General features: G+C 61.2%; 45 protein-coding genes and 8 pseudogenes (2 of these 53 cut by a window edge). 42 read left to right on the forward strand and 11 right to left on the reverse strand.

Annotation, left to right across the window (positions count from 1 at the left end; all coding sequences use genetic code 11):
- The 7 genes and pseudogenes from mdeB to LFL96_RS34870 form a co-directional block, all read left to right on the forward strand.
- On the forward strand, positions 1–2,618 hold the 3' portion of the coding sequence (mdeB, locus tag LFL96_RS34840; RefSeq protein WP_281004209.1) for an alpha-ketoglutarate dehydrogenase. It extends 58 nt beyond the left edge of the window; the window shows 2,618 of its 2,676 coding nt (coding positions 59–2,676); the start codon falls outside the window, past its left edge; its stop codon occupies positions 2,616–2,618.
- A gap of 38 nt (positions 2,619–2,656) precedes the next feature.
- Complete coding sequence (locus tag LFL96_RS34845) at positions 2,657–4,000, forward strand: 2-oxo acid dehydrogenase subunit E2 (RefSeq protein WP_281004210.1); 1,344 nt, start codon at positions 2,657–2,659, stop codon at positions 3,998–4,000.
- Positions 4,001–4,043: 43 nt separating this feature from the next.
- Positions 4,044–4,643 (forward strand): VOC family protein, encoded by a 600-nt coding sequence (locus LFL96_RS34850; protein WP_281004211.1) that lies wholly within the window; start codon positions 4,044–4,046, stop codon positions 4,641–4,643.
- A gap of 17 nt (positions 4,644–4,660) precedes the next feature.
- A complete protein-coding gene (locus LFL96_RS34855; RefSeq protein WP_281004212.1) occupies positions 4,661–5,539 on the forward strand; it encodes a fumarylacetoacetate hydrolase family protein in 879 nt (292 codons plus the stop codon).
- Positions 5,540–5,549: 10 nt separating this feature from the next.
- Positions 5,550–5,927, forward strand: coding sequence for a nuclear transport factor 2 family protein (locus LFL96_RS34860; RefSeq protein WP_281004213.1), 378 nt, complete (start codon positions 5,550–5,552; stop codon positions 5,925–5,927).
- 358 nt (positions 5,928–6,285) lie between these two features.
- A pseudogene (locus LFL96_RS34865) lies at positions 6,286–7,365 on the forward strand (porin).
- Between the two features lie 67 nt (positions 7,366–7,432).
- Complete coding sequence (locus LFL96_RS34870; protein ID WP_281004214.1) at positions 7,433–9,055, forward strand: FAD-dependent monooxygenase; 1,623 nt, start codon at positions 7,433–7,435, stop codon at positions 9,053–9,055.
- A gap of 75 nt (positions 9,056–9,130) precedes the next feature.
- On the opposite strand, the gene LFL96_RS34875 is transcribed toward LFL96_RS34870, so the two are convergent.
- On the reverse strand, positions 9,131–10,060 hold the full coding sequence (locus LFL96_RS34875; RefSeq protein WP_281004215.1) for a LysR substrate-binding domain-containing protein: 930 nt from the start codon (positions 10,058–10,060) through the stop codon (positions 9,131–9,133).
- 241 nt (positions 10,061–10,301) lie between these two features.
- Here LFL96_RS34875 and LFL96_RS34880 point away from each other — a divergent pair, with 241 nt between their 5' ends.
- From LFL96_RS34880 to LFL96_RS34895, 4 genes are all read left to right on the forward strand, one after another.
- Positions 10,302–11,465 carry an iron-containing alcohol dehydrogenase gene (locus LFL96_RS34880; RefSeq protein WP_281004216.1) on the forward strand — a complete coding sequence of 388 codons (1,164 nt, stop codon included), beginning with the start codon at positions 10,302–10,304 and terminating at the stop codon, positions 11,463–11,465.
- 92 nt (positions 11,466–11,557) lie between these two features.
- Positions 11,558–12,514, forward strand: a complete 957-nt coding sequence (locus tag LFL96_RS34885; RefSeq protein WP_281004217.1) for an MFS transporter — start codon at positions 11,558–11,560, stop codon at positions 12,512–12,514.
- Positions 12,478–12,900 (forward strand): hypothetical protein, encoded by a 423-nt coding sequence (locus LFL96_RS34890; RefSeq protein ID WP_281004218.1) that lies wholly within the window; start codon positions 12,478–12,480, stop codon positions 12,898–12,900. Before LFL96_RS34885 ends, LFL96_RS34890 begins: the two co-directional genes overlap by 37 nt.
- Before the next feature lie 206 nt (positions 12,901–13,106).
- Positions 13,107–13,832 (forward strand): TetR/AcrR family transcriptional regulator, encoded by a 726-nt coding sequence (locus tag LFL96_RS34895; RefSeq protein ID WP_281004219.1) that lies wholly within the window; start codon positions 13,107–13,109, stop codon positions 13,830–13,832.
- 33 nt (positions 13,833–13,865) lie between these two features.
- On the opposite strand, the gene LFL96_RS34900 is transcribed toward LFL96_RS34895, so the two are convergent.
- The gene (locus LFL96_RS34900) at positions 13,866–14,888 is read right to left on the reverse strand and encodes an amidohydrolase family protein (RefSeq protein ID WP_281004220.1); all 1,023 of its coding nucleotides are present in this window, start codon (positions 14,886–14,888) and stop codon (positions 13,866–13,868) included.
- A gap of 112 nt (positions 14,889–15,000) precedes the next feature.
- Between LFL96_RS34900 and LFL96_RS34905 the strand changes: the two genes are divergently transcribed.
- The 7 genes from LFL96_RS34905 to LFL96_RS34935 all read left to right on the forward strand — a co-directional run bounded on the left by LFL96_RS34905 (position 15,001) and on the right by LFL96_RS34935 (position 22,613).
- Positions 15,001–16,248 (forward strand): acyl-CoA dehydrogenase family protein, encoded by a 1,248-nt coding sequence (locus LFL96_RS34905; RefSeq protein ID WP_281004221.1) that lies wholly within the window; start codon positions 15,001–15,003, stop codon positions 16,246–16,248.
- A 12-nt stretch (positions 16,249–16,260) separates the two neighbouring features.
- Positions 16,261–17,175 (forward strand): VOC family protein, encoded by a 915-nt coding sequence (locus LFL96_RS34910; RefSeq protein ID WP_281004222.1) that lies wholly within the window; start codon positions 16,261–16,263, stop codon positions 17,173–17,175.
- A complete protein-coding gene (locus tag LFL96_RS34915; RefSeq protein ID WP_281004223.1) occupies positions 17,172–17,669 on the forward strand; it encodes a flavin reductase family protein in 498 nt (165 codons plus the stop codon). Before LFL96_RS34910 ends, LFL96_RS34915 begins: the two co-directional genes overlap by 4 nt.
- A 73-nt stretch (positions 17,670–17,742) precedes the next feature.
- Positions 17,743–19,008, forward strand: coding sequence for an MFS transporter (locus LFL96_RS34920; protein ID WP_281004224.1), 1,266 nt, complete (start codon positions 17,743–17,745; stop codon positions 19,006–19,008).
- A gap of 30 nt (positions 19,009–19,038) precedes the next feature.
- Positions 19,039–19,902 carry a fumarylacetoacetate hydrolase family protein gene (locus LFL96_RS34925; protein WP_281004225.1) on the forward strand — a complete coding sequence of 288 codons (864 nt, stop codon included), beginning with the start codon at positions 19,039–19,041 and terminating at the stop codon, positions 19,900–19,902.
- A gap of 58 nt (positions 19,903–19,960) precedes the next feature.
- The gene (locus LFL96_RS34930; protein WP_281004226.1) at positions 19,961–21,103 is read left to right on the forward strand and encodes an amidohydrolase family protein; all 1,143 of its coding nucleotides are present in this window, start codon (positions 19,961–19,963) and stop codon (positions 21,101–21,103) included.
- Positions 21,104–21,152: 49 nt separating this feature from the next.
- The gene (locus LFL96_RS34935) at positions 21,153–22,613 is read left to right on the forward strand and encodes an aldehyde dehydrogenase family protein (RefSeq protein WP_281004227.1); all 1,461 of its coding nucleotides are present in this window, start codon (positions 21,153–21,155) and stop codon (positions 22,611–22,613) included.
- A 45-nt stretch (positions 22,614–22,658) separates the two neighbouring features.
- Here LFL96_RS34935 and LFL96_RS34940 read toward each other — a convergent pair whose 3' ends face one another.
- Complete coding sequence (locus LFL96_RS34940) at positions 22,659–23,273, reverse strand: MarR family transcriptional regulator (protein ID WP_281004228.1); 615 nt, start codon at positions 23,271–23,273, stop codon at positions 22,659–22,661.
- Positions 23,274–23,444: 171 nt separating this feature from the next.
- On the opposite strand from LFL96_RS34940, the gene LFL96_RS34945 reads away from it, so the two are divergent.
- The 3 genes from LFL96_RS34945 (at position 23,445) to gorA (ending at position 26,877) form a co-directional block, all read left to right on the forward strand.
- Positions 23,445–24,572, forward strand: coding sequence for a porin (locus tag LFL96_RS34945; protein WP_281004229.1), 1,128 nt, complete (start codon positions 23,445–23,447; stop codon positions 24,570–24,572).
- A 21-nt stretch (positions 24,573–24,593) separates the two neighbouring features.
- A complete protein-coding gene (locus tag LFL96_RS34950; RefSeq protein WP_281004230.1) occupies positions 24,594–25,415 on the forward strand; it encodes a glutathione S-transferase family protein in 822 nt (273 codons plus the stop codon).
- Positions 25,416–25,491: 76 nt separating this feature from the next.
- Positions 25,492–26,877 carry a glutathione-disulfide reductase gene (gorA, locus tag LFL96_RS34955; protein ID WP_281004231.1) on the forward strand — a complete coding sequence of 462 codons (1,386 nt, stop codon included), beginning with the start codon at positions 25,492–25,494 and terminating at the stop codon, positions 26,875–26,877.
- 127 nt (positions 26,878–27,004) lie between these two features.
- On the opposite strand, the gene LFL96_RS34960 is transcribed toward gorA, so the two are convergent.
- Positions 27,005–27,907, reverse strand: coding sequence for a LysR substrate-binding domain-containing protein (locus tag LFL96_RS34960; protein WP_348638458.1), 903 nt, complete (start codon positions 27,905–27,907; stop codon positions 27,005–27,007).
- Positions 27,908–28,008: 101 nt separating this feature from the next.
- On the opposite strand from LFL96_RS34960, the gene LFL96_RS34965 reads away from it, so the two are divergent.
- The 13 genes and pseudogenes from LFL96_RS34965 to LFL96_RS35025 all read left to right on the forward strand — a co-directional run.
- Positions 28,009–28,584 (forward strand): nuclear transport factor 2 family protein, encoded by a 576-nt coding sequence (locus LFL96_RS34965; protein WP_281004232.1) that lies wholly within the window; start codon positions 28,009–28,011, stop codon positions 28,582–28,584.
- A 200-nt stretch (positions 28,585–28,784) separates the two neighbouring features.
- Positions 28,785–29,780 (forward strand): alpha/beta hydrolase, encoded by a 996-nt coding sequence (locus LFL96_RS34970; RefSeq protein WP_281004233.1) that lies wholly within the window; start codon positions 28,785–28,787, stop codon positions 29,778–29,780.
- Positions 29,781–29,967: 187 nt separating this feature from the next.
- Positions 29,968–31,011: an amidohydrolase family protein gene (locus tag LFL96_RS34975; protein WP_281004353.1), complete on the forward strand. Its 1,044-nt coding sequence runs from the start codon at positions 29,968–29,970 to the stop codon at positions 31,009–31,011.
- A 60-nt stretch (positions 31,012–31,071) separates the two neighbouring features.
- The gene (locus LFL96_RS34980) at positions 31,072–32,061 is read left to right on the forward strand and encodes an amidohydrolase family protein (protein WP_281004234.1); all 990 of its coding nucleotides are present in this window, start codon (positions 31,072–31,074) and stop codon (positions 32,059–32,061) included.
- Positions 32,062–32,420: 359 nt separating this feature from the next.
- Complete coding sequence (locus LFL96_RS34985) at positions 32,421–33,446, forward strand: DNA-binding protein (protein WP_281004235.1); 1,026 nt, start codon at positions 32,421–32,423, stop codon at positions 33,444–33,446.
- A gap of 32 nt (positions 33,447–33,478) precedes the next feature.
- Complete coding sequence (locus LFL96_RS34990) at positions 33,479–33,832, forward strand: hypothetical protein (RefSeq protein WP_281004236.1); 354 nt, start codon at positions 33,479–33,481, stop codon at positions 33,830–33,832.
- A 73-nt stretch (positions 33,833–33,905) separates the two neighbouring features.
- A complete protein-coding gene (locus LFL96_RS34995; protein WP_281004237.1) occupies positions 33,906–34,352 on the forward strand; it encodes an SET domain-containing protein-lysine N-methyltransferase in 447 nt (148 codons plus the stop codon).
- A gap of 682 nt (positions 34,353–35,034) precedes the next feature.
- Positions 35,035–36,063, forward strand: a pseudogene (locus tag LFL96_RS35000) (PDDEXK nuclease domain-containing protein).
- A gap of 629 nt (positions 36,064–36,692) precedes the next feature.
- Positions 36,693–37,280 (forward strand): hypothetical protein, encoded by a 588-nt coding sequence (locus LFL96_RS35005; RefSeq protein WP_281004238.1) that lies wholly within the window; start codon positions 36,693–36,695, stop codon positions 37,278–37,280.
- Between the two features lie 434 nt (positions 37,281–37,714).
- Entirely contained in the window at positions 37,715–38,587 is an 873-nt protein-coding gene (locus LFL96_RS35010; protein WP_281004239.1) for a DUF3800 domain-containing protein, read from the forward strand.
- A 151-nt stretch (positions 38,588–38,738) separates the two neighbouring features.
- Positions 38,739–38,933: pseudogene (locus LFL96_RS35015) on the forward strand (phosphatidylserine decarboxylase); the annotation flags it as partial.
- Between the two features lie 306 nt (positions 38,934–39,239).
- A complete protein-coding gene (locus tag LFL96_RS35020; RefSeq protein ID WP_348638459.1) occupies positions 39,240–39,740 on the forward strand; it encodes a hypothetical protein in 501 nt (166 codons plus the stop codon).
- Positions 39,737–40,459: pseudogene (locus LFL96_RS35025) on the forward strand (integrase); the annotation flags it as partial. The gene LFL96_RS35020 and the pseudogene LFL96_RS35025, both read left to right, overlap by 4 nt.
- A gap of 171 nt (positions 40,460–40,630) precedes the next feature.
- Here LFL96_RS35025 and LFL96_RS35030 read toward each other — a convergent pair.
- Positions 40,631–41,833, reverse strand: a complete 1,203-nt coding sequence (locus LFL96_RS35030; RefSeq protein WP_281004240.1) for a zinc-dependent alcohol dehydrogenase — start codon at positions 41,831–41,833, stop codon at positions 40,631–40,633.
- 326 nt (positions 41,834–42,159) lie between these two features.
- Between LFL96_RS35030 and LFL96_RS35035 the strand changes: the two genes are divergently transcribed.
- Entirely contained in the window at positions 42,160–43,335 is a 1,176-nt protein-coding gene (locus LFL96_RS35035) for an EAL domain-containing protein (protein ID WP_281004241.1), read from the forward strand.
- Here the strand turns inward: LFL96_RS35035 and LFL96_RS35040 are convergent.
- Positions 43,258–45,372, reverse strand: coding sequence for an ATP-binding protein (locus LFL96_RS35040; RefSeq protein ID WP_281004242.1), 2,115 nt, complete (start codon positions 45,370–45,372; stop codon positions 43,258–43,260). The genes LFL96_RS35035 and LFL96_RS35040 overlap by 78 nt on opposite strands.
- Positions 45,373–45,616: 244 nt before the next feature.
- Here LFL96_RS35040 and LFL96_RS35045 point away from each other — a divergent pair, with 244 nt between their 5' ends.
- Entirely contained in the window at positions 45,617–47,839 is a 2,223-nt protein-coding gene (locus LFL96_RS35045) for an ATP-binding protein (RefSeq protein ID WP_281004243.1), read from the forward strand.
- Between the two features lie 944 nt (positions 47,840–48,783).
- On the opposite strand, the gene tyrS is transcribed toward LFL96_RS35045, so the two are convergent.
- A complete protein-coding gene (tyrS, locus tag LFL96_RS35050) occupies positions 48,784–49,305 on the reverse strand; it encodes a tyrosine--tRNA ligase (RefSeq protein ID WP_281004244.1) in 522 nt (173 codons plus the stop codon).
- Between the two features lie 403 nt (positions 49,306–49,708).
- Here tyrS and LFL96_RS35055 point away from each other — a divergent pair, with 403 nt between their 5' ends.
- The 3 genes from LFL96_RS35055 (at position 49,709) to LFL96_RS35065 (ending at position 51,938) form a co-directional block, all read left to right on the forward strand.
- Positions 49,709–50,317, forward strand: coding sequence for a hypothetical protein (locus LFL96_RS35055; RefSeq protein WP_281004245.1), 609 nt, complete (start codon positions 49,709–49,711; stop codon positions 50,315–50,317).
- A gap of 433 nt (positions 50,318–50,750) precedes the next feature.
- Positions 50,751–51,308: a hypothetical protein gene (locus LFL96_RS35060; protein ID WP_281004246.1), complete on the forward strand. Its 558-nt coding sequence runs from the start codon at positions 50,751–50,753 to the stop codon at positions 51,306–51,308.
- Positions 51,309–51,341: 33 nt separating this feature from the next.
- Entirely contained in the window at positions 51,342–51,938 is a 597-nt protein-coding gene (locus tag LFL96_RS35065) for a hypothetical protein (protein WP_281004247.1), read from the forward strand.
- A 333-nt stretch (positions 51,939–52,271) separates the two neighbouring features.
- Here the strand turns inward: LFL96_RS35065 and LFL96_RS35070 are convergent.
- Positions 52,272–53,208, reverse strand: a pseudogene (locus LFL96_RS35070) (LysR family transcriptional regulator).
- A gap of 160 nt (positions 53,209–53,368) precedes the next feature.
- On the opposite strand from LFL96_RS35070, the pseudogene LFL96_RS35075 reads away from it, so the two are divergent.
- Positions 53,369–53,896: pseudogene (locus LFL96_RS35075) on the forward strand (IS6 family transposase); the annotation flags it as partial.
- Positions 53,897–53,990: 94 nt separating this feature from the next.
- Here LFL96_RS35075 and LFL96_RS35080 read toward each other — a convergent pair.
- The gene (locus LFL96_RS35080; RefSeq protein WP_281004248.1) at positions 53,991–54,470 is read right to left on the reverse strand and encodes a hypothetical protein; all 480 of its coding nucleotides are present in this window, start codon (positions 54,468–54,470) and stop codon (positions 53,991–53,993) included.
- 10 nt (positions 54,471–54,480) lie between these two features.
- Positions 54,481–54,781: pseudogene (locus LFL96_RS35085) on the reverse strand (hypothetical protein).
- 419 nt (positions 54,782–55,200) lie between these two features.
- Here LFL96_RS35085 and LFL96_RS35090 point away from each other — a divergent pair.
- Positions 55,201–55,919, forward strand: a pseudogene (locus tag LFL96_RS35090) (IS6 family transposase).
- A gap of 202 nt (positions 55,920–56,121) precedes the next feature.
- On the opposite strand, the gene LFL96_RS35095 reads toward LFL96_RS35090, so the two are convergent.
- The gene (locus LFL96_RS35095; protein WP_281004249.1) at positions 56,122–56,697 is read right to left on the reverse strand and encodes a nuclear transport factor 2 family protein; all 576 of its coding nucleotides are present in this window, start codon (positions 56,695–56,697) and stop codon (positions 56,122–56,124) included.
- Positions 56,698–56,822: 125 nt separating this feature from the next.
- On the opposite strand from LFL96_RS35095, the gene LFL96_RS35100 reads away from it, so the two are divergent.
- Positions 56,823–57,671 carry the 5' portion of a LysR substrate-binding domain-containing protein gene (locus LFL96_RS35100; protein ID WP_281004250.1) on the forward strand. 48 nt of this gene lie beyond the right edge of the window, so only the first 849 of its 897 coding nucleotides appear in the window; its start codon is at positions 56,823–56,825; the stop codon falls past the right edge of the window.

Here is a 57,671-nt window from a genome sequence, read left to right on the forward strand (position 1 = left end):
CCGATCGCGAGGAAACGACCGAATGGCTCGACGCGCTGGAAAGCGTAGCGCGCGCTGCAGGCGTGGACCGCGTGTCTTTCCTGTTGCAGCGGCTGGCAGAGCACGCGAGTCATCTCGGCGTGTCGCCCGCGGCACATCCGTATTCGCTGTATCAGAATACCATTGCGCTGGAAGATCAGCCCGCCTATCCCGGCGATCTGGCAATGGAGGAACGCATCACGTCCGTCATTCGCTGGAATGCACTCGCAATGGTCGCGAAGGCCAACAAGGCGTATGGTGAACTGGGCGGCCACATCGCCAGCTATGCGTCCGCAGCCGAAATCTTCGAAGTGGGCTTCAACCACTTCTTTAAAGCGGACAGTGAGACCGCGAAGGGCGATCTCGTCTATTTTCAGCCTCACTCGGCGCCGGGCGTCTACGCGCGCGCCTTTCTCGAAGGACGGCTCGACGAAGCGCATCTCGACCGTTATCGCCAGGAAGTAGACGGCGGCGGATTGTGCTCGTATCCGCATCCGTGGCTGATGCCCGAGTTCTGGCAGTTTCCCACGGGGTCGATGGGAATCGGCCCGATCAGTTCCATTTATCAGGCCCGTTTCCTGCGCTACCTCGAACATCGCGGCATTGCCCCGACCGAGGGGCGTCGCGTGTGGGGCGTATTCGGCGACGGCGAAATGGACGAGCCTGAGGCGATCGCTGCGCTTTCGCTCGCGGCGCGCGAACGGCTCGACAACCTGACCTTCGTGATCAACTGCAATTTGCAGCGGCTGGACGGCCCGGTTCGCGGCAATGGGCAAATCATTCAGGAGCTCGAATCGACTTTCAGCGGTGCCGGCTGGAACGTGATCAAGGTGGTGTGGGGATCCGACTGGGACGCGCTCTTCGCGCGAGATCATCAGCATGTGCTTTTGCGCCGTTTCGCTGCGACAGTAGATGGCCAATACCAGACGCTGGGCGCGAATGACGGCGCGTATAACCGCGCGCATTTCTTCGATCTCGATCCCGAATTGCAGGCGCTCGTGTCGCATATGTCGCCGGCCGAGATCGACGGGTTGCGGCGCGGCGGGCACGATTTCCGCAAACTGTATGCGGCGTTCGACGCCGCTTCGAAGCACCGCGGCAGGCCGACTGTCATTCTCGCGAAAACGAAGAAGGGCTTCGGCATGGGGCAGGCGGGCGAGTCGCGCAACACGTCGCATCAGCAGAAAAAGCTGGACGTGGACGCGCTCAAGGCGTTTCGCGACCGCTTTGCGTTGCCGCTCGACGACGCTGCGCTCGGCGACATGAGCTTCTATAAGCCGGCCGACGGAAGCCCCGAGCAGCGTTATCTTCACGAGCGCCGCGCGGCGTTGAATGGCTACATGCCGAAGCGGACCACGCATGCTCCGCCGGTCGCGGTGCCGCCGCTGGAGAGCTACGCGAAGTTTGCGCTGGAACCCGACGCGCGTGAAATCTCGACTACCACGGCGGTGGTGCGCCTGTTCACCAATCTGCTGAAGGACAAGGAGCTGGGTCCGCGTATCGTGCCGATCGTCGCGGACGAGGCACGCACGTTCGGCATGGCCAATCTGTTCCGTCAGGTCGGCATCTACTCGCCGCTGGGGCAGTTGTATGAACCGGAAGACGCCGGCTCGATGCTGTACTACAAGGAGTCGAAGGACGGCCAGCTGCTGGAGGAGGGAATCACCGAGGCGGGTGCCATTTCGTCATGGGTCGCCGCGGCGACCTCGTACAGTGTGAGCGGCGTGGCGATGCTGCCGTTCTACATCTACTACTCCATGTTCGGTTTTCAGCGCGTGGGCGACCTGATCTGGGCCGCCGCCGACCAGCGCGCGCGAGGTTTTCTGATCGGCGCGACCGCGGGACGCACGACACTGTCCGGCGAAGGTCTGCAGCACCAGGACGGCACGAGCCATCTGATCGCCTCGACGGTGCCCAATTGCCGGGCCTACGATCCCGCGTTTTCCAGCGAAGTCGCGGTGATCGTCGATCACGGCAGCCGTCGCATGCTCGAGGCGCAGCACGACGAGTTCTATTACCTGACGGTCACTAACGAGAACTACGCGCACGCGCCGCTCGACGCCGACGCGCATGCGGACGTTATCAAAGGAATGCGCCGATTCGGCGCGCGCGGGCCGCAAGACGTGCCAGCCGCGGTGCGTCTGCTCGGCTCGGGCGCGATCTTGCGCGAAGTCATCGCGGCGGCCGAGCTGCTCGCCGCCGACTGGGACGTTGCATCTGAAATCTGGAGCGTCACGAGCTTTTCGGAACTGGCACGCGACGCCCGCGGCGTCGAACGCGCTGCGCTGTTCGGAGCGGGGAGTGCGCCGCAGAGCCACGTGGCGCGCTGTCTCGCGGGCGATGCGCCAGTGGTCGCGGCGAGCGACTACGTGCGGGCGTATCCGCAGCTGATTGCATCGTATATCGACGCGCCTTACATCGCGCTCGGCACTGACGGCTTCGGGCGCAGTGATACGCGTCCCGCGCTGCGGCGCTTCTTCGAGGTCGATCGCTATCACATCGCGCTGGCGGCGCTCGCTTCGATAGATCGCGAGAAACATGCGCAGGCGCTGCGACGCTATGACATCGAAGCGGGCTCCGATGCGCCGTGGAATTGCTAGTTCATTCAATCGCAGCACGCTGACAGAAAGGATCGGACATGCAGCAGTTAAGGGTTCCTGATATTGGAGACTACAGGAATATTTCCGTGATCGACGTGCTGATCAGAGCCGGCGACACGATCGATGTCGAACAGTCGCTCATCACGCTCGAATCCGACAAGGCGACGATGGACGTCCCGAGCACCTTCGCGGGCACGATACGCGAAGTGCTGCTCAAACCCGGCGATGTCGTGTCGATGGGCAGCGTCATTGCGCACATCGAGTTCGCGGACGCGGCTTCGGGCGCGAGCGGTGACGCGAACGAGAGCACGAACGCAGCGCCGGCCGCGCCGCAGAGCGAGCCGGGAAAGGCGAGTGCCCTGCGGGATCGAGCGGCCAGCGAACCCCAGGCCGCCGCTGCTCCGGCCGCGCCAATCACGCCTGTTGAAGTGCCGACCATCGCGGCCGGCTCCGCATCCGCAAGCCGAGTGACTATCGCGGCGGGCCCGTCGGTGCGCAAACTGGCCCGCGAACTGGGTGTCGTGCTAACCGACGTGAAGCCCGGCGACCGCAATGCCCGCGTGCTTCGCGAAGACGTGCTGGCCCACGTCAAAGCCACGCTGGCGAGCTCGGCATCTGCGGTCGCTGCGGCTGTTGCATCATCGGACGGTCTCGATTTGCTGCCGTGGCCCGAAGTGGATTTCGCCAGGTTCGGCCCGGTCGAGCGAAACCCGCTCTCGCGCATCAAGCGCATCTCCGGCGGCAACCTGCATCGCAATTGGGTGCGCATTCCGCACGTCACCAATTTCGATCAGGCCGACATCACGGATCTGGAGGCGCTGCGCGTCACGCTCAATCGCGAGGCACGCGAGGGCAGCGCGAAGGTGACAGTGCTCGCGTTTCTGATCAAGGCGTGCGTGAGCGCGTTGCAGCGCTTTGCGCAATTCAACGTGAGCCTCGACGGTCAGGACCTCGTGCAAAAGCACTACTTCCATATTGGCTTTGCCGCGGATACGCCGAATGGTCTTGTCGTTCCGGTCATTCGCGACGCGGATCGCAAGGGCGTTGCGGCAATTGCGGAAGAAATGGCGGAACTCGCGAAAACCGCCCGCGCGGGCAAGCTCGCGGCCGCCCAGATGCAGGGTGGCTGCATGTCGATCTCGTCACTCGGCGGCATTGGCGGCACGCATTTCACGCCCATCATCAATGCGCCGGAAGTCGCGATTCTCGGTGTAGGCAAGGCCGAGACCAGACCGGTATGGAATGGCTCGGCGTTCGAGCCGCGCCTGGTTCTTCCGCTGTCGCTTTCGTGGGATCACCGCGCGGTCGACGGCGCGGAGGCCGGGCGTTTTCTTGCCTACCTCGCAGCATTGATGACCGACTTCCGTCGCGCGATGCTTTGACGCGACCCCCGGCAGCATCCTTCAACAACAAAGGAGACATGGCATGAGCACCACGCAGACATCGCACCCGACTCACCCATCCGCGCCGGGCGCAACGGACGCGCCGGCGCGCGTCGTGCCCTTCAAGATGGCTCATCTCGTCTACCGTTGCCGCCGTCGCGACGAAACGGTGGCCTGGTATCAGCAGCTCTTTCAGGCGAACATCGTGTTCAAGGACGATGTGCTGACGTTCATTACCTACGACGACGAACACCATCGGCTGGCGTTCTTCAACATGCCGGACATTCCGCCAAAGGGCGCGGACACGGCGGGCGCGCACCACGTCGCCTACAGTTTCCGTACGATCGGCGAGTTGCTCGCCACGTACGTGCGCCTCAAAGCCGTCGGCATTCTGCCGTACTGGTGCATCAATCACGGTCCGACCACATCGCTGTATTTCCGCGACCCCGAGGGCAACGACATCGAGTTCCAGGTGGACAACAACGACAACCCCGGCGCGTATTTCCGTTCGAAAGAATTTGCGCAGAACCCGATCGGCGTCGAATTCGATGCCGACGAGCTCGTGCTGATGTGGGAGGCCGGCGCGACCGATGCCGAACTATGCAAGGTCGGCACCGCCGCGACCGGCAAATGCAGCTTTTGATGACCGGAGCGTTTTGAGTGAAACTCGTGACATTTCTCCTGCCGGGAGACGTGCCGGCAACAGGTGTCGTTGTAGATGACGGGATAGTTCGGATAGCGAAGCACATTGCCGACGCGCCCGCAGACATGACCGGTCTCATCGAGGCGTGGCCGTCGTTCAGTGAGCGCGTGCGGCAATTGGCATCCAATACGCGCGCCGATATTGCGCTGGACGAGGTGACGCTGCTCGCGCCCGTGCTGCGGCCGCCCAAGATACTCGGTATCGGTTTGAACTACGCCGACCATCTCGCCGAGTCCGGCATGGCAAAGCCGGCGGATCAGCTATGGTTCGCAAAGATGTCCACATCGGCCGCCGGGCCGTTTGCAACGATCGAACTGCCGCGTGTGTCGGAACAGCTCGACTACGAGGCGGAGCTTGCATTCGTGATCGGCAAGCGCTGCCGGCACGTGTCGCGCGAGCGCGCTCGGGACGTGATCTTCGGCTATTGCGCGGCCAACGACGTCAGCGTGCGCGACTGGCAACTGCGTACTTCGCAATTTACGCTTGGCAAATCGTTCGACACGCATGCGCCGTTCGGCCCCTGGATCGTCACACCCGACGAGATCGCCGATCCGCACGAATTAGGCATTCGCTGTTTCGTGAACGGCCACAAACGGCAGGATTCGAATACCCGCGAATTGATTTTCGACTGCTTCGACCAGATCGAGCACCTGTCCAAGGTCATGACACTGGAACCGGGCGATGTGATTTTGTCGGGTACGCCGGGCGGTGTCGGGGTTGCCTACACCCCGCCGCGATGGTTGCGCGCCGGCGACCGCGTGAGAGTCGAGATCGATGGAATCGGTGCGATTGAAAACGTGGTGCGCGCCGAGTCGGATCACATCATTCATCAATAAAGGAGACGCTATGACCGAGGGATCGATCCAGCAGGAAATCGTTCGCCTGGAGCAGGCGCGCTGCCGTGCGCTTGTCGAAGCGGATATCGATTCGCTGGACAAACTGGTAGCGGAAGACGTCGTACACGTGCACGCGAATGGCAACGCGGACGACAAGGCGGCGTATCTGCGCATGGTCGAAAAGAATATTCGCTTTCTCGACGCAAGCCGCGAGAAACTCGACGTCAGGGTTTACGGCGAGTTTGCGGTCGCGACGGGCGCGCTGAATCAGACGATCGAGATGAAAGAGTCGGCGCAGCGAATTGTCCTGCATGTGATGACCACGCAGGTCTGGGCACGCCGCGCCGGCGCGTGGCAACAGGTGAGTTTCCAGGCCACCAATCTGTAGAAGCGCCTGGCGCCACGTTGGCCGCCCGGCTTTCGAATTCTGTCGAGGAAGCGAAAACGGGCGCCTTACATTGCAGTCCCAGCTCTTCACGCGAAACCGTTTCAGGGCGCACGGTTATGTGTGTCCAGCATAAGGCGCATTGATTTGGCATCTGCCGTGAGTTGCCGGATCGACAGACACTGCTATGGCTAGCAGGCGCGGCGGCTCGACGAATCACCCGGACGCCGCGCCTTTTACACAGTGGTCCTGTATCTCAAGACGCTGTATGAAAGTTAGCATGACTACATATAAGAGTGAGCGCAGTGTCTGTTCCGGCGCGCTCACGATGACTGGTTAAAAAATAAAATCAGGAGACGGCATGAAAAGGATCGCGTTCGCGGTATCGCTGTTGTGTTTCTCGCTCGCTGCTCACGCACAGGGCAGTGTCACGCTGTTTGGATTGCTCGACGAAGGGTTGACTTTCGTTACCGATGTAAAAGGCGGCAAGCAGTTCGCGCTGCAGGATTCCATCCAGTTTCCTAGCGTGATCGGCTTCCAGGGAAAAGAAGACCTGGGCGGCGGGACAACGGCGATTTTTTAGTTGATTTCGCAGATTAGTGTCAGCACGGGTGCATTTATTTCGCCGGGCACCATGTTCAACCGGACAGCGCTGGTCGGATTGAACAACCTCGACTACGGCAAGCTGACATTCGGCAATCTGTACAGCGTCATGATGGACAGTCTGGTGTTTGGCGGCTTCGACGCGGCGTTTACATACGGCGGTTTGTACAACCTGAGGCAAGGGCCGTTCGCGAAGCTCGGCATGCCGCAGAATCCGACAGGTTCGTTCGAATTCGATCAACTCGGTGCCGCCGGCATTCCGAATTCGGTCAAGTACGTATCGCCGATTTTTCACGGTGCCTCCGCGGCCGCGCAGTACAGCTTCGGCGGCGTAGCCGGAGCGTTTAATGCAAGCCGGGCGATGTCGTTCGCACTCAATTTCCAGGCCGCGAACCTGGCCGCCGCGCTGACCTACTTGGACCGGCGCTATCCGTCCATGAGCAACGGACTCGACGGCATTCGCAACTATGGCGCGGGTCTGAAATACAGCTTTTCCGACGTGACGGCGAGCGCCCTCTTCACGGAGACGCAGAACACGCTGAGCGGCGCGAAGATCTGGGTCGTGCAGGGGGGAGCCCAGCGCTGGTTCGGAACGGCGTGGCTGGTCGGCGCCAACTATCAATACATGAAAGGCAACGCGCAGCTGAGTCATAACAAGGCGAGCCAGGTGACGGCGGGTGTTCAGTACTGGGTTTCGAAGCGCACCGACGTGTATCTCAACGCCGTGTTTCAGCAGGCCGGCGGCGATGCGGGCGCGGACGCATGGATCAATGGTTTGTCGCCGTCGTCGTCATCGCGTCAAACGGCGCTGCGCATCGGGCTTGCCACGACTTTTTGACAGCGCTCGCGCGTACGGAGTGAATGTCTGCCGGCAAGCGATAACCAGAACCGCGCACCTACCTTACATGATCGAAGAAAACCATATCCAGACGAAAGTGCTTATCGTGGGAGCGGGGCCGACAGGGCTCGCGCTGGCGATCGAACTCGGCAGTCGTTCTATTCCATGCATTCTGATCGAACGGAATGACCGCGCCGGGCATGCGCCGCGCGCCAAAACCACGAATGTGCGGACGAGAGAACATCTTCGGCGCTGGGGCATTGCCGACCGCCTGGCCGCCGCATCGCCGTTAGGGCTCGATTATCCTTCTCACATCCTGTTTGTCACGCGTCTCGGGGGTCATCGGCTTGCGAAGTTCGAGCATGTGCTCGACTGCAAGCCCGACAAGAATCCACATTTTTCCGAGCACGCGCAGTGGATTCCACAGTACCTGTTCGAGGAGGTGCTGAAGAACCACGCGCAGTCACTTCCTTGCGTGGATATTCGCTTTTCCACCGCATTTGAGTCGTTCGAGCAAAACGACGACGGTGTGCTCGCAACGATCCGCAGCCGCACGACCGGCGGCACGCAGACCGTGCATTGCGACTACCTGGTCGGCGCCGACGGCGCGCGCAGCATGGTTCGCGAACTGATCGGCGCGAAGATGTCGGGCACTTATGGCTTGTCAAGAAACTACAACATCGTTTTTCGCGCGCCCGGTCTTGCAACCGCGCACGACCACGGTCCCGGCATCATGTACTGGCAGGTCAACGCCGATGTACCGAGCCTGATCGGTCCAATGGACAAAGGCGACAAGTGGTTCTTCATGCCGACCAATGTGCCGAAGGATTTCAAACTGACCGATGACGAAGCGGCCGCGCTGATTCGCAAGGCGACCGGCATCGACCTTCCATACGAGGTGCTCAGTACCGACGAATGGGTGGCCAGCCGCCTGATCGCGGACAAGTACCGCGACCGGCGCGTTTTTCTCGCAGGCGATGCGTGTCATTTGCATCCGCCAATGGGCGGTTACGGAATGAACATGGGTGTCGCCGACGGCGTCGATCTTGGCTGGAAAATTGCGGCCGTGCTTGAGGGGTGGGGCGGCAGCGCGCTGCTTGACAGCTACGAAAGCGAGAGGCGGCCCGTCCATGGTTTCGTCATGGATGAAGCCGTCGCGAATCATTCGGTACTCGGCCCGCAACTCTTCCAGTCCGGGATCGAGGACGACACGCCCGAAGGCGAGCACGCCCGACTTGAAGCCGGCCAGCATATCCAGCAAGCGAAAGCCAGGGAATTCCTGAACCTGCGCGTGGTACTCGGCTATCACTACGGCGGCTCTGCGCTCGTGATGGAAGATGGCACCACAACGGCGCAACAGAACACCGCTGAGTACACTGCTTCGGCTCGTCCAGGAAGCCTCGCGCCGCACGCTTGGCTCGACGACGGTAGTTCGTTGTACGATGGATTTGGGAAGGGATTCACGTTATTGATTGCCGGCGAGGCCGACGCGCACGATCTCTCGCGAGCGGCCGCCAATGCCGCCGAAGCGGGCGTCCCGCTGGCCGTCCATGCGCCTGCGCACGAGGGCCTCGCGCAACTGTATGAAGCACGCTATGCGCTGATTCGTCCGGATCAGCACGTGGCCTGGCGCGGGAACGCGTGGCCAGAGGACGGCAAACAAGTGTTCTTGCGCGTGACGGGGCGCTGAAGTGACGCGCCGCGGGTTCTCTACAAACGGTTTGTCCGCAACGGGGCGCGCGGATGCGCAGGCCACGGCGTCTCCCTACGCGGCAACATCGAGACGGCTCGCGGCGCGCCGTAACAGGTCGCAAAGATATTCGCTTGCGGGCGTCGACGGAACACTGCTGCGCCGGACCAGCGACATCGGGGCGCCGGCGAGCGTCTCCTCTATTGGTATCGGCACCGTCAGATCGTTGGTGAGCGGAGAACCGAGCCATTGCTCGGGAACCATCACCAGCATGTCGGTGGAAAGAATCGCGGTGATCCAGCTGAGTGCCGACTCGGTCTGGAGTGCGAGCTTGGGAACCTTGAGCCCGCGCCCCGAAAAAACGCCGGCGAACTCTCGCTCTGCCTGTGACGTCACGGAGGTCGTGACCCAGCTCGCTTCCGTCAGTTGCGCAAGCGAACGCGCGCCCGCGAGCGGATGACCTTTGCGGGCCAGCACGACGCGTCTCGTCGCAAACAGAACTTCGAGCTGCAATCCGGGTGCGGTGCCGCTTTCGGGAGCCGGGCCCACGTAGAAATCGACCTGGCCGCTACGGATGCGCGCATCAATCGTCGGAAATACACCTTCGATGACGCGCAGTACGACGTTCGGATAACGTCGAACGAAAGTGCCTAGCGCTTCCTGCAGGAGTGTCAAATGCGCCATCGACGATACACAGGCGACAACCGTCCCGTGCACGGAGCCCTGCATTTGCTGAATTTCGTCGCGCGCGCGGCGCAGCTCGTTCATGGCGGTGCTCGCGCGGCGCACGAAGAGGTTGCCCATCGGCGTCAGTGCGGCGCCGGTCGCCTGTCGCTCGAGCAGGGGCGCGCCCATTTCCTTTTCGAGTTCTCGCACGCTGCGGCTCAACGCAGGTTGCGATACGCCGAGATATTTCGCGGCTGCGTTGATGCTGCCTTTCTCCGCAACCGCCAGCAGGTCGCGCAAATGATGCATCTTCATGGTATCTCGCAAGGTTCGCTGCAACAGGCTCGTTCGTCGCCATAAAAGTTCGCTGCAAGCCTACTGGTATTTGCCGCGTAATGAAATTGCGAATGACCCGAACGCGCACTCAGGAGATCGCACTTTTTTGCTTATGCCGCGCGAGCATAGCGATTCCGTTCTTCACATCTAGGCCCTTCGCGCGACGGGGCGCACAGTTCTTCGACGTGCGCTCCGAACCCGCGCTGCGCATGAAACCCGAAGTGGACGACATCAAGGAGCGGCTTTGCAGAACATCGAGAATTCCAGCGGCGCGTTGCGCAATCCAGCACCCGTTGCCACGTTATCTGTCCCTCGAACGCTGTTCGGCGCTAATGCAATTGCGTCGCTGCACAGCGAGCTCGCTGCGTTGGGCGTCGCGCGGCCGTTGCTCGTGACCGATCGCGGCGTCGTGCGAGCCGGGTTGGCCGCGCGGGCGCTCGCCGCATGCGGCGCGGAGGTCGTGATGTTCGACGGCGTGACGGAGAACCCGCTATTTGCAAATGTCGACGCAGGCGCCGCGCTGTATGCGCGGGAGCGTTGCGATGGCGTCGTTGCGTTGGGCGGCGGTTCCGTCATCGATACGGCGAAGCTGATTGCATTGCTGGCGACCAACGCGGGTTCCGTGGCCGACTACATGCGTGTGCCCGGCGTGGCCCATGTAGCGGGCGCCCCACTAATCGCGATACCGACCACAGCCGGTACGGGCAGCGAGGCGTCGGCGTCGGCGGGCATTCATCCCGACGCCGTTACGGCATCGGTCGGCATGACCTCGCGCTATCTCGTGCCGAGCGTCGCCATTCTCGATCCCGATCTGACGCTCAGTCTGCCGGCGCGTCTCACCGCGGCAACCGGCATCGACGCTTTGTCGCACTGCATCGAGGGTTATCTGTCGACGCAGAGCGTGCCGTTCGGCAAAGCGATTGCTCTGGACGGCATTGCCCGCGTAGCCGGCTCTTTGCGCCGCGCCGTGAGCGACGGCAGCGACGCCGACTCGCGCGCCGTCATGCTGAAAGCCGCATATGCCGGCGGCGTGTCGATAGGCATGGGGCTCGGGCCGGCACATGCCATCGCGCTGTCTTGCAGCGACCAGGGCTTCCACCACGGCACGTTGAGCGGAATCGGCCTCGTCGCCACGCTCGACTTCACGGCTGAACACGCGCCGGCGCAAGTCGCGCAGACCAGCGAAGCGTTCGGGGTGAACCGTGCCGTGACCCTGTCACAAGGCGTTGCGGCGTTGATGCGCGAACTGGGGCTGCCTGCGACGCTCGCGGAACTGGGCTACGTGCCGGCTGATCTGGGTGCGCTTGCGCAGGCGGCGCATGCGAGTCACTTCAATCTTCACGCGCCGGTTCGCCCCAGCGCGTCCGATTATCTGGCGATGCTGGAAATGTCGCTAAGGCCGAAATAGAGCCTTCCTTGCGCAAGAGGCAGTGCCGGGTCGATCGCGACGTCCCGACACTGACACGAAAAGAGACAGTCCAATAAAAAAACGGAGACACCATGTTCGACGATCAAATTGACAATCGGCGCGTGAGCGGCCGGCAGTTGTTGACCTACGCCCTATGCCTGACCGTGTTGATCATCGACGGGATGGATGCGCAATTGCTCGCCTTCGCGAGTCCCGTTCTGCTTGCGCAATGGCACATCACCAAGGCGCATCTCGCGCCCGCGATGGCGGCCGCGCTGGTCGGCATGGCGGCCGGCGCAACTGCGGGCGGCCTCGCCGCTGACCGCTTCGGCTGCCGTCGCACGCTGAGCGCAGCGGTCGTGGCGTTCGGCGCGACCACGCTGGCATCGGCATTTGCAAACGGAGTGACGCAACTGGTCGTGCTGCGTTTTCTGTCGGGCATCGGTTTCGGCGTTGCCGTGCCGACCGCGATGGCGCTCGTGTCCGAGTGGAGTCCGCGCAAGCGGCGCGGGCAACTGGTTCTGCTGATGTCGGTCGGAACCATGCTCGGCGGCACGCTGGGCGGCCTGCTCGCCGCGTGGCTGATTCCTGCGTTCGGGTGGCGCAGCCTCTTCGTGGTGAGCGGAGGCTTCACGGTGGTCGCTGCCGTATTGGGCGTACTTTATCTGCCGAAATCGTTGGCCTTTTTGCTGCGCAAGGCGCGCCCGGACGAAGCGCTTGCATGGCTCAGGCGAATTCTCGCAGGCGATATCGGCGCGATGCCTGCCGCGCGCGAGCGGCCCGGACTCAATGCTTCGATGCCGGAAGCGGGCGGGCGCCTGCTGTCGCCGTCCAATCTGCGTGTGAACGCCGGTTTGTGGACCGCATTCTTCACGCTGTCATATGCTGCTTACGCCTATGTGAGCTGGACGCCGCGATGCTCGTCGGTGCCGGCTTCGATCTGCAAGGCGCGATTCGTTGCACGTCGATCTATACGTTTTCAGCGGTGCTCGGCGTGCTCGTGTCCGGGGTCATGCTGCCGCGCGTCGGATCGCGCGGCCTGCTGGTGATTTCGATCGTTATGACCGCTGGCGCGACCATTGCATTTCCGAGTCTGCTGCCCGGCGGCCTGAGCACGGCGACGGCTGTGAAAATCGCCATGTTTCTCGCTGGTTTTGGCGGAGGCATGTCGCAATCGACCATCTACGCGCTCGCCGCCACGGCCTATCCTGCCGGCTATCGCGCGACGGCGCTCGGTGTATGCGTCGGCATTAGCCGCGTGGGCGGAATCGTCAGCACGTCGAGCGGCGGCATTCTGCTCGAGGCGAGTGGAGTGAGCGCCGCGCTGTACTTCACGATTCTTGCGTGCATGCTCGCGATCGGCCTGGCCGGGCTTGCCGTCATGAACCGACATATCGTCCGCCGCAGCGCCGCATGTGAATACGTGCCTTCGTGACCAATACATAAAGGCACCGTGCCCTCGCGTTTCGGATGACGTTTTTGTCATGCTTGCATGAAGACAGCGCCGTCTCGTCCATGCAAGATAACCAGACATACTTGACGTTCTTTCCCGCCGATGAATAGAATCGGCTGTCATTATGACATTGCGTCGTTGTGGCACGTGCCCGTCGGCTCGTCGGCGGATCAATGCGGAGAGACGTTGTGATCGATCATCGTACGAAGGTCGCCGAGAAAAAGCGCGTGCTGATGCGCGCGCGGCTGCTCGACGCCGCCATGCGCGTGTTTGCCGAACACTCGGGGCCGCCGCCCGTGATAGACGACGTGATTCGCGAGGCGAAAGTGTCGCGCGGCACGTTCTACAAGTACTTCGATTCACTCGAGCAGGTGCTGGTCGCGATCGGGCAGGAACTGAGCAACCAGATGACCACCGACATCATGCCCGTGTACGGCGTGCTGAGTGAACCGTGGCAACGCGCGGCGGTCGGCTTCCGGCTGTTCCTCGTGCGTGCGCTTCTGGATCGCAAATGGGCCGGCTTCGTCAGCCGCGTGGACGTGTGGCCGCATCACACGCTGGTTGCGCAGAACATGGCGGCGGATCTGGAGCGCGGTAAAGCCGCCGGACAATTTTCGTTCGACCGCGTCGAGGTGGCGACGGACTTCCTGATGGGCGCATCCGCACACGGCATTCAAACGATCCGCCAAGGCGTGGCGGACCCCAATGCGTATATGGACGCGAGCGTCAGAATGGCCCTCGCCAGCCTGGGTTGCAAAAAGAAAATTTGCGACGAGGGCGTCGCGTTTTCGTATTCGTATCTGAAAGCGTGGGCTTGCGGCGATCTGACTGCGAACAAGCCGTTATGGGCTCTCAATATGAATTCGAAAGACGGCCGTCTGTTTCTATCGCACGAACCAGTCGCGAACGCGTGAACCGGCGCGCCCGCGCCGACCCTTCGCACGTCTTCACGCCAGACCCAGCCACGCAACCGCGTTTCGCCAGCGCAACGCTTCCTCAACGGCCTCGCCCAGACCGAGCGATGCCACGCGCGCCACCGGATCGGCATCCATGATCGCGAACGGGTAGTCGGTGCCCACCATCACGCGATCGTCGCCCACCATGTCGATGAGCGACCGAATCGCGGTGGCGCTGTACAGCAGGTCGTCGTAGTAAAGGGCGCGCGCCGCATCGACGGGTGCAACGGGAATTGACTCGCGCAAAGCCCGCTGACATTCCCACGAGTACTGCATGCGCGGCAACAGTGCCTGGATTGCTCCACCGCCGTGGCTCAACGCAATGCGCAAGCGAGGGAACCGCGTCAGCAGCCCGCCGGTGATGATCGAAGCCGCCGCAAGGCCGATCTCGCCAGGAAACGCGACGATCTGTTCCAAAGAGGCCGGTCCGACGAGCCGATCCATGCCGGCCGGACGCAGCGGATGCACGAAGATCGCCGCGCCGTGCGCCTCGGCCGCCTCGAAGAACGGCCAGAAACGCGGATCGCCGATCGGCACGCCGTTCACATTGCTGCCCACTTCGATGCCCGCCAGTCCCAGCGGGCCGACCGCGAATGCGAGTTCCGCGATGGCCCGGTCGAGGTCTTGCAAGGGCGCCGCGCCGAGCGCGCTGAATCGGTCAGGCGCGTGCGCGACCATGTTCGCGAGCGTCTCGTTCAGATAGCGCGAGAGCATCGCGCCGTCTTCGGCATCGAGCCAATACGAGAGCAATTCGGGCATGGGAGACAGCACATGGCGCGTGATGCCGAGCCGCTCCATGTCCGCGCTTCGCACGCCGGTGTCCCACGCCTGATTCGACACCGTCCGATACACGTTTCCCGAAATCATCACGTGCCGGTGGCATGGCTGCGCCTCGCGCATCGACGGCCAAGCCGCGTCGGGCCGCTTGCCCGCATAGGCCGGGAAATCGTGCGGAATGACGTGAGTATGAACGTCGATGCAACCGCAGCATGTGCGCTGACCGGCGGTATTCATTCGGGTATCTCCTGGTGATTTATACGCACTTAAACGGTTGCAAAACCAACCATTCTCGGTTTTAATTCAATCACTGATTGGTTGCTTTTGCAATAGTTTTGGAGCGTTGAAAATGACATTGACTTCAAGCGTCCTGGAACGCCGGGCCGCGCCCCCTTCTGTTCTTCCCGCCGACGACGACAGCCAGTTCGCACGTCTGATGAATGCTGCCACCGAACTGCGCACGGTGGTGGCGCAGCGCGCGCGGCAGACAGAGGTGGACCGCCGTGTATCGGCCGAAATCACGCAGATAATGAAAGAAGCGGGGCTTTACCGGGTCGTGCAGCCCCGGCGTTTCGGCGGTTACGAACTGAGCCTCGAAAACTTGCGCCAGCTTGCGTTCGAAATCGGCCGTGGCTGCACTTCCACAGGCTGGTGCTATGGATTGAGCGCGGCGGCCTCGTGGGTGCTCGGCATGTTCCCCGAACAGGCGCAGCAGGACGTGTGGGGCTGCGCTCCCGACGCGCTGCTCGCGTCGTGCATTGCGCCGACCGGCAAAGCCGTTCCAACGGACGGCGGCTACCTGCTGAAGGGCCGCTGGAGCTTCGGCAGCAACAGCGACAACGCGCAATGGCTGTCGCTGGGCGCGATGGTCGAGCAGGCCGAGGGTGCCACGCCGCGCCCGATTTTTCTGCTCGTCCCGCAAGGCGAATACCGGATCGTCGATACGTGGCATACGGTCGGCCTCGCGGGCACGGGCAGCAAGGACATTGCGATCGACACCGAAGTGTTCGTTCCGGCGCATCGCTGCGTGGCATTCGCCGAGGTCCTCGACCAGCAGGCGCCGGGCGCGGAACTCCACGAGTCGGCGCTGTACCGCGTGCCGTTTTTGAGCGGGTTTCCGCCGCTGCTCGCCAATCCCGCCGTCGCGGCCTTGCGAGGCGCGATTGATGAGTTCGTGGCGAGCATTGCCGCGCGCTCCACGCGTGGCGCGTTCGCGGGCGGTGGCGCCTCGATTGCGCAGTTCGGACATGTGCAGTCGGCCGTGGCTCACGCTGAGGCGGCGGTGGATGCCGCGCAACTCATCCTGCAACGCGATCTGCAGCTGGCGACCGGTCTCGTTGCCGGCGGCGCGAAGCTGAGCGCGGAGCAACGCATCACGCTGCGTCGCGGCCATGCATACACCGTGCGGCTTTGCGTCGAGGCGATCAACGGTTTGTATGACGTAGTGGGCGGCACCGGCATCCAGCTCGACAACGGAGTGCAGCGCGCGTGGCGCGATATCAACGCGGTCGCGCATCACATCAGCGTGAACTGGCAGGCGGTGTCCACGATGTACGGACAGATGCGCCTCGGCTTGCCGCCGCGCGGCCAGTACTGAAGGAGATCGACGATGGTCCGATACCGGAAACTGGGACGGGTCGAGTTGAACGTGACCTCGCTCGACCGCGCTCGCCGCTTCTACGAAGAGGTGGCGGGACTGCAATACGTGGAGACGGGCGCCAATGGCGAAATACGTCTGCGCTGCGATCACGATCACCACAGCATCGAGCTTCATGAGTCGAGCGAGGCCGGCTTGCGCTGCGCCGGGTTCATGCTCGAGGACGCGTCGCAATTCGAGCCGCTTATCGAACGCCTCGTGCAGGCCGGGCTCGACGTACACGAAACCGACGAGGCGACGTGCCGCTCGCGCGCCCAGCTTCGCGCGGTGCGGGTATTCGAACCGCTCGTCGGGGCCACCGTGGAGTTCTATGTGCCACTGGCAGACTCCGCGCGCCCGTTCCAACCGACGGTGACACGCATCCAGCGGCTCGGCCACGTCGTGTTCAACACGCCCGATGCTGCGCGCGCCGTCGCTTTCTGGCGCGACGTGCTGAATTTCAAGGAGTCCGATTCAGTCGGCGAATTCATCACGTTCATGCGCTGCTGGCCGAATCCTTATCACCACGGTATCGGCATCGCAAAGTTCGAGCGTCATTGCCTTCATCACGTGAATTACATGGTGACGGAGATCGACGACATCGGCCGCGCGCTGTCGCGCCTGAAGGCTGCCAACTCGGACGTGGTGTTCGGACCGGGCCGGCATCCCGCGTCGGATAGCGTGTTCCTGTACTTCCTCGATCCCGACGGCCTGACGATGGAATACAGCTTCGGCATGGAAGCGTTTCCCGAGGCGTTTCCGCGTCCGCCACGGCGCATCGAGCCGTCGCCGGTTTCGCTCGACTACTGGGGATCGAGGCGCGATCCGCGCTGCTTCACGGGCGCCGGCGCCAATGCTGTGCCTGACTTCGTCGAGGAAAAATCATGAGCACGCCGACTGTGGATAGCCGCGAATTGCGCAATGCGATGGGCCGTTTCGCCACTGGAGTCTGCATTGTCACGACGCGCACCGCCGATGGCCGTAAGGCCGCGCTGACGGTCAATTCGTTCTGCTCGGTTTCACTCGATCCGCCGCTGGTCGCGTGGTATCTGAACGACCGCGCGCCGAGCTTGCCGGTGTTTCGCGAGTCGGGCTATTTTGCGGTGCACATTCTCGCCGCCGGTCAGCAGCATCTGGCGAGTCATTTCGCGCGCCCCTCGGAAGACAAGTTCGCGTCCATCGGCGCACGCCTGGAAACCGGCCTCGGCGACGTGCCGGTGCTCGGCGACACACTCGCGCGCTTCGAATGCCGGACGACGTCCATCGAGCCCTACGGTGACCATGTGATGATTCTCGGCCACGTGGAGCGCTTTTCGTACGGCAGCGAGTCGCCGTTGCTGTTTCATGCGGGACGTTTCATCGAGCACGGCACGAGTGCATGACAACGCGAAGTGGTCCGCGCGACCGCGCGGACCGGCGACGATAACAAAGTATCTGGAGACAATCGTGCGAGGTATGTTTGCAAATCGATGGTGGATCGTATTCGGCTCGGTCCTCGGGCTGATCGTCGGTAACGTCACCGTCCTGCAGTTCTCGGCTTCGGTGTTGATGAAGCCCATCATGGCGGAATTCGGCTGGAATCGCGGCATGGTGTCGGCCGCGGTCATGCTCGGCTCGATCTGCGCCGCGCTCGCCACGCCCATCGCCGGCAAGCTGATGGACCGTCACGGCATCAAGCGGATCACGCTCGCGGCGATCACGCTGTTCGCGCTCGCCATCGCGTCGATGTCGCTCGCGCCGGCCGTGCCCGTTGTGTTTCTCGCGATGTTCTCTCTCGTTGGTCTGTTCAGCGCGGGACAGGCGCCGCTTCCGTATGCGAAGGCGATTGCCGCGTCGTTCGACCGGCGGCGCGGGCTCGCGATGGGCCTCGCCATGACCGGTGTCGGACTGGGCGCGGCGTTCGTGCCGCGTCTCACGCAGGTGTACCTCGAAAGATTCGGCTGGCGCGATGCGTATGTGGCGGTGGGGTTGACGGTGTTTGCCGTTGCATTCTTCGCCGTCGCGCTGTTTATCGGCGACGCGGGCGGTGTCGGCGCCACACGACGCACCGCACAGACGTCGGCGCGAGCGAGCATGCTGCCTGGCGTGGATGCACGCGAGGCTTTGCGCAGTCCGCAGTTCTGGAAACTCGCGGTGGTTTTCCTGTGCATACCGATCGTTGCCAACGGAACCATCACTCACCTCGTGCCGCTATTGACCGATCGCGGCATCGCAGCCGACCGGGCAGTGATGGCGTTCTCGGGCATCGGCGCGTCGCTGATCGTGGGGCGTCTGCTGTGCGGCTTTTTGCTCGACCGGTTCTTCGGTCCTCACGTTGCGATCGCGTTCGTCGTGTTGCCGGCAATCGGCGTCCTCACGCTGCTCGCCAGCAACGACGCCGCGCTCACCACGCTGGGCGCCGTGCTGGTCGGTCTGGGGCTGGGCGCCGAAGTGGACCTGATCGCCTATCTGCAAAGCCGCTACTTCGGGTTGCGCGCGTTCGGCCAGATCTACGGCTACCTGTTCGCGGTGTTTACCGTCGGCAGCGGACTGGGGCCGTTCGTGATGGGCGCGGCCTACGACGCGACCGGCTCTTATCGTCCCGCCTTGACCGCGTTCCTCGTTCTGCTCGCATGCGCCTCATTGCTGCTGCTGCGCATGCCGCGCCGCTATCCGTTTCCCGTCATGGCTGATCGCAACGAGCGGGTCGAGGAAGACCCGTCGCCGGCCAGCATTGCTTAACCCATTCCTTCGTTCTCGCCCATCTCACCCATGAAACTAGTCACATACCGCCACAACGGCAAGACCTCGATCGGCAAGGTGGAAGCCGACCGGATCATCGACCTGCCGCGCAACGATCCGGCGCTGCCCGATACCATGCTTGCGCTGCTGCAAGGCGGACAGGACACGATGGCGCGCGCTCGCGCCGTGCGTGGCGACTACTCGGTGCCGCTTTCGGAAGTGCAGTTGCTCGCGCCGTTGCCTAATCCGTCGAAGTTCCTCGCCATCGGCATGAACTATCGCAAGCACGTGGAGGAGGCGGCCAGAGTCGGCGTGCAGACGCCGCCGACGCAGGTCTGGTTCAACAAGCAGGTGTCGTGCATCAACGGCCCGTTTGGCGACGTGCATCTGCCGGCCGTCTCCGACAAGCTCGACTACGAAGTCGAGTTGTGCGCGGTGATCGGTCAGCGCTGCCGCCGTGTAAGCCGTGAGGATGCCGCTTCGGTGGTAGCCGGCTACATGGTCTGCAACGACGTGTCGGTGCGCGACTGGCAACTCGCCACGCAGACCATGACGGTCGGCAAGTCCTTCGACACCTGCGGTCCGACGGGACCGTGGATCGTCACACCCGACGAGCTCGGCGATCCCCACGCGCTGCGTCTGCGCATGTGGGTGAACGGCGAATTGCGCCAGGACGACGAGACCGGTTCGATGATCCACGACATCTACGCGCAGATCGAACATCTCTCCACGGCGTTCACGCTCGAACCCGGCGATCTGCTCGCGACGGGCACGCCGTCAGGCGTGGGCGTCGCGATGAGCCCGGCGACCTATCTGCGCGCGGGCGATGTGATGCGCGCGGAGATCGACGGCATCGGCGCAATCGAAAACCGCGTGGTCGCCGAACCGGTCTGACGCGCGTGTCGCGGTGCGGGCCGCGACAAACTTCAATGCATTCAACTCAGGAAGAGCCATGCATCAAGAGAACAATAAACAGAACATGGAGACGGGCCGCGCCGCGAGCCCGGCGCGTCGCAAGCTCGGGATGATGATGGCGGGCGTGCTCGCCAGCAAGGTCGTGCCGGGCATGGCGGCGCAAGGCGCAAGCGCGGCCGGAACGGGCACGGATACGGCGGCCGCGCATTTGCCGGTGCAGCGGATCGACGTGCATCATCATTTCTTGCCACCGGTATTTCGCGAAACGATGGGCGAAGCGGCCATCGGCGCACCCGCGCCGAATCGCGTCGCGCCGCAATGGCGTGTCGAGGACTCGCTCGCGGTCATGGACCGGTACGGCATCACGACCGCGGTGGTCTCGGCGCCGCCGCTGTGGATGCCCGACATGACGAAGACGCGCACGCTCACGCGCGCCTGCAATGAATTCTCGGCGCAGATGGTGGCCGATCATCCGGGCCGGTTCGGCACGTTTGCTGCGCTGCCGCTGCCGGACGTCGCCGCCGCGCTGAAGGAAATCGACCATTCGTTCGATGTCCTGAAGGCTGACGGTATCGGCCTGATGACGAATTACGGCGACCGCTATCTCGGCCACGCCGATTTCGTGCCCGTGTTCGACGAGCTCAATCGTCGCAAGGCCGTAGTGTATGTGCATCCAACTTCGTGCAGTTGCACTCGCGGCCTGTTGCCCGATCAGCCCGATTCGCTGATCGAGTTTCCGCACGACACCACGCGCGCGGTCGCGAGCCTGCTGTTTTCGGGCACGTTCGGGCGTTGCCCGGACATCCGCTTCATCTTCTCGCACGCGGGCGGCACCGTGCCGTTTCTCGCGACCCGCATGGCGATACTCGGTTCGATCGACAAGGGTCTCGCGCAGCACGTACCGGGCGGCGTGATGCCGATCCTGCGCCGCCTCTACTACGACACGGCCATTTCCGCGAATCCGATTTCGATGGCCGCGCTGCTCAAGCTGGTGACGCCTGCCAACGTGCTGCTGGGCACGGACTATCCCTTCGTTCCCGAGCAGGGCACGAAGGCGACGCTGGCGGGCCTGCGCGAGGTCGGTTTCAGCGACACGGAGTTGCGCGCGGTCGAAGGCGGCAATGCCGCTCGTCTGCTCGATCGCGTGGCTCGCGAAGGCGCGCGCATTACTGCGGCCTGACGAGCAGGGCCACCCGCACATCGACTTTTTTTGAAACGGAGAACATGCAATGCTGCCAACACGTGAAGCAAGGCATTGGGTCGCGGGCACGTGGCTCGCCGACGGTCCACGCCGCGAAAGTATTAATCCGGCGACAGGCGACGTGATCGGCCACTTTCACGATGCGCCGGAAGAGACCATGCAGGCCGCGATCGACGCCGCCGAACAGGCTTTCCTGCGCAGTCCGTGGCGCAGCGACGCGCATCTGCGTGCCGCCGCATTGAGCCATCTCGCGGACGCCTTCGAGGCACGCCTCGACGAAGTGATCGACACGCTGTGCCTGGAGAACGGCAAGATTCGTCCGGAAGCGACTTTCGAGGCGTCGCTGATTCCGCGCGCGTTGCGCTTTGCCGTCGGCCTCTCGATGCACAACTTCGGCCGCGTGCTCGAAAGCCGGCCTGGTCAGCAGGCGATGTCGATCCGCGAGCCGGTCGGCGTTGCCGGGTTGATCGTTCCCTGGAATTCGCCGGCGTATCTGTGCATTCGCGCGCTCGCGCCGTCGCTTGCCGCGGGTTGCAGCGCCGTCATCAAAATGCCGCACCAGGCCGCGCAGATGGCGGCGCTGCTCGGCCGCATCATCGAAACCGTCGGCGAGATTCCGCCGGGCGTGATCAACATCGTGATCGAGTCCGGCGCGCACGGCGCGCGGCGGCTCGTCGACTCGCGCCAGGTGCCGGCCATCAGCTTCACCGGCAGCACCTCGACGGGGCGGGCCATTGCGCGCGCCGCAGCGGATCGCCTCAAGCGTGTCGGGCTCGAGCTCGGCGGCAAGACACCGCATCTGATTTTCGACGACGCCGATCTGCATGCCGCGCTACCCGTGCTCGAAAAATCGTGCACTGTGTTCGCGGGGCAATTCTGCATGACAGGTAGCCGTATTCTCGTTCACCGCGATCTCGCGCATGCGCTCAAGGAAGGGCTTGCCGCGCGCCTGCGCGAAGTGCGCGCGGGTCCGGCGCGCGATGCGTCGAGCCAGATGGGTCCGCTGATCGACAAGGCGGCGGTTAAGCGCGTCGACATGGCCGTCGAGGCGGCGATCGCCGCGGGCGCGCGCGTCATTGTGCGCGGCGGTCCATCGGCCGATCCGGCGCTCGCGGGCGGCGCTTTCTATCTGCCGACGCTGCTCGAAATCGATGACCCGGCGTTGCCGATTGCGCGCGAAGAGACTTTCGGACCGGTGCAGACGGTGCAGGTCTTCGACACCGAGGACGAAGCCATCGCCATGGCGAACGACAGCGAATACGGCCTGAGCGCATGCGTGTGGAGCCGCGACGTCGATCGTCCGATACGTGTTGCGCGGCGTCTGCATGCGGGCCTGATCTCCATCAATAGCTGGGCGAATCTGGCTGTCGAATTCGAAGAGGGTGGTTTCAAGGCGAGCGGCACCGGGCGTTTGGGCGGCCTCGCGTCGGTGGAAGATTTTCTTGAGTACAAGCAGATCACGCAGGACTTCGTGCCGCGCGCGCATTGATCGCATGGCCGCGCGGGCAGAGTGCTCGCGCGGCGCAGCCCACGTTTACTCCGACGCTTCGTCGCGCGCCTCGCGGCGGCGCGCGCGGCGCGCGACAGTCAGCTTGCGATTGGCGACGGAGGCGTCTTCGCAGCTATCGACGAGGTTCGAATAGACCGCTCGCAGCGTCTTGAGGGTGATCGCGAGTTCGCTGGGCGTGACGCCCTTCATGGACATGCGTTCGATCTGCCAGGCGCGCGGCGCGAGTTCCGCGACGATCGCCGCGCCGGCTGCGGTAATGGACAGATGAATGTTGCGGCGGTCCGAGGGCGACTCGCTGCGCTGAATGTAGCCCTTGGTTTCCAGTGCACTGACCGCGCGCGACAGATAGGACAGTTCGGAACCCGTATGGCTCGCGAGGTCCGACAGCGTCTGATGATCTTCGTGACGCAGTGCGGCGAGCACGCGCCAGGTTTGCAGATTGATGTTGTGCGCCTTGAGGTCGTCGCTGAAACGCGCGGCGATGATGCTGGCCGCACGGTTGAGCAGATAGCCGACGGAGTGGTCCAGATCGTGATCGGGCCGCTCGGCCGGCAATGGCTGAGCCGTTGAAGGCGACGCACGTTCGGCGGTTGCGGGACGGACTCGCGGGGCGCGCGAGGTGGGCACGGATTTGGGCATGAGTGGCTTCTGACGCTGCGGGGTCGAAACTGAATGATAGCTTAAGCAACCGCCACAAAGAATCAGAATCGCTGCGCCGCGAATAGCGGTGCGGAACATAAGAACGCCGCACCCGGCGCATCGCACGCATTCGATGCCCGGGTAGCGGAACAAGGTAAATTGGAGACGACAATGAAACGTGCGCTTTTTTCCGGGCTGGTTATGGCAACGCTTAGTTCTGCGACATATGCGCAGAGCGTCACGCTTTACGGCGTGATCGACACGGGCGTCGAATTCGTCAATCACGTCGGCGCGAAAGGCGACACGCTCGTACGCATGCCGGCGAATAGCGGCCTCATTCCTTCACGCTGGGGCTTGCGCGGTGTCGAGAATCTCGGCGGCGGCTTGCAGGCTTTGTTCGTGCTGGAGGACGGTTTCAATACGCGTGGCGGCGACATCAGCCAGGGCGGGCGTCTGTTCGGCCGTCAGTCGTGGGTCGGGTTGTCCGGCGGCTGGGGCACGCTTTCGTTCGGCCGCCAGTACACGATGACTGCATTTGCGCTCGCCGAAACCGAGATTTCCGGGCCTGCCGTGTATAGCCTCGGTTCGTTCGACAACTACTTGCCCAACACACGTGCCGACAACAGCATCGCATACAAGGGCAAGTTCGGCCCCGTGACGATCGGCGCGATGTATTCATTCGGACGCGATTCGGCGGGCACCGGCAATTCACCGGGGCAGGGCACGTGCGCGGGCCAGGTCGCAGGCGACTTCTCACAGTGCAGGAATATTTCCGCGTTGTTGCGTTACGACGGCACGAATTTCGGTGCGGCGGCTTCTTATGAGGAACAGCGCGGCGGCCAGAATGCGGCCTTCAATTTTTTCGACGGATTCGCGCCCGCGCCGCTCGGCCGCAACGGCAAGGACATCCGCACGCTGGTCAACGCTTATGCAAGGCTCGGCGGCGTGAAGTTCGACGCCGGCTGGCTCGGACGACGCGTGGAACCCGGCGAAGGCGGCCCGGCGTCCGTGCGCTCGGACCTGTATTTCGCGGGCGCGACGTACCTGATCACGCCGGCGTTCGAGGTGGACGGCGAAGGCTTTCGCATGGTCAACCACCAGCACGACACGCGCGCAAGCATGGCGATGCTGCGCGGTGCCTACTTTCTCTCCAAGCGCACGGTCGCTTATGTGCAAGCCGCCTACCTGATGAACAGCACGCGTGCGGCCTACAACGTCAGCGCAGGCGGACCAGGCGCTACGCCCGGTGTGGGGATGAACCAGACCGGCGCGATGGCGGGCTTGCAGCACAGCTTTTAACGAAGTCATAAGCAGTATTGAATGTCGTTTCATCGTTCACAATCTCGGGAGTCATTGATGGTAGAGCTTTATCATTTCTGGAGTTCGATCTGCTCCGTTCGCGTTCGCATGGCGCTCGAAGAGAAGCAGGTGTCCTGGACGAGCCGGTACGTGGACCTGTTTAAGTTCGAACAACTGCGTCCCGAATACCTCGCGATCAACCCCGAAGGCGTAGTGCCGACGCTGGTTCACAACGGCGAGGTGATTTGCGATTCGGGCGTGATCAACGAATACATCGAAGCGGCCTTCGACGGCATTGCGTTGATGCCCGCCGATCCGTTGAAAGCGGCGCGTGTGCGTGGCTTCATCAAGGACTGCGAGGACGGATTCGAGGCCATCGTCAAACTGACCATGGTGAAGTATATTCTGCCGAAACTGCGCAACCGCTGGGGCGATGAGGCATTGCGCGAGCAGGCTGCCCGCAGGCCGTCGAAGTTTCTCAAGGACCTTCATTCGCGCGCAGTTCGCGGGGAAATCACCGAGGGCGAACTTGCCGAGGCGAGCGCGAGAATCGGCACCTTCCTGGATCACCTCGAGAAAGTCCTTGTGCCCGGCGAGTGGCTTGCCGGCGATTTTTCGCTGGCGGACATCTGCGTTGCGCCTTTCATGTTCCGGCTGTCGGCGCTCGGGCAGGCCGGTTTCTGGTCGGACACGAAACGCCCGAAGGTTCATGCGTGGTACGCCGCATTATCTGCGCGTCCGTCGTTCAAGGTTGCCACCAGTTGGCCTGACGAGTCCGGCGGCGGTTATGAAGAGGTGGGACTGTCCCATCGTGATCGCGATCATCTGCAAGGCGCGGCATGAGCATTGGCGTAATGTCGTTATTTGGCCGGCGTGTAGCGGCATTCACGACGATAAACGGTTCAGGTGAGACGTACACATGCAGGATGTAAAAGTCGATTTGCTGGTGATAGGAGGAGGCTCGGGCGGTGTCCGGGCGGCTCGCGTGGCGGCAGGCCACGGTGCGCGGGTCGTTCTGGTGGAGGAACACCGTCTGGGCGGAACCTGCGTGATTCGCGGCTGCGTACCGAAGAAGCTGATGGTTCTGGCGTCGCGCTTCAGGACGGAGTTCGATGACGCCGCGGGCTTCGGATGGGACATGGGCGCACCTCGTTTCGACTGGAGAAAACTCAAGAGCGCCGTCGATCAGGAGGTGGATCGCCTGGAGAAGCTCTACGCGGGCCTGCTCGAAAGTGCCGGCGTCGAAGTGCTTCACGATCGCGCCGTGTTCGACGATGCTCATACCGTGCGTCTGATGTCGAGCGGTCGGACCATACGGGCGGACCATGTCCTCATCGCAACGGGCGCGGTGCCGGACGGCACGCACGATATTCCCGGCGGACAATGGATCGCCAACTCGAACCAACTGTTCGAGTGGGGCGCTCAGCCCGCGCGAGTCGTGGTTCAAGGCGCAGGCTACATCGGGCTCGAATTCGCGAGCGTGTTGCGGCTGCTCGGTTCCGAAGTGACTGTCGTGATGAGGGGAACGCGGGTGCTGCGCGGATTCGACGACGAAGTCCGCTCGCATCTCCAGGCTGCGTTGATCGAATCCGGGATACGAATCGTGGAGCAGACACAACTGACGCGGATCGACCGGTGTGAGCAAAGCGGCACATTGTCGGTCCGGCTTTCGAACGGCACGCAACTGGAGGCCGACGCGGTGTTGGGCGCCACAGGGCGCGTCCCGAATACCGCGAACCTGCGTCTGGATAGAGCCGGAGTTCAGCTGGACAGGCGCGGCGCCGTTGTCGTAACGGACCTGGCATGCACGACTTCGCCCGGCATTTACGCGGTCGGAGACGTCGCCAACGTGGTCGCGCTGACGCCCGTTGCGATCCGTGAAGGACACGCTTTGGCCGACAGGCTGTTCGGTGGCAAGGAGCCGCTCTGTCCGCCCCTTGTTACACCCACGGCAGTGTTTACCACGCCGGAGGTGGGCATCACAGGGCTTTCAGAGGAAGCAGCAATAGCCGCTTTCCCGGACGAGATCGATGTCTTCGTGTCACGCTTCCGTCCAATGAAGGCGAGGTTGTCCGCGCGGACTGGCCAGGTACTGATGAAGCTCATCGTGCATCGTCCGACTGATCGTCTGCTCGGCGTGCATATGGTCGGACCCGAGGCGGCGGAAATGATCCAGTTGCTGAGCGTCGCCGTGCAAGCCGGCCTGCGCAAAAGCGATGTCGACACCACGCTCGCGGTGCATCCGACAGCGGCCGAGGAATTCACCATGATGCGCGAGCCGGTCCGTCGTTATCCGCCGCATTGAGGACACTGCGCGCAAGCGAGCGCTGCGTTTCGGCCTGCTCGTGCGCGTTGCTCGTGCTTGCGTTCTGCGTGAGCCGCACCGTTGAGCAGCCGTACGGTGCCCGCATTCAGCCGCGCGCGGCGCGGACTTACATGGACGATTTGCGCGCCAGCGAAATAAATGTACGCACCGCTGCATCGGTTTCGTGCTTGCGGCTGAGCAGCAGCAAATCAGCCGACAACTCGCTATTCAACAGCGGACGATAGACGAGGTGCGGAATATTCACCTTGTCGAGCGACGCCGGCACGAGGGCCACGCCCATCCCCGCAGCTGCGAGCGCCAGGACGCTCAACGTGCTGGATACCCGATGTGCCACCTCGACTTCGAAGCCATACTGCCGGCGCAGTATCGCGGCGCTGTCTTCGCCGTTGTCGGGCGCGTAGACGATCAACGGCTCCGCCGCGACGGCGGCGAGTGACACGCGTTTCCTGCGCGCTAAAGCATGGGTGTCGGCCATCGCCACGATCATCGGCCATTCTCCGGCCTTTTCCGCAGTGAGCTGGTCGTCCAGTTGCAGGCCGAAGTGCGGGCTATAACCGACATCGATCTTGTCGGCGATGATCGCTTCCGGCTGCAAATGCGGCGGCAGTTCGATCAACTCGAGCCCGACGGCGGGATAGCCCGCATGCAGCGCACGCATGTCGCGCATCAAACCGCCTGCGAGTACCGCGTTGCCCGCAAAACCGATTCTCACGTGGCCTGTCTCCCCGCGAAGCGAGCGTTGCACAATGTCCACGGCACGTTCCGCTTGCGCCAACGTGCGCCGCGCTTCGATCGTCAGCAACTCGCCGGCTTCCGTCAGCGCGACTTTTTTGCTGGTCCGAATAAATAGCGCACCGCCGACCTCCGCTTCGAGCGCACGAATCTGCATGCTCAACGCGGGTTGCACAATGTTCAGCCGGCGCGCGGCCCGCCCGAAATGACCTTCTTCGGCAACGGCAAGGAAATAGCGTAGGTGTCGCAGTTCCATATCACGCCCGGCGATCAGCAAAGGTGATTAATCGGTCAATTCAATCTATTTGTCTTTATTGTGATTCTGACCGATCCTGTCCGGGTTGCGCAATCTCGCGCGCCTGCTCGAAGGAAAACATCATGGAAACACGCGTTGAAGACCGTTTGCAGATCACGGACCTGATTACCGGCTGGATGCGCCGCGACCTTGGTCAATGGGAAGAATTGCGCGATCTGTTCCATGCGGACGGCGTCATCGAAATCACCTGGTACGAAGGTCCGTTCAACGAGTTCGTGGACCGGTCGATGGAAATGGGCGCATCGGATTTCAGGACCAAGCATCTGATCGGCACACCTGTCGTGACATTCAATGGCGACAGAGCCATCGTCGAAACGAACGCGATGATCGTTGGCGACAACGTGAAATTGAATCTTGGCTGCGAAACCCATAACCGGTTTTACGACCTGGTGGAAAAGCGCGATGGCGTATGGAAGATTGTCAAGCGCCAAAGCGTCTACGACATGGGCTCGTTTATTTTTCCCTGCGGGCTGGTGGAGATCGAAGCGGACGTCGTGGCGCGTTACCCGCGCGAATACGCCGCCTTGGCCTATGTCCTCGAGAAAAGCGGTTTTCCGGTTGATCGCGTGTTTGCCACCCGTGGCAGTGAGCTGGAACGCAAGATGAAAAGCGATGCGCGCGCCTGGCTCATCACGTAGGTGGAAGACCTGAAGTGGTCACGCGCACGCTCGCAAATGTCGTCAGCCACGGACGCCTTGGCGCGTGCTGCTGCTTCAGAGCAGGTTCTTTCGGGCGGTAATGCGGCGATGGCATGGTCGTTAAAACAGGCAGGCGTCGTTCGCCGCCGTTGACACCCAATTCATGAACAGTTCCTCATTCCCTGATCTGAAGGAATATCTTGAAATCGAAGTTTTTTGCGACCTGCTTTTGCAGCCTGATTGCGTTCGCTGGCCTGAATCAAACGACCTCAGCGCAGATTCATGAGGATTCTCCGATGAACGAAGATATTGCATCCCGTCTTGCACAGGCAAACGCCGCGTTACTGGCTCAGTGCCCAGCGGTTCAGCATCCACAGGGCGAGGACCAGTTGCCCGTCCACATTACCTCGTGGGGAACGACCGGTCCGACGGTCTTCTTCGTGCACGGTGGAGTGCAGGGTGGTTTGGGCGGTGGGCCCGAAACATTCGCCGCGCAGAAGGCGTTATCCGAGCAGGGTTGGGAACTTAAACTGATCGACCGACTCGGCTTTGGAGATAGCCCCTCGCGCGGACGGGATGATATGGAGGCGGATGCAAAGCTTATCGCAGATAACCTCGGGACAAGCGCACATCTGGTCGGGCACTCATGGGGCGGGGCGGAGGCATTGCTTGCCGCAGCGCAACGGCCGGACTCCGTTCGCTCGCTCATTCTCATAGAGCCTGCAGTGCACCCGATGTTGCTCACCGATCCGCAAAGCATGGCAGATCCGAAGGTCAAGGCCGGCATCGAAATGATCGGTCGGCTGACTCTCGAAGCGAAAACCCCCGCAGCATTTGCGATGTCTTTTGCGCAAACGCTGGGCGAATCCAATCCATCTGAAGCCGCGCTCATGGCGCATCCCGAAACTGCATCCGCTTTGGGCTGCTCCCTGCTTCGTGGCAGGAGAGCAACGCCCGCAACCATGCGGGCAGCGGCCGATGCAGTCGCCAGGGCGCGCATTCCGGTTCTGGTCATTTCGGGTGGTTATAGCGACAGGCAGGACGAAACAGCGGAAGCAACTGCCAGGATTTTGCATGGTCGACATGTGGTGGTCCGATCTCCCAATCACTTCATACAACAGGCAAACGCCGGTGAGTTCAACCGGGCCATCGTCTCGTTCATGCGGGATGTAGACCGTAAAAAAGGCGCGCAGTAGTCATATATTCGAAAGACTTCACCGCGATTCGCAATGGCGGGGACACCGGATAGCTGTTTCGCTTCAACCCGTGCCGTGCCTGCGCGGGACCCGAGGTTCCTCGCTTCGACACAACGCCAGCTTTTCGGGTCGTAGACTCCCGGCTGATCGGCGCCGGGAGCGGCGCCCGCCCCAGAGGAACCCTGTGATGAAAATTATCTGTATCGAAGAACATACAATCGATCTTCCCATCGTCGAAGCAACCCGGCAGGCTTCGCTTGCCGAAGCGGGCTACATGGCCGATTGGGGCACGCGGGTCAAGGATCGCCCCGACAGTTTTGGCGACAACCTTCCCCACCTGCAGGATCTGTCGTCGGCCGTGGGATTTGCGCGTGACATGGGTCTAGGGCGAATCGCAGCAATGGACCAGCACGGCATCGACATGCAGGTGGTGTCGTACAGCAGCCCCCTGCAACTGGCACCGCGAGAACAGGCCGTGCAGCTCGCACGGGCGGCTAACGACCGTCTCGCCCAGGCGAGCGACGCCTATCCATCGCGTTTGCGGGGCTTCGCGACGCTACCCTGGCAGGATCCCGACGCGGCGGCGGCAGAGTTGGAGCGCTCAGTCAAGGAACTGGGCTTCGTAGGGACGCTGATCGTCGGACGTCCCGGACAAACGTTTCTCGACGATCCGCGCTATGAGCCGGTACTCGCAAAACTGAATGAACTGCGCGTGCCGATTTACGTGCACCCGGGCTTTCCCTTGCCGCAGGTACGCGAGCCCTACTATGGCGGTCTGGACAAGGAAGTAAGCGCTCGTCTGTCGTTATTCGGATGGGGCTGGCATCACGAGGCAGGTATTCAGGTGATTCGCATGGTGCTGGCCGGAGTGTTCGACCGTTATCCGCAGCTGCAGGTGATTAGCGGGCACTGGGGCGAAATGGTGCCGTTCTATCTGCAACGTATGGACGACACGCTGCCGGTCGAAGTAACGGGTCTTTCGCGCACCATCTCGCAGACGTATCGCGAGCATGTCTACGTGACTCCGAGCGGCATGCTGAATCTGCCGCACTTCAAGTTCGTTCATCAGGTGGTCGGCGCGGATCGCATCATCCATGCCGTCGATTATCCGTATCTCACCATGACGGGCGCCCGCGCATGGCTCGAATCGCTCCCGATCAGCGATGAGGAGAAAGCGATGATCGCGCACGGCAATGCCGAAGCGCTGCTGCGCCTGCCCGCATCTCACTGACCGCCTTTTTGCTGCCTTTGTAAGAGCTTTCCCGCCCCCGCGAACAGAAAGGAGAACGACGTGTCCAATTCATCGGCATCCAAGCCCCACAAACTCAAAAAAATCGCACTTGAAGAACATTTCATGCTGCCGGAGTTTGTAGAGTATTTCACACCCAACAAGCAGACTGTCTCACACGACCTCTATTACTCAGCGCTCAAGGCGCTGGGTGACTTCGGTGATCGCCGCATCGAATTAATGGACAAGAACGGCATCGACTATGTCGTGCTCTCCTTATCCGGACCCGGCGTGCAGATCGAGTTCCACACGGATGTCGCCATCAGGCTCGCCAGGAAAGCGAACGATGACCTGGCTGCACAAATCCATAAGCGCCCCGATCGCTACGGCGGTTTTGCACACCTTCCCATGCAGGCGCCCGAAGTGGCCGCCGATGAGTTGGAACGGTGCATGCGCCAACTCAACTTCCAGGGCGCACTGATCAACGGCCACACCAACGGCATTTATCTCGACGATCCACAATATGACGTGTTCTGGGAACGTGCATGCGCGTTGGAAGCGCCGATCTATCTGCATCCGGTGTGTCCGTTGGATCGTCCGGCAATGTATGACGGACACCCCGAGATGTGGGGGCCGACAAACAGTTGGGCGGCAGAAACGAGCGCTCACGCATTGCGCCTGGTGTTCAGTGGTGTTTTTGATCGCTTTCCGGGGCTGCAAATCATCCTTGGCCACATGGGTGAAACCTTACCCATCCAGATGTGGCGGCTGGATAGTCGCTACGCGGTGGCCAATCGCCGCTTCGAGATCAGGAAGACGCCTTCCGATTACATCAGGAGCAACATCAAAATCACCACGGCAGGCGTCTGCGCCGATGCAGCACTGCGTTGCTCCATCGATGCCGTGGGCTTGGAGAGCGTGATGTTCTCCATTGATCACCCGTTCGAAAGCACCGAGATCGCCAGCAAGTGGATGGATTCCGCCAAACTCACCGATGACGAGCGTGAAAAGGTTGCGCACAGCAACGCCGAAAGAATCCTCAAACTTCTCTGATCGGATTAACGTATTTTTCGTGCACTTTCTGGCGGTTGACGGATCCGAGCCGCATGCGGCAAGGCTTTGCGGCTCTCGGCGGTTCGCGTGAGCCGCAAATCCGCAAGCCCTTGATATTCGAATTCTTTTCGAAGGCAAGCGCAATTTTTGGCACGAAAAGGACGACCGCCCCTTTAAGCGCGTCGCGCATGCGTTAGCCGATGAGGCCGGTTTCACGGGGCGGGACGACGCGGCGATTGTCCCATCAAGACACGCGATTTTCAACATTATAGGATTAATGTCAAAATATGAGGAAGAGGGCGTTAGGGTTTGATCGGTTTACGTAGTAATATACAAGGACATTACTGGTAAAAATCCTCATGAGTGACGTCCTGTCCCCCGACGCGGCGCTGGCCGCCGAGATCGAGCGCCTGAAGGTGGCGTTTCCGAAAACGCGCGAGCTGTACCGCGAGGTCTGCGCCCTGCTGTTCTTCCGTCACGGCATCACGCCGACCGCCAACCGGCTGTACCAGCTGGTCCGGCGCGGCAGCATGGGCACGCCGACCGCGGTGCTCGGCGAGTTCTGGGCGGAGCTACGCGAGAAAAGCCGCGTGCGCATCGACCATCCCGACCTGCCAGCCGATCTCGGGGCGGCCGCCGGCGAACTGGTCGCCACGCTCTGGCAGCGCGCGAGCGCGTCAGCGAAGGCCGCGTTCGGTGCGTTGCGCGAAGAACTCGAGGCGCAGCGCGTCGCGGCGCAACAGTCGGTCGTCGTCGCCCGCGACGAACTGGGTCGCACCGAGACCGCACTCGAGCAACGCACCGCGGCGCTGCTGGCTGCGCAGGTGGAGGTTCGGGAGCTGGAAAAGGAGCGGGCTGAAGCTCACGCGCATCGACAGTCACTCGAAGCGGAGCTCGCGCGACTCATGGACGCGCTGGCCGCGCGCGATCGCGAGCTCGTGGAAGGGAGGGAAGGCTTTTCGCGCGATCTGGAAAAGCAGCGGGAAGCGGCCGAACGCGCCGGGGATCGGCTCAGGGCGTCCGAGAAACGCGCGCTGCTGGAGATCGACCGCGAGCGGGGTCATGCGGCGAAGCTGCAGAAAGAGGTCGACGAAGCCGCGCGCCGCGCGGACCGCAAGGATGCGGACCACCGCCGGGCCGTTGACACCCTGCAGGCGCAACTGGGCGACGCGCGTCATCAGACGGGCGTGCTGCAGGGGCGGCTTGATGCGGCTCAGGCGGAGATCACGCGGCTGCAGACGGAGCTCATCGCGGCTCGGGATGCGCAGGCGCGTGCGGGAGAGGCGCACCGGTCCGCTGTTCCTTCCAGGGGCGGGAACGCCCGGCGTGCGACCCGCCCGGCGGGCGCGGCCAAACCGGGAACACGTCGCAAAAAAACGGTATAAACAGAGATCACTGCATTCCGGAAAGTCGCTGCATGGCTGATATCTATCTGCTCACCGGGCTGACGCTCCCCGCGGGCATCGCCCATGAGTCGTTGCCCGGCGCGGTGAAGGCGTTTATCGCTGACTGCTGGCACGGCATGAGTCGCACGCGGATGATTGCGCGCGCGAAGTCGCGGGGTCTGCGCCTGTCGTTTTGCGCGACCAGACCGTGTGCGCACGGCGAAACTGGGGTGTTTGCGTTGCGTTTCAGTGACGGGACATCTGGCTGCCTGATGCTGGCCCACCTGGAGCGGGTGCGGAATCGTCGTGGCCGCAACCGTCGGCCTGGCCGTACCGCCGTTTCCCGGCCGCCTGCGCGGGACCCTCGTCAGACCAGTCTGCTCTGAAGGTAACGGGGCTGTTGCGGTGCCACGCTGCGCCCGATATGCTCGCTGCCATCTAGGAAACAGGGGGCGGGAAGTGCGGCGTGTGACGGTCAGGAAATCTTCAATTCATGGGCGGGGCGTTTTTGCGCTGCAGGCTATCACCGCTGGCGAGCGGATCCTTGAATATCGTGGCGAGGTCACCTCCTGGCGGCGGGCCGCTGCCAGGCACAAGCGTTCCGGATCGCCCGGTCACACGTTTCTCTTCGGCCTGGCTGACGGACGCGTAATTGATGGCAGCGTGGGTGGCAACAGTGCCCGCTGGCTGAACCATTCCTGCAGGCCGAACTGTGAGGCGATCGAGGATGAGCGGGGGCGCATTTTTATCGAGTCGATCCGTGACGTGCTGCCGGGCGACGAGCTTTTTATCGCCTACGGGCTCACGCTTGATGAAGCGGTCACTCCCGAATTGGTCGCCGACTATGCCTGCCAATGTGCGACGAAGCGGTGTAAGGGATCGATGCTGGCTGAGCTCGGCCGCTAGCGAGCGCCGTCTGGCCGACAGGTCCAGCAACGGCTTCGAAGCTGATGGACCAGACGGATCATAACGGGAATCTCCGCGGTGACTCATCGAGGGCGCCGGCCGACGTTTCGCGACTGGCTCGCTTGTATAGCTTTCGCTGCCTTTACGCCGGTGCACTCAAGACCGCCGCCAAGCGCCGCGGTCTGTCGGCGGGTATGGTTGTCAAGGTGGGTGTTGCGACTTTTACTTCCGAAACGCTGCTACTTTCGCTTCATCGCACGATGCGGTCGACGACGTCGACCCGCCAGTTGATGAGTTTGTACTCGCGCACATCGGCCGTTTGTCTTGGAAAAAGCTGCACAGGTCCCTCGCGGTTGTTTTTTCTGGGGTGGGCAGCGGATGCAAACCGCAGTCTGCACCTGGGTTGCAGCGCTCCGCCCCCGTATTTTAGCCATTAAACGCAATCCTGATAATAGCGATTATCAGGATTAGGTTAATCACTAAACCCTCCACTTGTGGACCCTGTGGTGGGGCCGGCCCCAGCGAGTCGAGGGGCGACAGTGTTCCGATGTCAACAATTCTCTCCGCACTGCGGAGAGAATTGCGCACGACTGAATCGGGGTTTCTCTGTTGGCGAGATTCCGGTAACGTGGTCGCTGCTTGGCGCTACTCCGATCGTGCCGATTACTCGATTCCTCATCCGATGACTCAACTAGTATCTTCGTCTCTCCTGGCCGACATCCGCGGCATGATTGACGCAGCGCGCTCCCGCGCGGCGGCGGCGGTTAACGCGGAATTGACGCTGGTTTACTGGCAGGTGGGGCGCCGTATCCGGGATGACGTGTTGCGCGGTGAACGTGCGGGATACGGACAGCAAACTCTTCCTGCTCTAGCACGGCAACTGCTGGCCGAATACGGGCGTGGCTGGAGCGAGCAGCAATTGCGCCACTGCATGCGAGCGACTGAGGTTTTTCCGGACGAGGCAATTCTCTCCGCACTGCGGAGAGAATTGAGCTGGACCCATCTGAAGACGTTGATGTACGTCGACGATCCCGCTCAAGCGTGATTTCTACATCCAGCTCTGCCGTCTTGAGCGCTGGTCGTCGCGGCAACTGCAGGAGCGGATGCGGTCGATGCTATTCGAACGCAGCGCTCTGTCGCGCCAGCCCGAAGAAGTGATCCAGCGCGAAGTCGCGCACCTGCGTGAAGCACAGAAGGTGACGCCAGACATTGTCCTGAAAGATCCGTACCTACTCGACTTCCTAGGACTCAACGATCACTATCTGGAGCGCGATCTCGAAGATGCGATTTTGCGCGAGATGGAACAATTCTTACTTGAACTCGGTGCCGGATTTACGTTTGTTGCCCGCCAGAAAAGGCTGCCGATTGACGATGACGACTTCTATCTCGATCTGTTGTTCTACAACCGCAAGCTTGAGCGTCTTGTCGCTATCGAACTGAAACTCGGTTCGTTCAAGGCCGAGTATAAGAGTCAGATGGAGTTGTATTTGCGTTGGCTCGTAAAGCACGAGCAGGAACCGGATGAAGCTCCGCCGATCGGTATCATTCTTTGCGCCGGAAAGAAGCAGGAACAGATCGAGTTGCTTGAAGTCGGTAAGAGCGGCATCCACGTTGCCGAGTACCTACCGTGCTACCGCCACGCGAGACGCTGCAGGCGAAGCTGCACCAATCGATCGCGGCGGCACGCGCCCGCCTCGACGACAAGCGGTAAGTGTGTTGGTATCGATCCAAGGCTCCAAACCCGGCTCTGCCGGACCCGCCGTTTCGAACCGTAAGCTGGACGTTGAGTCAGCGAGTTGTTCACGTGGCACGTGTTCGAAGTGATCGTCTCGGAATCACCTCAATCTATCAAACGGGCTCGCCCGCGTTGTGACGAGAAGCCTCCCGTCGTAAGTGTGAAGACAATTTAGACACGCGCGAACCTCTTGACAGTCGTACCGTTGGCCGTCGCCAGCATAGTCAAGCACGTGTGATGCAAACTACATACGTCGCGAAACCAGCCCCGTCACAGCGGGCTACGCGGGTGACGGACGCATCGTCGGCCTTGAAGTGCCGCGGCGCACACTGACGCGGAAACCGTGGACGTGGCGGAAATCGCTTGACGGCGAATCTTTGATCGGATTCACAAGGAACGATGCCTTTTTCAGTCACCAAAAGTGAAGGGCATGAAAGTTGTGGCTATCCGACCCTTCGTTTGTGGATGCTGCGGAAGACGGCGCCGACAGCGCGCTGCGTGACATGCGGCATGCCCTCAAGGGAACGTGAGCTTGCGGGCCCCCTGCCTCGCCGGAGCCCCGGGGATCCAGCAGCCCGGCGGAAGGGCCGAGCGAAATCTGCATCGTGAAAACGGCAGTTATCAGATGTGGAAATTTTTATTCTGGTTGGAACCCGTCAAAAAAGGTGAAGATCACTCGCGCAACCGCTGATTTGTCCTATGTTAAGAAGAGCCATCGGCACAGGGCCGCGTGCATGACGGCCTTCCCGATGGCCGTCGCTCATCCGTCAGCACAACGTGACGGGCGGGCATATATCCGGCGCGGCGTGCGTGGTCGCGCCGTTGTTCCGGAAGAAGGGACCGGCGATTTACGCAATCAACCTCAACCCATGGAGCCATCAATGAAGCCAATGTCAAAGGAAGAGTTTTTTGCTGGTGTGGAAACTGCTCCAAACGCTCCGCTCGTGATCGCCCAGTATGGTTTCAAGAAGGTCGACGTCGGCGGCAAGATCTACCTGCAGGCGATGACGCGGGAAGAGCGCCAGGCCATCGAGGCAGCGCGGTCACCTGACGGGAAAGCACCGCTGGAGTACGGGGACGGGTGCCATGCCATCCAGACCGGAGCGTGCCAGACGGAGCCGCCGGGCCATTGCCGGGGCCAATGTGCTCCCACGTTCGACGCCGTGCTCGGCCTGCAGTGTTACTGCCGGTAATAGCGCGAGTGGGTGTCACGAGTCGGCCGCGATCCCGGCCGGAAGCCGTGTTGCCCGGGCACGGCGCGTGCGCAGGCGGGCAGGGCGTGCTCGAATGGATGAACGTCGTGTGTCCTGCCCCTTGGCCTGCGGGCTCCGCGAAGCGGGCGCTTTGCGCACGGCGCGACAGCGTCGGCTAGAATTGTTCGCTAGGCGCTGGCGTCGACGCGTGCGTTTGAAAAAATTCGCAGATTCAGGCGCGCGTTTTTGAGGGTGGAAAAATCCGTCGAAAAAAAACGAGGCCAAAAATGGGTTGCAAAAAACGTGAGTTACGGTTTACACTCGGTTCCTAGTCGAGAGCGCTGAGGCATCGGTGCGTTGGACGATTGTTCCACTCGGCTGACCAATTCCAGACGGACCGCACAGCGGTCCGTTTTTGCGTTATAGGCCCTGTCATGTATCTTCTCTACCTCGATGAGTCGGGCCATGCACAGGATCCGGCCACGAAATTCTTTGTGCTGGCAGGTTTCTGCGTCTTCGAACGCCAGACGCACTGGCTCGAGACGCACATGGATCCGATTGCCGCCCGCTTCAGCGCCACCAATCCCAAAGAGATCGAATTCCACGGTGCCCCGATGCGCGGTGGCAAGGATGAGTGGAAAGGGGTGCCGCCTGAAGATCGCGTTCAGGCGGTGGTGGATATCCTCGCCCTGCTGCAGGACCGGCAACTCAAGCTGAAGGTGTTTGCGTCTGTTATCGAGAAGAGCACGATGGCCGCTGGCGACATCCTGCAGCAGAGTTTCGAGAACGTGGCCTGCGAGTTCGACCGGTACCTGACTTCGCTGTACATGTCGCGAAACCGGGATGCCCAGCGTGGCCTGGTGATCTTCGACAAGACCAGTTACGAGGAAAAGCTGCAGGCGCTCTCGCACGTCTTCAAGCACCAAGGCCATGCCAATGGCAAGCTCAGGAATTTTTCCGAGGTGCCGCTCTTTCTCGATTCGAAGGCCTCGAGGCTGATACAGATGGCGGATCTGATCGCCTACTGGATATTCCGCTATTTTGAAAGCGGGGACGATCGGGGCTATCGCATGATCGAGCCGTTTTTCCACGGACGGAAAGGTTCAAAGGTCGGGCTGATCAAGGCGGTGACGCCTGAAACGGACGCCCGTCTGCAGAACCTGCCGGCACAGGCCTATCCGTTCCCTGATCCGACCGGGGTGCGCGCGCTGGCAGCATCGGGCAGAGCGTTCGGGCCGGATCGCGCTGAGGCAAGCGTCGTTTCCCTGAGCGTCGTGAAGGAAGCAACGTTTGTCATTAAGGGTTAGCGCCGTCTGATCACGGCCACTCCAATTCCTGCGATCGCTCCGTGCTGTCCTCCAGCGATCGCGGTAAAGCGAAAGCAACGTCTGCGATCGGCCTGCTGAGCCCGCTTCGGCGGGCTTTTTGTAGCCGTGCTGGCGCCGGGTGTGCCTGGCGCAGGCACGCGAGCGTGCCGCCCACTCCCCCCGCACGAGCGCGGTAGACGATCTGGCCGCGCTCATCCTCGGCGATCCGGTGCTGCGCATGGGCATGACGCGCGCGATCGGTGAGGCGCAAGATGCGGGCTACGTCCTCGGTTATTCGTCGATCGACGAAATGATGGTGATCGTCGATTATCTGATGACCTATGCCGTAGAGCGCATTAAATCCGTCAATCCAGTTTCCCCGCTGCACGAGGTTACGCGACATCGAGTTGACAATATTATTTCCAGTCCGAACGAAATAAAGTCGTCAATTCGCATAAGTCCGCATTAAATTCGTCAATTCGCGTCCTAGACTTCGAATCCCGTCCGTAAGGTACTGATGTTATGGAAAAATCCCTGCACATCAGGCAACCGCTTGCGCTTGCCCGGCCGCGAGGCGCGCACCGCCTCGAAGTCTTCAGTCCAAAGCTGAATCGCCGGTTGACGTTTTACCGGCGCTCCGCTTGAGCAGTGGGTGCTCCTCGAAGCCGATCCCCGGATCAGCCTCTTTTGCGAACGGCCGGGTTTCGTCCAGTTTGGCGAGGAACGTTATCTCGCGGAGTTCTGGGTACGTTATGTTGATCGTGAAGAGTTAGTTATCCTGTCCGATTCGATTATCGATGCGGACGCGAAGCTAACCGCGGATTTCGCCAACGCCGAACTGGCGGTGAGGCTGGTCCAGCCGGCGGACCTCGCGGCGTCGCGCCTGTGGATCGACAACTGGCAGCGCATGTTGCCGTACCTCGTGGCGAACCGCGGGCTGGTTTCGCCGGCCTTGTGTCGCGCGATCGAACGCTTCCTGCGCGAGCCGCAACGACTGCTCGCGATCGAGCGCGAGTTCTCAACGGGTGATCCCATCGTTGTGCGCGCGGCAGTTTTCGGTTTGCTACACACCGGCCGCGCGCGTGCCCGTGGTTTGAAAACCGACGCGCTATCGCTGCTCACCGAGTTTGTCGCTACGGAGGTGGCAACGTGAGCCGGCGCAAACCTGACTTTCAGTTGCTTGACCTGACCGCGTGGCCTGCTGTCGCCTACACGGAACTCGACAGGGTGGAGGACCGGCTTACCTTTCAGATGCACATGCAGGCGATCGAGCGCTACGCGCGGGGCGAATGCGTCAGGGATATCGAACAGGCGACGGGCGTCAACCGGCGACAGCTCTATCGATGGCTGGAACGGGGTTTGGCGCAGCATCCGGACGGACGGCTTTACGGCTTTCGCGCACTGCTCAAGCACGCGCGGATTGGCAGATATGTCCGGGTGAGTCCTGTAACGATTCGGGGCGTACGCGGCAGTCGCGGTGCCGTCGGTGCGCTCTCGCAACTCTTCGAGCGTCATCCGACGCTTGCGGCGTGGTTGCTGTTGCAGGTGAAACAGCGCCGCGTGCTGCTGCAGCAGATCAGCACCGATGGGCGATTGCGCACACGTCTGCGAGGCCTGCAATCACTGCACGACGAATTCCTGCGACAGTGCAGGATCGTCGGTCTGACGGCGGCGGATTATCCATTCAACACGGCGGGCCATGCGATCCGATCGCTCTCGCAGCGACTAAAAGCCGAGATGCTGCGCGGTTTCGGAACAGCCGCGCGCTCGGCGGGCGCTTCGCACCTGAAAGGGCTGCCGCGCAGCGATGACGCGGAGAGGCCATCTGCCACGCGACCGTATCAGGTGGTCGAATTTGATGGCCATCGGCTCACCCACGGTATCGTTTTTCGGGCGTCACTTCCGTGGCGCAGACCGGTGATGGTTCCACATTGGTCAGACTGTTCTGTCCCGGATACGAACGGTTGAGCTTTCGGTTCGATTCCGGCCTGTGGGTCACGTGCGGACGCAAACAGTGGAGATCACCGGCTGTGCACTTACCGGCTATTTTCCTGGCTCCAGTTTGACCTTCAACCATCCCGGCTGGCGCGAATCGAAGGCCTTATAGGCCGCGATCACGTCCATCATCGGCTCTCGGTTGGTGAGCACGACGAGCGGATCGAAGGAGCCGGCCCGCACGCGTTCAACGAGCCCCGGGATGATCGACCGGTGATTGCAATTGCCCATCCGGATGGAGAGATTCTTGTTCATCGCCGCGCCGATCGGAAAAATCCGGTCATTGGGGGGATACACGCCAATCACGCCGAGCGTACCCGCTTTCGCGAGGGCGGCGACTCCCCAGTCGAGCGTCTGCGCGGGTGCGTCGCCCGGCACCCAGTTCTGACCGTCGGGCTTGCGTTCGGGGGTGACGACCTGACTTTCCTGTTCAGCCACAGATCCCTGGCCGCCAGATCCCGACGCTGCGGAATGCTGCGCGTCGACGCCCACCGCGTCAATGACGCGATCTACCCCGATGCCGCCGGTGAGGGTGAGAATCGCGTCGACCGGGTCCTCCTGATCGAAGTTCACGACCTCAGCGCCCTGCAGGCGTGCCATATCGAGACGATCTGGCAACCGGTCTACGGCGATCACGCGGCCCGCGCCCATCAAAAAGGCGCTCGCGATGGCGAACTGGCCGACCGGGCCGGCGCCAAAAACCGCCACCGTGTCGCCGCGCGAGACCTCGGCCAGTTGTGCGCCGAAGTAACCTGTAGGAAAAATGTCTGACATCAGGATCGCGCGCTCGTCGTCGATACTGTCTGGTAGCCTGATGAGGCTCGCGTTGGCGAAGGGTGTACGGGCGTATTCGGCCTGAAGTCCCTGAAAAGGACCCGTAGATTTCGGGCCGCCAAAAAACGCGGTGCCAGCGCCCGGACCGTTCGGATTGGCCACGTCGCATTGAGCCGTGTAACCGCTGCGACAGTACGAGCAGTAACCGCAAGATACCGTCGACGGAATGAGGACGCGGTCGCCGGGACGAAGATTGCGCACACCGGCGCCGACTTCTTCGATCACGCCTACGCCTTCGTGCCCGAGGATAGTGCCGGGCTCCATGCCGCCCATCGTTCCACGGATCATGTGCAGGTCCGTACCGCAGATCGCGCTCGCCGTGAGTCGGACGATCGCATCGTTCGGCTGCTGCATTTCAGGATCTGCTACGTTGTCCAGGGAAATCTTTCCGACATCGTGAAAAACGACCGCTTTCATGGCGAACCTCCAGTGAATGATGGCGCTATTTCGCCGCACGGGCCGTGCCAAGCGTCTCGCCGACGGTGTGGGCCGCCCGCTTGCCGCTCACTGCCGATGCCTTTGACAATCGCTGTGATCCTGCCTCAGGGCTTTAGCTGTATCGGAGGGTAAACGCCGATCCCATTCAGGGCGCTTAATGCCGTTAATACAGGTATTAATGCGTCGGCTTCGGGACCGCCGGAATTGATTATGTCCGACGCTGTGCAGTACGATAAATTCGGGCTTGGTCGTGCGTCCAGAAGCACACAGTGCAATCGGGGATAGTGGTGGGGAAGTCCGTTTCGTTGCTGGATGATGTTGCAGGCGTGGCTGTGGGCCCTGGCGGCGAACGTTTTGTCTCCGCATTCCAGGCGATTTATGATCTCGCGCGTCAAAAGCCCGTCGGCTTCGAAGCGTTACTGCGCGAGCCATGTGGCTTCCAGCAATGGAAATTGCCGGCAGAGATCATGCGGACCATCGGCCAGCGTGATCCGATAGCGCTTGATGTAAAAAGTCACGCAACTCATCTCGCCAACGCGGGTCCCGTACTGGGTCCGGACGAATGGCTGTTTCTCAACAGTTATGCTTCCACCATCGCCCAGCCGGGATACGCGATTTCACTGGCGCGGCAGGCCACCGGCGCCGGAATTGCACCCCACCGCATCGTTCTGGAGATTCTTGAGACGGAAGACGGCTCGCTGGAGGAGCTGGCCGACCACGTGGACGCATACAAAAGCGCGGGCTTCCTGATCGCGCTTGACGATTTCGGCGTCGGCTATTCCAATCTCTGCCGTCTGCTGCGGCTCAAGCCGGACCTGATCAAGCTGGACAGGTCACTGCTGCCTGCTTCACCTGATGATTACCGGTTGCTGGTCAATCTCGTCCGGCTGATGCACGAGGCAGGCATTTTTGTCGTTGCAGAAGGTATCGAAACGGCCGAACAACTGGTTGCGGCCGTTCATGCGAATGTTGACTTCGTGCAGGGTTTTCTGTTCGGCCGGCCGCATCCGCAAAACATCAGGAACGCGAGCGCGCGCGCCCTGATTGATACCGCTTTTGATGAAGCGCGAGTGCTTCGCGCTGATCTGACTGTTCCGGAGCACTATCGTCGTGGATTGAAGCGGGTGAAGCAGCAACTGCTTCTCAACCTGCCCCTGGCCGAAAGTTGCGCGCCACTGACCGGTTTTGGCGACTGCATTGGCTGCTTCCTTCTGGATGAGACCGGTCGCCAGGTCGGTGACACCATTCAGGGACCGGCGTTCCATGCGGCCGCACCGAAGTTTAGTCCGCTATGCGCTCTGCCGGGCGCACGCTGGGATAACCGGGACTATTTTCGCGAAGCCATCGAGCGTCCGGGAAACATTGCGATCGAAGGTCCATGGAGGGCGGTGAACGGTGCCCAGCTATGCGTGACGGTCGCGACCGCGGTCCGGATCGAAGGACGTTGCTTCGTCCTCGGCGCGGACATCTGCTGGCGCTGAACCTCGCGATTCCCGCGCAAGCGAATCCGCAATGTCGCCGATGATAGCAACGAGCCGGTCGGGATCCACGGGTTTGACCAGATGCCGGCTGAATCCGCCCGCTGCCGAGCGCGCAATGTCCGATTCGGTCCCAAAGCCGGTCAGTGCGACCAGCACCGGTGGATGGTCACCTGACGCGGCGAGGATCTGTTCAGCGACCTCGTAGCCGTTCATGTCTGGCAATCCGATATCGAGTAATACTACGTCTGGCGAGTCGGCCACGGCCGCGCTCACGCCACTGGTTCCATCGTGGACGGTCTGAACGGTATGACCGTCGAGTCCGAGCATCAGGGCGAGCGATTCGGCGGCGTCCCGGTTATCGTCGACGACGAGAATCTTCAACTGCCGTACTGCCTTCGTTTCCTGCACTGCAAGACATGTCGAGGGCACATCCGGCGCCGGGACTGTCGGCAAACGCACGCTGAACACGCTGCCTTTGCCCACGCCAGCACTGGTCGCCGTTGCGCTGCCGCCGTGCATACGGGCAATGGACCGGACGACTGAAAGGCCTATACCGAGTCCACCATTTGATTTTCGTATCAGCGGATCCGTCTGGGCGAAGAGATCAAAGATACGCGGCAGATCGCCTGCGGGAATGCCAACCCCTGAGTCGGCCACCGTGATGACGGCCATGCCGTTCTCGATGTCCAGGCGCAGACGGACTTCGCCTCCGTCGTCGGTGTACTTGACGGCGTTGTCAAGCAGGTTCGAGATGATCTGGGTGAGCCGGGTCGTGTCGCCATTGACGAAGACTGGCATGTCGGGAAAGTGCACCGAAAGGCGATGGTGATGACTTTCAGAAACCAGCCGCACTGCCTCGACTGCCCTTTCCGCTGACTCTTTAAGGTCGATGACTTCCTTTCTGAGACGGATCTTGCCGGTCGAAATGCGCGAGACATCCAGAAGTTCGTCAACAAGATTGGCAAGGTGCTGACTTTGACGTTCGATAACGGGAGCAACCCATTGCATGTCCAGGGGAAGTTCCTGGAGCCGACGATCCATGAACCGCGCCGCGTTGCGGATCGGCGCCAACGGGTTGCGCAGTTCATGGGCAAGCGTGGCCAGAAAGACATCCTTGCGACGGTCGGCTTCCTTGAGTTCTGCCTCTGCGCGCACGCGCCCGGTTACATCGGCGAGCGTGCCTGTGAAGCAGTAGGGTTCGAGATCGTCATGAAAGCGAAAGCGTCCATTCATCTCGACCGTGCGGATTTCCTGGTCATTGCGGCGGAAGATCCTGAATACTGCGTGAACCTGGTGACCCGGGACCTTGCCTTCGTTGAACCGCTGAGAAAGGGGTTCCAGATCCTCCGGATGAACGACGGACCGCCTGAATTCGTCGCCCGAGAGCGGACCATCCTGAGGACGCTGGCCAGTAATTTCGAACATCCTCGGATTTTCCCAGACCGCCTGTTGCCCGGCGACATCCCATTCGAAGATACCCAGGCCCGCTGCTGCTGCCGCAATACGCAGTCGCTCCTCGCTTTCCTGCTGGGTCGCCAGCGCGCGATCGCGTTGCGCAATTGCATCCGCCACGCGGGCCGCCTGCTCGTCGGAAAACTGCCGGATTGCGCAATTGATGCTCAGGCTGAACAGGTCTTCCAGCGCGCGGTGCGCAGGCGCCTCGAGCCGCCGCGAAACGCCCTGAGCCGAGGCAAAATAGGCCGACGTTGCGTCCTGAAGGCATCGGCGGAGCAGGTCGAGCTCTTTTAACAGTTCATCGAGCTGAAATCCCTGAGCCCAGCGGGTGTTTCCGTGCGCGCGCGCGTCGGCGTCAATACGCTCCCGGATAGTGTTGGCGGGGCGCTGCGTCAGAGCGGCACAGATTCCGGCGTAGACTGGCGGGAGATGATCAATGAGAGCATCGCGGGGCAGCCGCGATACCTGCGTCATCAGCGGATCTTTCATGAGCTCGGTCAGCCAGCGATCGAGCACGGTGCCGCGCCGGGTCTCAAGATAAACGGCAAGTTCGTGCAATGGATCCTTGTGGCCCGGTTTCACGATTGGCGTCCTTGGTGTTAATGGCAGTAGGAAGCAGCGCGCTGAACTTCAGGAAAGGTGGAAATCTACCCCTAAAGATATGTTTGCTTCGCCGAACTGGAAAGGGGTTTATGGTGCTGCGAGAAGGATGGCGAATGACGCCAGGCCCAAAAATTGCTGCATGCCATCCAGTAGTGCGGGGACTTGGGTGTGCGGCAATCTGGACCAATAGCGGAGACTTCCCCGCATAACAAAAAGTTACAAAATGGTTGAAGAAATTACTTCGTCTGGAAGCCCGGACGAATGGTCAGACCTCCCGCCTTCCCCGCGCAACTTCGCGACCAGCCGGCGGGCACTCTCGGTAGTGCTGGCGACATCCATCGTCGTTCCACTCGTCTGTTTCAGCGCATATTGCTATCGCGACTATGTCAGTCGGGTGTCGGCTGCCAACGGCGCAGTAACGCGCCTGGCGCGCGTTGCACAGGAGCACGCGCTGAAAGTCATGGACCTGAACGGTGACATGTCCACCCGTGTGACCGATGTGCTCGGCGCACGGGACGATCGTCAAATTGACGAGAAAGAAGAAAGTCTGCATGAGCAGCTCGACCGGATTGGCGGCGGCTATCCGCAGGTCGCCTCAATCGCCGTATTCGGGACTGGCGGCAGGCTCCTCGTGAGCAGCCGCTACTACCCGTCTCCCCCTATTTCTATCGCAGGTCGAGAGGACTTCAAGGCCGCCCGGGCATTGTCGCCGCAGCCCTATATCGCATTGCCGATGCGCGGCGCGGTTTCCGGCTTGCCCGTTTTCAACATGACCACCGCCCGTTTAACGCCCGACGGACGCTTTCTCGGCGCCATTGCTGTTGCGCTGCGCCTCGACTATTTCGAGCGTTTCTACGGGGAGCTATCGGAGGAGGGACTACCCGTCGCTGTCGGCCTGTATCGGCGCGATGGCGCTACCCTGGTTCGTTACTTCGGTCGACCCGCGCCTGGTAAGGCCAGGCTCAGCCAGCAGCGGCCGGAACCGGTTCTTGCCGAGGTGTTGCGCGACAAGCCTGCGTCCGGCATGACGAGAATCGTCTCCGGCGATGACGATCTTGCGACCATCACGGCGTTCCGGCGTGTGGGTGACTACCCGCTGTACGTCGCCGTCGGATATGAGCCTGCCACCGTCTGGATGCAATGGTGGAAGCATTGTGCGTTGATAGGAATTTTGATCGGCGTCCCCAGTATCGCCGTCTGGCTGCTTGTCCTCTATTCGTTTCGCCAGGTTTCAGCCGAGGAGCGGGCATGGCGAAGCTGGCATGCGGAGGCGATGCGACGTGCGTCAGCGGAAGCCTCAGGCAGACGTCTCCAGCGGATGGGCGCGCTCGGGAATCTGGTAGGCAATGTCGCACACGAATTCAACAATCTGCTGCTGGCTGTCTCAACAAACATGGCGATCGCGCGCAGCAAGGAATGCAAAGACGTAGACGCGGAGGTGGGCGCGGTGGAACGCGTTGTTGAAGGCGCGAGCGCTCTCGCCCGGGGGCTGCTCAGCGTCACAGGAAAACTCCCTGCAAGGCAGGCGATTGTCCGGCTCGATAGCTGGTTGCCGTCAGTCGAAGAGGCCATCCGGCGCGTTTTTGAGACCGACACGGTGAAGGTCTCGGTGGAGGTCCCATCCGATCCGTGGCCGGTTCTCGTCGATGTCTCAGAACTCAAGCTGACGATTATCAATGTCGCTACGAACGCAGGTGATGCGATGCCTCACGGAGGACGCTTTGTCGTCCAAGTCCAGAATTTGCAAATGGCCGGCGATGATCCGGATCTTCCGGCGGGCGACTATGTTCTGGTCGAGCTTTCTGACAATGGAGAGGGGATGCCTGACGAGGTCGTCAGGCGTGCGTTTGAACCGCTCTTCACAACGCGCCGGCGCGTTGCGCGCGTGGGCCTGGGACTGAGTCAGGTGCTCGCAGCATGTGAAAGAAATGGCGGCACGGCGCGGCTGAATAGTGAGTGGGGAGCGGGTACGACGGTGCGTCTTTATCTGCCGCGCTATCGAGACGCGGTCGACGACCCTGTATTGGCGGCCACCGCGAGTGTTGAAGCTACCAGTGCATCGCGGCCTTCGGTACTGATTGTGGAGGACAATCTGGAGGTCGCCGCCGGACTTGCGGCGGCACTCGGCTTCCTTGACCTGCAGGTGCACCACGAAACAGGCGCGGACAGCGCGCTGTCGCTGCTTGACTCCGGTGTCAGCTTTGACTTCGTGCTATCGGATATCCAGATGCCGGGCCGGTTGAACGGCATCGATCTGGCGGAGCGGTTGCGTGCGCAGTACCCGACGCTAAGAATGGCGTTGATGACAGGCTATGCAGACGAACTTGAGCGGGCACAACGGGTGGGTGTGCCAATTCTCTCGAAACCGTTTGCCATCCGGGACTTGCATCATCTTATCGTCGCCGGTCTTTCCGAAGACAGCCGCCACGTGATCCGGATTTCATAAGCGCTAAACTTGATTGCCTGTCTGCTGCCATTGACATTAGGCACTTCCGCGAGCTTTGTGACAAACAATGCGTCTTTTCAGCGTTCGTCACGTTCCGTCGAAGCCTTGGCAGGCGGGCCGCCGAGGCGGCCCGGTTCAAGGCCGGGTTCGTTGTCGGGTTCGTCATCTGGCGGTCCGCCAGGCGCGCCGGGTCCGGGTCCGGGTTCATTATCGGGAAGTCGTGGCGACGAAGTAGCGCCCGGTTCAAGCTCCGCCTTGTCGGGAATCTTGGGCTGTGCAACGGCAGACATGGTTTCCCCGCTTATGGATGTCATAGCTAGAGCACTCCCGATTCATCAGGCGGGTGAGGCTGGTCACGCGCGGTTTCGGGCGTCCCAACGTCAGGACGGTCGGGCTCCGCGTCGGCGTTTGACGGTTCCGGTACCGTCGGTGCAATATCTGGAATGACGGGATCAGGCATAAACTCACCTCATTCAGCAAATGAAAACAAATGATCCCGTTGTTGAGCATGAGGTGTTCCCGATAGGACGCCCCCAGGCGCGACGATGTCCTTGTCCGGGCTGGCACCGCGAGGTTCGCAATTTGCCTACCGCAAGTCGCCTGTCCAGAAGCTAGTGTCCCCATGGCAGTACTTTGACGAAAGACAAGGGTGACCATCAGCTCATAAATCGCGGTGCGTCCGTAACTGGGATGTGACTTAATGTTTCCAGCCAACGTTAGGAAACAGCGTGCAAGCCCGCGATGCCAGGCTTGGCTCCAGACACAAAAACGGTGCCCCCTGGTCAGGCGATTCGGGGGTGTTTTTCTTTGATCCGATGCCGTTGACGGAAGCGGCCCAGACGTCGGATGAAGCCGTCAGCGCACTTCGCAATGCTCGATTTACATGCCTGCTGTCCACTAGGGTTTGTCGGCGCCGGCGTCCTTGCGATTTAATGCTGCGAGAGTCAGGGATAGCGCGGCATGGTCGACCGGCTTGACCAGATGATCATCGAATCCCACCTCGCGGCTGCGCTGCTGGTCTTCACATAGGACAGCGAATCCAGCCAGTCGGCATTGTTGAACATGATGGCATCTGTGGGGCCGTCGCCGAATTCGAGAAACTGGCCAAAGGCTTTTCGAATTCCGGCGATGTTGGTCGCTATTTGCTCGTCCGTCAGTATCGGGCGCGCTTCGGAACGAAAGCTTGGATCGCCAATTCTTGTGGTGCCGCCGCCGACTAGAATTACCGGCCGATGCCCGTGCTGTTGCAAACACCTAAGCGCCATGATCGCCATCAGGTGGCCTACGTGCAAACTATCCGCCGTGGCGTCGAACCCGAGATATGCCGGAGCGCTGCGCTGATTAAGCAGGGAGCTCAAACCCTCTATATTGGTGCATTGATTGATATATCCACGCTCGGTTAGAACCCGCAGCGCTTGTGATCTGGAGATCGGATCGTCGGGTAACGTGGGAGAAATCTGGGTCATAGTCCTGTCCTTGGAACATGCCGCAAGGTGGACTGATGTAAAAACGCCGCCTTGTCGGCGGCGTTTTCTATTCATGACTCAACAGCGCCGCTCTGGAATGAACGATGCGTAATATGCGCAGAGGATGTGCATGGTTGAGATCATGACAGTGATCGTATGTTTGCCGATTGAATCTGTCAATAATTTACTTTTCTAGCAGGGCAGAGTCGGTAAAGGGCAGCTCGACAGGCATCAACGGTCGGTCGCCCCCATCTTTCGATCGGCTGCTCATGGCCGCCGTGAGCCGGAAGACAAGCCGCCGACGAAGCACTGGGTAGCGATCGTATCGATATGGCAAATTGAATCCTAAAGTCATCAGCGCCACCGTCGATATACCGTCTAATTGACCAAAGAAGGGGGCTGTGTGTCCGTCCGTATCAGCTTATTGCATCCCCGAGTAAGTCGTGTAGCGCAGGCGTTGGCTATTGTGGCAGCCGTTTTTCTGCCCAGCGCAGCCCAAGCCGATGCAGCCTACCAGATGATCAGGATTCAATGCCTGCCCGCTTTAGGTAAAGTTACGGTCGACACTTTTACGGAATGGAACGCTTGCTCAGACGTTAGCTGCGAAAACCTGCGATCGCTGGGATCGCAAGGCGTCTACGAGGCTGGCGCCTTCGTCAATCGCTTCCGTCGGACTCCGTTTTCCTGCCTTCTGCCTGATCGCAAGACCGCCATATTACGAATATCGGATCATGGCGTCGATAAGACGGGCAACACGTGGCTCAGGCTGGAGTTCGAGCTTGGCAACCTCGTCGTTGGGTCGATTGATACCAGCGGCTCAAATGTCGACGCCTGGATGGAAAATATATCCAATCCAGCAAGCGTTGCTTTCCGCGTATGCACTGTTCCCGAGGATGCATTCATGGGCCTATCTCAGCCAATTCACTGCGATCAAAGATGGATTAATTACAACGGCCATGCAGTAATCGATGGTGCAAAGAATTCGCAAGATTACACGCCAAGCTTGCGATAAACTCGGTTCCTACCTCGTCGATTGTCATCGATTTGGTGGGCGGTGTTGGTCGTCCGTTCCTAGCCGAACTGAGCCCCACGCCCACCGGTTCTGATTGCCGTCCACTGCGAACAAAATCGATCAGTGTCTCGCGCCTCTCGCGACAACGGCATCCGCTCCGCCCGTTCAATGAACTCTGCGCGGGATACTTTATACGCGTGTCAGCCGCCTTTTAGAAGAACGAATGCTGGCGTGGACGACATAGCGTCATACGTCTTACGGCTACTGACCACATCTATCCACGCTTCATGAAATTTCACGCTCGATAGCGGCCGCTCGACAACATCCCCAGCCGACACTTAAATTTCCAGACTCGCTGCCGATATATAACGAAGGGGGCGCCAGGCCACGCTTACTAACCCCCTACATTAACTATCATAACGACCAGAACGATATGACCTATTCGAGAAGACTTTCGATCCTCGCTCCACTGACCATGCTTGCTGCATGCTCGGTCGTCGCGACGCCTTACTCCCCATCGGTCGAAAACATCCAGACGCTCAAGGACGCTTCCCCTGTGCAAGCGCGTATTAGTGACTTTCGCAATCAGGATGTCGGCGACAACCATTACCCATTGCAGGTGCGCGCAAACGTAATGCGCTCTCCTGTTGGCACCTCCTTCCCGGATTATCTCTCGAACGCCGTTACGCAGGAGCTCACACTCGCCGGCACGCTCTCATCGTCGGCATCGGTGGAGATCGGCGGCGTGCTGCTGCAGAACAACGTCGATGCCGGCGTAGGCACGGGTGTGGGAACGATATCGGCGCGTTTCGTCGTCAAGCGCGACGGCACTGTGCGCTACGACCAGGTGAAAACCGCACGCAGTGAATGGGATTCGTCATTCGCGGCAGCGATCGCCGTGCCGAAAGCGACTCAACAGTATCCGCTCGTCGTGCAAAAGCTGCTCGGCTCACTGTATTCAGATCCGGCGTTCATCAGCGCCATCCGCTAAATCCACACGCTACTTTAATCAGGAACTTCTGTTATGAAACTCAGCAATGTACTGCGCGCGGCGTGCGCCGCTGGCGTAATCGCGTTTCTTTCTGGCTGCGCACACGACATCACGATCTCCGGTGACAACACCGCGCTCGTTTCGAAAACGAGTCCGCCGATCAACAAGACGGTCGGTCTAATCATTACCGATGAAGAGCGCAACAAGGAAGTCGTCTCTCCGGGCGGCGGCGGCGACAAGGTCGCGTATAAGCCCTATCACGACCTCGAATTGCCGATCTACCTCGAACTCAGCAATCTCTTCAAGGATGTCGTCAAACTGAACTCGGCGCCCGACGCCGCGACCTCGCAGACCAAGAATTTGAGCTATATCGTGACGCCGACGATCACGACGACCTCGTCTTCGCCTAGCCTGCTCACCTGGCCGCCGACCGATTTCACCGTGACACTCGAATGCACGGTGACGGACCCGAGCGGCAAGCTCATCACGAAGAAGGCTGTAACCGGCTCCGGTCATGCCGAGTTCAGCGAGTTCAAGCGCAACTTTGGACTGGCCGCTCAGCGCGCCACCCTCGACGCCGTTCAGAAGATGCAGTCGGCGATGCAGGATTCGCCTGAACTTCGTCAGTAACCGGCGCGCAAGAACAGGTGGAGGGATGCCTGGATAACCGGGCATCTAACTGTGGGTGGCCGTCAAACGGGTGAAGATAGCCGCCTTGGAAGCTAGAGTGCTGGACACCCGTCGGCTACCCGACTCTTCGGGTCGGCAGTCCCATGTCGACCCTGAACTGCCGTTCGAGATCGCGCCACCGCAACGGCTGCTTCGAAGGTGCAACCGCCATTCGACCAATCAAGCTGGCCGACCAGCAATCCGTGCCTTTACGGCCAATCGAGTCTCCCCCGCAATAGCACTGCTGAATGACCGGTATCCAGGGAGATCGAGGAGAAACGTGCGTGAAGTCAATCAACGCTGAATAAATCTGCGAGCGGCCTCCTGATCAGCCGCCAGTGTCGCCTGCATCGTATCCCTCAGATAGTCCACCCAGGTGCGAATCTTCGCGTCAACGTATTATCGCGATGGATACATCGCGCACAGACCCATCTCCTGCGGCCTGTATTCGGGTAGTACCCAGGCAAGTTCACCGTTGCGCAATCCGGTGATTGCCGAGTAGATCGGAATCAGGCCGATTCCTAGTCCTTCCCGTACTCCAGTGGCAAGAGCCTCCGGTGTATTGACTTCCAGCACGGCTGGCCGGAATCGAACGGACTCCTTTCCGTTTGGCCCATCGAATGTCCACACGTTCATTGGAAATTCAGGTGTGTTCAGGTGGATGCACGAATGCGCTTCGAGATCGTCTGGTTTGTGCGGAACGCCATGGGCCTTGATGTAGGTGCGTGATGCACAAACAATGCTGAATGCACTGCCGACTTTCTGTGAAATGAACTCTGACTCTGATAATGCCAATGCCCCGATAATTGCAACGTCGCAGCCGTCTTCGATGAAATCCGGCGTGCCATTGGCGAGCGTCAGCCGGACTTTCACTTCCGGATATAGCTTTTGATACGCGCCGATCTTCTTGATGAGGTAGTGCTGTCCAAACCCGACGGGAGTGCGAACCCTCAGTTTCCCAAACGGACGCGCATGTGCGTCACCAGCCTCCGCCTCAGCCTGTTCGATCAGTGCCAGATCTGCATGCAATGATCGTAATATCGCTCACCAGCTTCAGTTAGCGCGATGCGTCGTGTAGTCCTGTTGAGCAGTCGGGTTCGAAAGTGTGCTTCCAGATCCGAAACGGCGCGTGAGGTTTTGCCAGAGTGGTGTCCATGCCGTTCGCCGCCGCCGTGAAGCTCCCGGTTTCGACGACGCGCACAAAGACGCGCATGTCTTGGAGTATGTAGATGCAGAGCTCCCGATGCGAGTCCAACCGGCGAAGCGCGATACACCATTTATCGCTACATCCCTTTGCAGGCGCGACAGTGTCCGCCGGCTGACCGACGCTTACGTTAAATCATCTCGATGGCCATGGCAGTGGCTTCGCCACCGCCGATGCAAAGGGTGGCGTAATGAAGTTGTTGCCGCTATTGGAAAAGACGTTCAGCAAGTGCAAGCGTCCGGTAGGAAAAAGCTGGTGAATGGACGAGAGCTATATCAAGATCAAAGGCGAGTGGAAATATCTTTATCGGGCAGTGGACAAGGCGGGCGACACGGTCGACTTTCTGCTCAGGGCCAGGCGGGACAAGGTTGCGGCTCGGCGCTTCTTTGAAAAGGCGATCGCCCACAATGGCGAGCCAGAGACGGTGACCAGCGACAAAAGCGCCTCCAATCTGGCCGCCCTGCAAGCCGTCAACGCTGAGCGGGAAACGCCCATCAAGGTCCGACAGGTCAAATACCTGAACAACATCGTAGAACATGACCATCGGGCTATCAAACGCCGGACCCGGCCAATGCTTGGCCTCAAGGACTTCCATTGTGCGAAGGTCATTCTTGGCGGGATCGAGGTCATGCACATGATCAGGAAAGGACAGATGAATTGTGCGGGCAAAGCCACGTTGTCTGCCGCGCAGCAGTTCTACTCTCTTATGTTATAAGCGATGCTGATTATATTGGAATTTTTCGTCTCGTCACTCTTACTGCGACAGAACCACAGCAATTGCTCAACGGCACGCGGCAACCACACGACGATCATGCGCTGGCCTTGCGTCTGGTCTTCTTCTTGATCTGCGCGACCTTCGCATCGAGCAGCGCCATCACGTCAGCGTGCGGAATCTTGGTCACGTTCGGATTGTCAGCTTCGGCCAGCGCCTGCAACACGTCGGCCTCGAACTCGGCGGCTTCATCTGCGCGCCGGTGTGTCGCGTTCATGTGCGCGGCCTGGTCGGGCCGGCTCCAGGCCTTCGCCTTCGGCGCACGCGTATCCCACTCCTCGAGCGCGAAACGCCCGGTGGGTACGCCAAGCTCGCGCGCGACTTTCAGCGCCTGGCCGGGGTCACGGAATGAGCGCCGCTCGCGGCCGTTCGATGTGACCAGTTCGGCCGCGCCGGATTCGCGGGTTTCAAGCTCGATGTAAAACGCGCCCTTGTCGGCACGCAGGATCGCTGACAGCACACCGCCCGCCTTAACGGCGGCGCTGGCCTGCGAGAGGTCAAAACTGGCACGGCGCATTGAACCTCCTTTAGTCTGTGATGAGTTCAGGTCGCCATGCGCGCACGACGGCACCGAACTGCGGGCTATAGCCCAGCGTGTCGGGGTAGCTGTTCGCCCGCGTCGCGAGGCGAAAGACCACGCACAAATCATCGGCAGTCCTCGTCGAGTCCCCAGCCGGTTGTGATGTCGTACTTGCCGCAGGCGCTGGGGTTCTACCACGCGAGCAGGAAATCGTCGACGCGTCGGCTCTGGCCAGTGTCGCCCTGTGCGTGTTTCAGGAGGTTTTCGAGGGCCTGCCGCTCGGCGGGCGTCATCTGTTCGGGTTGCAATGGTCGCTCCGGGAAAAGCCGCTAGGAGTATCACGCGGTCTAACATCGTGAGGAATGCAATATAGTATTTCGTCCTATTCAGAGTCTGTACGGCGGTGCCGAGAAAGGTGAGCCCTTACGGGACGTGGCCTGGCGGCCCGGACTTTACATAACATCTCGGCGAGCCAGCGCCAGTAGCTATGAACCTAGGTACTGGCGGTGCGTTTCTTTTTGGCGACGGCGCCACGCCGCTCTGTCGTCGCCCCGATCCGCAGGCGTCAGGTGGCCGATCGCCATTGGTTGCCGAGCCTAGCTCATTGGCTGCCGTCCAAGGCGCGGTCGCGGAAGTCCGATGGGGTGTACGTGCCATAGACGGTTCTGGTGCAAATAGGCTAGGCGAATCGGTTAAGGTATTCAGCCCAACAATCTGGTGGTCGGTGATGAGCAAGCGCAAAGGCCTTGAGGCATTGTTTGATGGGCGACATTTTGATCGGGAGATCATCATTCTCTGCGTGCGCTGGAACCTCCGCTACAAGCTCAGCCTGCGCGATCTGGTCGAGATGATGGCCGAGCGCGGTTTGTCGCTGGCGCACACCACGATTATGCGTTGGGTGAAGCCTTCACGCCGGAGTTCGTCAAGCGCTGGAATCGTTTTGGCATACCCACAGGGCGGTCATGGCGTGTTGACGAAACCTACCTGAAGGTTCGTGGCAAATGGGCTTATCTGTACGGTGCGGTAGATCGAGCCGGCCAGACGGTAGACTTCATGCTCAGAGCGAAGCGCGACGTGGCCGCGGCCAAAGCCTTTTTCAGCAAGGCAATCAAACATCAGGGGCAGCCGCCGGAGACGATCACGCTCGATGGGTATGCCGCCTCACACCGGGCACTGCGCGAAATGAAGGCCGATGGCCTGCTGCGTGAGGACACGAAGATCCGGTCCTCGAAGTAGCTGAACATTCTGATCGAGCAGGACCATCGAAACATCAAGTCCAGAACGAACGTGGTGCTCGGCTTCAAACGATTCGGGAATGCCGTGACTACGATTTCAGGCATCGAATTGATGCATCGCATTCGCAAGGGGCAGTTCAACTTCACCATGCTCGGGCTGAAAGATACCGCTGCGCTCGCTGTCTGGAATAACGTCCTGTTCAATCGATAAGGTATCCATATCGATAGAAAAAATCTCGGCCGGACTGGCCATTTGCACCGGAGCCGGCGATCGCCCGCCAGATGATGGACGGTCGATTCAAATTCAAACTTGTCTCCGTAGACAGCTTGTAAGCAATGGGCGGCCACGCGGTTTTTGCGGATGGAGCCACCCGGGCTACTGACGTCTACGGAGTATATCGACAACCTGAACATCAAGCCGCTAGCCAGTCCGCCGCGTGTTCCTTCATCTCCCGCTCGAGCTGGCTTCCGCGCGTCGCGAATACGCGTTTGACCGGGAAGCCGCTCTTCTCCAGCAGATAACCCAACGCCGCATATTCGCGCGGATACTTCGCTGCCACTGCGCGGTCGATGTCGACCACGCCGAGCGGAAACGTGAACGAACCGAAGTCGTAGACGCTTTGCCGCCGCAGCAGCTTCCAGACACCGTCGCGTTGCTCTGCCATATCGTAGAAACGGTTATGCGCGACGCCGCCCAGTTCGAGCCGGCTGTTCTCCGCAACGATCACGGCGTTTGTCTCGACGATGGCCTTGCTGCCGTTGAACGTGACCACCGGTGTGCCGATCAGATGTTTGGTTCGCAGATCCGAGGCGCCCATGGCCATCGAACCGTCGACGAAATCGCCGAAATTGCCTTCGAACCACGTCACTTCGATCGTACCGTCCAGGTGAAACAGCCCGCGCAAGCGGTCCCAGTCCCCCAGATCGCGATACAGCCAGCCAGTGATCAGGTCGGTGATCTGCATTCTGTCTTCAACGCGGGCGTTCATATTCAGTTCCTCGAGTAGTGCGCGCTCGTTGCGCGCCGATGACTCATAGAATCGCGCCAAATCGATCTACAATCAAATAGATTGATTTGACCGATTCATCACTAAAACTGATCGATTAAAAACTTATGGACCTCCGCCAGCTGCGTTATTTCCTCGCGGTCGCACAAGAAGCGCATTTCGGTCGCGCGGCTGAGCGGCTGCATATTGTGCAGCCTGCTCTCAGCATGCAAATCCGCGCGCTCGAAGACGAATTGGGCGGCTCACTGCTCACGCGCACCAGCCGGCGTGTCGAGTTGACCAAGGCCGGCAGGCTATTTCAGATCGAGGCGCGCCGGGCGCTCGACCAGGCCGAGTACGCCAAACAAGCCGTGCAGCGCGCGATGCGCGGCGAGACCGGGCGCGTGCGCGTCGGCTACGCGGGAAACGCGGTGTTGAGCGGCAAACTGATGGGCGATCTGCGCGGCTTCCATCTCAGCTATCCGGATGCCGAACTGGTGGTCCACGAAATGGCCTCGCAGGCGCAGATAGAAGCGATCCTCGGCGGTCAGCTCGATATCGGTTATGCACCGGGTCACGGCGCCACGCTGTCGGCGGCGCTGGTCGCCGAGACGGCCGGCGTGTGGCGCTTTGTCGTTGCGATGCCGTCCGGCCATACGCTCGCAAAACGTAAGCGTATCAGCGTGCCGCTGCTGGCCACCGAGCCGTTGATCCTGTACGCCGCCCCCGACACGGAAGACAGCCTGCTTCCCGCACTGCGCGCTGAGCTAGGGCATGAACCGCGCATCGCGCACCGGGCGGCGAGCACGCTTGGCGTACTCGCGCTCGCTGCCTCCGGACTCGGACTCGCACTGGTGCCTCAGCCGCTCGCGAACGTCGCGATTCCCGATCTCGTCTACCGGCCGCTGGACGCTTCCTCGTTGACCGCCGATCTGACTTTATTGAGCCGCGTCGACGAATCAGGCGGCGCGGTCAAC

Origin of the sequence: Paraburkholderia sp. D15 (assembly GCF_029910215.1) — a bacterium.
Taxonomy (GTDB): Bacteria; Pseudomonadota; Gammaproteobacteria; order Burkholderiales; family Burkholderiaceae; genus Paraburkholderia.

What these genes read in the sequence shown, in the direction of transcription:
- LFL96_RS34845 (WP_281004210.1), top strand. Translation starts at nt 2,657, where the DNA reads ATGCAGCAGTTAAGGGTTCCTGATATTGGAGACTACAGGAATATTTCC.
- LFL96_RS34850 (WP_281004211.1), top strand. Translation starts at nt 4,044, where the DNA reads ATGAGCACCACGCAGACATCGCACCCGACTCACCCATCCGCGCCGGGC.
- LFL96_RS34860 (WP_281004213.1), top strand. Translation starts at nt 5,550, where the DNA reads ATGACCGAGGGATCGATCCAGCAGGAAATCGTTCGCCTGGAGCAGGCG.
- LFL96_RS34870 (WP_281004214.1), top strand. Translation starts at nt 7,433, where the DNA reads ATGATCGAAGAAAACCATATCCAGACGAAAGTGCTTATCGTGGGAGCG.
- LFL96_RS34885 (WP_281004217.1), top strand. Translation starts at nt 11,558, where the DNA reads ATGTTCGACGATCAAATTGACAATCGGCGCGTGAGCGGCCGGCAGTTG.
- LFL96_RS34890 (WP_281004218.1), top strand. Translation starts at nt 12,478, where the DNA reads ATGCTGCCGCGCGTCGGATCGCGCGGCCTGCTGGTGATTTCGATCGTT.
- LFL96_RS34900 (WP_281004220.1), bottom strand. Translation starts at nt 14,888, where the DNA reads ATGAATACCGCCGGTCAGCGCACATGCTGCGGTTGCATCGACGTTCAT.
- LFL96_RS34905 (WP_281004221.1), top strand. Translation starts at nt 15,001, where the DNA reads ATGACATTGACTTCAAGCGTCCTGGAACGCCGGGCCGCGCCCCCTTCT.
- LFL96_RS34910 (WP_281004222.1), top strand. Translation starts at nt 16,261, where the DNA reads ATGGTCCGATACCGGAAACTGGGACGGGTCGAGTTGAACGTGACCTCG.
- LFL96_RS34915 (WP_281004223.1), top strand. Translation starts at nt 17,172, where the DNA reads ATGAGCACGCCGACTGTGGATAGCCGCGAATTGCGCAATGCGATGGGC.
- LFL96_RS34920 (WP_281004224.1), top strand. Translation starts at nt 17,743, where the DNA reads ATGTTTGCAAATCGATGGTGGATCGTATTCGGCTCGGTCCTCGGGCTG.
- LFL96_RS34925 (WP_281004225.1), top strand. Translation starts at nt 19,039, where the DNA reads ATGAAACTAGTCACATACCGCCACAACGGCAAGACCTCGATCGGCAAG.
- LFL96_RS34930 (WP_281004226.1), top strand. Translation starts at nt 19,961, where the DNA reads ATGCATCAAGAGAACAATAAACAGAACATGGAGACGGGCCGCGCCGCG.
- LFL96_RS34935 (WP_281004227.1), top strand. Translation starts at nt 21,153, where the DNA reads ATGCTGCCAACACGTGAAGCAAGGCATTGGGTCGCGGGCACGTGGCTC.
- LFL96_RS34940 (WP_281004228.1), bottom strand. Translation starts at nt 23,273, where the DNA reads ATGCCCAAATCCGTGCCCACCTCGCGCGCCCCGCGAGTCCGTCCCGCA.
- LFL96_RS34945 (WP_281004229.1), top strand. Translation starts at nt 23,445, where the DNA reads ATGAAACGTGCGCTTTTTTCCGGGCTGGTTATGGCAACGCTTAGTTCT.
- LFL96_RS34950 (WP_281004230.1), top strand. Translation starts at nt 24,594, where the DNA reads ATGTCGTTTCATCGTTCACAATCTCGGGAGTCATTGATGGTAGAGCTT.
- gorA (WP_281004231.1), top strand. Translation starts at nt 25,492, where the DNA reads ATGCAGGATGTAAAAGTCGATTTGCTGGTGATAGGAGGAGGCTCGGGC.
- LFL96_RS34965 (WP_281004232.1), top strand. Translation starts at nt 28,009, where the DNA reads ATGGAAACACGCGTTGAAGACCGTTTGCAGATCACGGACCTGATTACC.
- LFL96_RS34975 (WP_281004353.1), top strand. Translation starts at nt 29,968, where the DNA reads ATGAAAATTATCTGTATCGAAGAACATACAATCGATCTTCCCATCGTC.
- LFL96_RS34985 (WP_281004235.1), top strand. Translation starts at nt 32,421, where the DNA reads ATGAGTGACGTCCTGTCCCCCGACGCGGCGCTGGCCGCCGAGATCGAG.
- LFL96_RS34990 (WP_281004236.1), top strand. Translation starts at nt 33,479, where the DNA reads ATGGCTGATATCTATCTGCTCACCGGGCTGACGCTCCCCGCGGGCATC.
- LFL96_RS35010 (WP_281004239.1), top strand. Translation starts at nt 37,715, where the DNA reads ATGTATCTTCTCTACCTCGATGAGTCGGGCCATGCACAGGATCCGGCC.
- LFL96_RS35030 (WP_281004240.1), bottom strand. Translation starts at nt 41,833, where the DNA reads ATGAAAGCGGTCGTTTTTCACGATGTCGGAAAGATTTCCCTGGACAAC.
- LFL96_RS35045 (WP_281004243.1), top strand. Translation starts at nt 45,617, where the DNA reads ATGGTTGAAGAAATTACTTCGTCTGGAAGCCCGGACGAATGGTCAGAC.
- tyrS (WP_281004244.1), bottom strand. Translation starts at nt 49,305, where the DNA reads ATGACCCAGATTTCTCCCACGTTACCCGACGATCCGATCTCCAGATCA.
- LFL96_RS35060 (WP_281004246.1), top strand. Translation starts at nt 50,751, where the DNA reads ATGACCTATTCGAGAAGACTTTCGATCCTCGCTCCACTGACCATGCTT.
- LFL96_RS35065 (WP_281004247.1), top strand. Translation starts at nt 51,342, where the DNA reads ATGAAACTCAGCAATGTACTGCGCGCGGCGTGCGCCGCTGGCGTAATC.
- LFL96_RS35080 (WP_281004248.1), bottom strand. Translation starts at nt 54,470, where the DNA reads ATGCGCCGTGCCAGTTTTGACCTCTCGCAGGCCAGCGCCGCCGTTAAG.
- LFL96_RS35095 (WP_281004249.1), bottom strand. Translation starts at nt 56,697, where the DNA reads ATGAACGCCCGCGTTGAAGACAGAATGCAGATCACCGACCTGATCACT.